Raw genomic sequence first — 44,690 nt, forward strand, 5'->3', positions numbered from 1 at the left:
TACGCGCTCGGCTGCGTCGCCGCTGCTGCACTGGGCGCGCTGCTGTACCTCGTGGTCACGTCCGATGCGGTGGAATCCGCTCTGACATCGATCTTCCAGCGTGCGCTCGATACGGAGTAGTCCAGGGCACAGATCGTGGCGCGGATCCCGGCACCGGCTCGGCGATGACGGGTACGTGACCGTGGAGGCGGCGATGGTGTTCACCGCCCTCACCGCGGTGATTGGCCTGGTGGTCGCCGGCGTGATTGCCCTGGCGACGTACCTGGGTGCCGTCGGAATGGCGAGGGATGCCGCCCGGGCCGCAGCACTGGACAACGGTGCCGCGGCCCGGGCGGCCGCGGGCGTCATCGCGGAATCTGACCCGGACGCACGTGTGACGGTGCAGGGGGCAGGGCCGACCGATCCCACGGAAAATGGTGGTCAGACACTGTTGAGGGTGACCGTCACCGTCCCCGGGACGCTCCTCGACATATCGGCATCGGCGGTGATCGTCAGTGAACCGTCGTGACGTCCTGCCGTGCACTGACCCCTGGAACCCTGGGCACCGTGTTCTCGACGACTGTGTACTTAACGACCGTGGTTCGGCGACGGTCGTTGGCGCGGCGGTGATTCTGGGGATGGTGGCGCTGTCACTGGTTATCGTCCACGGCGTGACGGGTGTGGTCAACGGTCACCGTGCCGTGGCTGCCGCTGACCTGACCGCCCTGTCCGCGGCGGTGGTGATGCAGACCTCCGGCATCGATTCCGCCTGCCGGGTCGCGGACTCGGTGGCGTCGGACAACGGCGCGGAACTCACGGAGTGCGCTCAGGTTTCCGGTGACCGCATGCCGTACGGAACCGGCGGGGAACTGGGGGTGATGGTAACCGTTGTCGTCGCTGGTCAATCCCGCGAAGCGTCGGCTGGTCCGGGGGCATGACAGACTGACTTGTTTTTGATTCAAAGATGATTGTACTGTCAGCGGGTACACATCTTTTTCACGGTGCCGTAGCTCTCCATGCAGTGCCGACTCTTCCTCGGACACTGAACTGAAAGGACAACCCGGGCCCATGCGCCCGGGTACCGACTATGAGCCACTCCCCCCCGCCCAATCCGGGTATGCCCCAGCAAGCACCGATGATGCCCACGGGATACGAGGCAGGACCTCCTGCAAAGGAGAAGAACACCCTCGGACTCGTGGCGATGGTCATCGCCATCATCGGCTTCGTCTTCGCCTGCATCCCGGGTGCTCTCATTATCGGGTGGGTCCTTCTCCCGATCGCTTTCCTCCTTTCACTCGTCTCGCTGTTCCAGAGGGGGAAGAAGCAGGGCTTCGGCTTCGCCGGGCTGATCATCTCTATCGTCGGCGTCCTCGTCGGGGTGTTCGTCTTCTTCACCGTCGTCGATGACGCCATCGACGACGCTTTCTCCGGGTCCGATGTCTCGGTGTCGGACAACGGCGGTGGTGGCGACGGGGAGGGCTCGCGGTCGGACCCCTTCCCGTTGGGCAGCACCGTCTCGGACGACGACTGGTCGGTCACGATCAACAGCGTTGACCTGGACGCGGCCGACGCTGTCGCGGGAGCGAATCAGTTCAACCAGCCCGCGCCGGAGGGAATGACCTACATCCTGGTCAACGCGACAGTCGCCTACATCGGCGACTCGGATGACGGCGAGATGACGTGGGCGACCATCGAGTACGTCACCGCCGACGGAAACTCGATCTCCTCCAGCGACGGGGACACACTGGCTGTGGCCCCGGATTCCCTCGACACCCTGTCCGACGTGTACCAGGGAGGGGAGACCTCGGGAAACGTGGTGCTGACAGTTCCTGCCGACAGTGCCGCCGAGGGCGTCCTGGCGGTGTCTCCGGGGATGATGTCGGACAACGCCTTCGTGTCCGTGCAGTAATCTGATCCCACTGGTCACGCGAGGATCCGGCGAAGGAACGGCTCGGAGTGCTTCAGTGCCGCCCACAACGTGTCGCCGTGGTTCTCCGGGTACCAGTGGACCTCCACCTGCTCGTTCGACCCGGTGAACTGGCGGATCCACATTTCCGAGTTCAGCACCATCCCGATCGGGCCCGGCACGTCCAGGTCCAGCAACCCGTGCCCCAGGAACACCGGCCGGTCGTAGCCGTCGGTCGGGGTGGCCATGTAGGAGCGCAACGCCGCCTCCAGTCCGGGCACGTCCGACAGGGGCCGGCTGAACGCCGAAGCGATGTTCACCGGATTCAACGCCTGACGAAGCTCCCGCAGGCAGGACGTTTCCGCTGCGTCGGCGATCCGTCGCCCCTCGTCCGTGAGTGCGGAATCCACGTCGATCCCCGGATGCGCCTCCCGGAAGCCGGCCAGGGTGTACGCCAGGTAGGCGTTGATGCTGCCGCCCAGCGGAGCCGGAGGGAAGGTCGGCCCCGACGCCAACGCCAGTTCCTCGATGTACGCTGGCGCCCCGGTCGCCACGGCTCCCCGGTAGTCCAGCCCTGATTCCCCGCTGCGTCCTGCCGCGCCGTGGGCTATGTGCAGCGCGGCGCCACCACCCTGTGACTGCCCGACCACCGCCCACCTGTCCGCCAGCTGGTCGGCCGTGGAATCCAGGCCGTGGGCGGCCACTACCGCGTCCACCACGCTGGTGGCGGTGGTCTCGCCGTTGAAGTAGGACATCAACCCCGGTGTCCCCAGTCCCGTGTAGTCCGCGGCGACCACGGCGTAGCCCCGGGTGAGCCAGTGGTTGAGGTAGTCGGCGTCATTACGGTGTCCGGCGGAGGGTGTGCAGTCGTCCCCGACACCGACGGTGCCGTGGGCCCATGCCACCACCGGCCACCCACCCTCCGGCGTCGCACCTTTCGGCAGGTACACCGCGGCGGTGGATGCGGCGATGTCCCCGTGCTGGTCAATGGTGGAGTACACGAAGCGCTGGTGGGCCGAGGCGTCCGGCATGTGCATCGGTTCGTCCAGCGGGACCTCATGCATGGCGACGCCGGCCGCGTCCGGCAGGGCGAGGTCGCCGGTGAGGCTCAGGGGATCGCGTACATCCAGGCCGGACCAGTTCGGTGCCGTCATGTTCGGCACCGGGTCAGGCATCGGGCTGCCCGGGACGACCGGCTGTGCGGAGGTGGTTGCGGCGGTGACGGCGGCCATCGACACGGCGAGGACCGCCGCGACGGCAACACGCGCGGGACGGGACGGAGCAGGACGGGTGCGCACGGCATCTCCCGGGACGTCGGCAGGCGGAAAGGTGACCCTTACTCTATCCCGAAAGCTGTCTAGCGGAACAGGGATTCGAGGAACGGCGTCGAATCCGCCATCGACCGGAGCATCGCCCCACTGTGGTCCGCGTCGTACCAGTGCACGTCCACCTGCTCGTTCGAGCCGGCGAACTGGTTGAGCCATATCTCGGAGTTCAGGATCAGCCCGATCGGGGTCGGGACGTCCATGTCCTGCAGGCCGTGTCCCAGGAACACCGGCCGGTCGTAGCCGTCGGTCGGGGTGGCCATGTAGGAGCGCAGTGCGGGTTCCAGTCCGGGGACGTCGCGGATGCTCCCGGTGAAGGCGTTCGCCATGTTCACCCCGTCGACCGCGTCCTCCAGCGCGCTGTAGCAGGAGGTCTCGGCCATGTCGGCGATGCGGCGGCCCTCGTCGGACAGCACTGAGTTGAGGTCGATGCCCGGGTGCGCCTCGCGGAACCCCGCGAGGATGTAGGCGGTGTACACGTTGAGCCCGGTGGGCAGCGGAACCGGTGGGAAGGACGGTGATCCGGTGAGGACCAGCTCCTCGATGTACGCGGGCGCGCCGGTGGCGACGGCCCCGCGGTAGTCCAGACCGGCGTCCCTGCTGCGTGCGGTGGCCTCGTGCGCGACGTGCAGGGCAGCGCCACCGCCCTGGGACTGGCCGATGACCGCCCACTGCTCGGACAGGTCGGCGCCGACGGGGTCGAGCTGCGTCGCCGCGGCAACGGAGTCGATGACGTTCGCCGCGGTGACCGACCCGTTGAGGTAGCTCATCAGACCCGGCGTACCCATGCCCGCGTAGTCGGAGGCGACGACAGCGTAGCCCCGGTCGAGCCAGTGGTTCAGGTAGCCGGCGTCGCGGTCGCTGCGGGGGAGGGCGGACGGGGTGCAGTCGTTGCCCAGCCCGACGGTGCCGTGCGCCCACGCCAGGACCGGCCACCCTCCCTCCGGTGCCTCGCCGTCCGGCAGGAAGACTGCCGCGGTGGACGCTGCGATGTTCCCGTGCTGGTCATTGGTGGAGTAGACGAAGCGCTGCTGGGTCCCCGCCGACGCCAGTCCAACGGCTGGGTCGAGCGGGACACCGGACACGGGCGTCGCGACCCGGTCCGGCAGGTCGACTCCGGCGGTGACGTCGAGTCCCGACCACTTCGGGCTTTCGTCGTTCGGCCCGGCCGCGCGCGCCGGGCTCCCGGAGTCCAGCACGCCGGTGGGGATTCCGGGGGCGGCGCCGGCGGCGGGGGCACAGATGCCGCAGACCAGGCCCGCCACGAGGAGGGGGACGGCAGTCCGCCGGAGGATGGTCGGGCTGAGCTGGCTCATGGTTCTCCTCATGAAAAGTCAGGTGGATCATCACGCAAAATGATCCCTCACCCCAACCTTAGCGGCGCTCCTGCCCCGCGGCCTCCGCCAACGCCCGCAGCAGGACCGCTGCACCATGCTTGAACAACGGGTCATTGCCGTTCCCGCATTTCGGGGACTGCACACAGGACGGGCAGCCGGACTCGCACCCGCACGATTCCACGGCCTCGGCCGTCATACGCATCCATTCCCCGAACCGCTCGAACCCGGCCTCGGCGAAACCGGCCCCGCCGGTGTACCCGTCGTAGACGAAGACCGTGGGCATCCCCGTGTCCACGTGGAGCACCGTCGACACCCCGCCGATGTCCCACCGGTCGCACGTCGCCAGCAGGGGGAGCATACCGATCGCCGCATGCTCGGCGGCGTGCAGCGCGCCCGGCCACAACGGTTCCTCGAGGCCCAGATCGAACAACGACCCCGGGTCCACGGTGTACGCCACGGCACGCGTGTTCAGTCGTTGCGCCGGCACGTCCAGGGGCACGGTTTCCAGCACCTCCCCGTCGGGCATCCGCCGTTGGTAGCCTGTGACCTGGTGCGATACCTCGACGTCGAGGTCCGCCAGCCAGATCCCCGACGGTGCCGACGCGGTTCCGCCGACCTCCCTGGTCCGGCGCACGTTCTCGACCCGGATATCGGTGGTCTGCTCGGCCCTGGTCGTCCACTCCGGGGTCTCGGGGTGCACCAGCGACACGGAATCCTCCAGTGACAGTTCATCGACCAGGAAGCTCTCACCCTGGTGGACGTACACCGCACCGTCGTGGACCTCGCTCACCGCGCGTGCGGCGTCCACCGTCCCCAGGACCCGGCCGGACGCCGCGTCCACGATCACGACCTCCTCACCGGCCCCACCGCGGATGTTGACCCGCCCGTGCACCTCGTGGGCGATCTCCAGGTCGCAGAAGATGCCCCGGGGGCGCCTCCGCAGTGAGCCCTCCCCGAGCAGCGACGCCACCACGCGCTCGGCCACGGGACCGCCGAACGTATCGACATCCTCGCCGGTCAGGGGTGATTCGGCGGCGGCGCACAGCAGGTGCCCGGCGAGGATGTACGGGTTCGACGGGTCGAAGACGCTCGCCTCCACCGGCTTATCCAGCAACGCCTCCGGGTGGTGCACCAGGTAGGTGTCCAGCGGGTTGTCGCCGGCGACCATCACCACCAGGCATCCCTGCCCGCGGCGTCCGGCGCGTCCCGCCTGCTGGCGGAAGCTCGCCACCGTCCCCGGGAACCCGCAGGACACCACCGCATCCAGCCCGCCGACGTCGATGCCGAGCTCCAGGGCGCTGGTCGCGGCCAGTCCCAGCAGGTCACCGTCGTCCAGGCGTCGCTCCAGCTCGCGGCGCGCCTCCGGGGTGTAGCCCGCGCGGTAGGACGCGATGCGCGCCGCATCGTCCGGACGTCCCAGGGTCGACAGGCCCTCGGCGCAGGCCAGGGCGGTGATCTCCGCACCGCGCCGGGAGCGTACGAACGTCAGCGTCCGCGCCCCTTCTCCGATGAGCCGGGCCATTATCTGGGCGGATTCGGTGGTGGCGGCACGTCTCACCGGGGCGCCGTGCTCGCCGACGCGGTCGTCGATGAACCCAGGTTCCCACAGGGCGATGGTGCGCTCACCCTGCGGCGACGCGTCCCCGGTGACGGCGACGGTGGGACGCCCGGTCAGGCGTTCGGCATGCCCGGCGGGGTCGGCAGTGGTGGCGCTGGCCAGGATGACCGTGGGTGCCGCCCCGGCACGTGTGGCCAGTCGCAGCAGGCGGCGCAGCACCAGGGACACGTGCGCCCCGAACACCCCGCGGTAGACGTGGCACTCGTCGACGACGATGAACCGCAGGCTGCGCAGCAGACGTGACCAGCGCTTCGACTGCCCCAGCATCGAGGCGTGCACCATGTCCGGGTTGCTGACGATGATGCGTGCCTCGTCCCGCACGGTCCGGCGCGCCTCGGGCGGGGTGTCCCCGTCGTAGGTGGCGACCATGATGTTCCGCAGTTCCGGGACCTGCGAACACAGGGCCGCCAGCGTGGTGCGCTGGTCCTGGGCCAGCGCTTTGGTGGGGGAGAGGTACAGGCAGGACGCGGCGTTGTCCCGGTCCAGGGCGGACAGGACGGGCAGTTGGTAGCCCAGCGACTTCCCGGACGCGGTACCGGTGGAGACCACGACGTCGCGCCCCTCCCAGGCGTGCCGGGCGGTGGCCGTCTGGTGGGACCAGGGCTCGGTGATGCCGTTGTCGATGAGGTGGTCACGGAGCTGCGGGCTGACCCATTCCGGCCAGGCGGCGGGCGTGGACGGTCGTGCGGCCTCGGTACGGACGTGCGTCAGGACGTCGGTGTTGCTGGCTCCGGTGCTGGTGCCGGAGCCGGTGCCGGAGGTGGGGCGCAGCACGTCCAGGAGTTCGGCACCATAGGAATCACTCATGGTGAACAGTGTAGGAAACGCAGGTCGCGGCGGTTGCGGAGGGCGTGATCTGAGGATTGCCGGTGAAATGCTCCGTTGGTGTGGTGCTCCACGGGCAAACGTGGAACACTGGATGTCGGTCGCAGTTTCTGTGCGTCGCTTTGCTCGCTGATTGATCGGTTCGTCCCGCAGACAGTAGGTAAAACGTTCGCGGGAGTTGTTTGTATGCGAACGGATCGCCTGTCACAGGTGGTCTCAGCATCGGCCCGGTGTTCCCGTGAAGAGTTGGCGGGGCGCCGATCACCGAGAAGTAAGTAAGGAAAGAACATGGCACAGGGAACCGTCAAGTGGTTCAACGCCGAAAAGGGCTACGGCTTCATCGCACCGAACGATGGTGGCGCTGACGTCTTCGTCCACTACTCCGAGATCCAGGGCAACGGCTTCCGTACCCTCGAGGAGAACCAGCAGGTCGAGTTCGAGATCGGCGAGGGTGCCAAGGGTCCCCAGGCCCAGCAGGTCACCGCTCTCTAGGGAGCAGACCTTCTCAACGCACCACTGAAGGCGCCGTCCCCACCGTTCATTCGGTGGGGGCGGCGTTTTCGTTGTTCGTGCACCGTCACCGGGCACGGACCCATGGCACGTGGTCGATCCCGCGCCCTGGCCGGTCGGGGGGAGTGCTTACCCTGGGGGCAGTTGAGCGGCTGCGTGTCTACGGGACGACGGTGCCGGCACCCTCCTGCGGGCCGCGCTGGGCGACGACGGCGTCCATGTGGCCCACGGTCCAGTCGAACAGCCCGTGGACCGGGGCCAGGGAGGAACGCCCCAGGTCGGTGAGCTCGTAGACCACGCGCGGCGGGATCTCCGGGTATGCGGTACGGGTGACCAGTCCGTCCCCGGTGAGGGTGCTCAGCCGCTGTGCCAGGACACGGTCCGAGATACCGTCGACCCGTGTCCGGAGGTCGCGGTTGCGCAGCGGGGTGTCCTCCAGTGCCAGGAGTATCAGCATGTTCCACCGGTCACCCACGGTGCCGAACAGGGCACGGCTGGGGCAGTTCCGGTCCGCGGGGTTCCAGGTGGCGGGTTCTGCGGTGCTCGGCGTGGTGTTCATATCCCGAGAATAACACCACCTGCACGCTGGACAAAGTCTTTAAGGAAGCCACTTTACAAAAGGAAGTGACGAGGTTACGCTGGGTAGGGTAAGCGCACACAAACACCTTCCAGGAGGAATCCCATGAGCAGGATCACCGTCTACGGCTCCACCGGCATGGTCGGCAGCGACATCGTCCGCGAGGCCGTCGCCCGCGGCCACGACGTCACCGGCGTCTCACGCAGTGAGCAGCCGAAGAACGCGGTCGAGGGCGTCACCTACGTCACCGGTGATGTCGGCGACGCGTCCGACGTCGTCGCCAAGGCACAGGACGCCGACATCGTCGTCATCTCCGTGCCCGGGCCCCGGGACGGCAGCTCCGTGCAGCCGATCATCGACGCCCACGCCGCGCTGATCCCGACGTACGCGGCATCGGACGCAGCGTCCGCCCGGCTCTTCGTCGTCGGCGGTGCCGGCGCGACCCTCACCGAGGACGGGACCCGCCTGGTCGACACCCCCGATTTCCCGGAGGCCTTCAAGGCCGAGGCGCTGTCCTTCTCCGAGATCCTCGACCTGTACAAGGCGTCGCCGGAGAACGTGGACTGGGTGATGCTCGCACCGGCACCCGAGATCGGCCCGGGCGAGCCCGCCGCGTCCTACAACCTCGGTGGTGACAACCCTGCAGGGGCCTCGGTGACCACCGGCACCTTCGCCAAGGCGACCCTGGATGAGCTGGAGACCCCGGCGCACCGCCGGGAGCGCTTCACCGTCGCCGACGCGTAGGACGCGATCGGGAGGGACGTCCCCGTCGACGACTCCCCCGGGGGGATGGGGGTTGCCGCGCGGTTGCCCCCGTGACGTGTAGGGTCTCACCTCGAAACCTCTGCAGCGCATTCCGGGGTCATCCGTGGGGCCCGGGATCCGTTCGCAGAATGGCGTCCGGGAGACACCGGGAACGACAGGAGAAGGTGGGAGAACCCTCGATGGCAGCGCAGGATACGGTCAACGGTGACGGGAAGAAACTCGTCATCGTGGAGTCCGCCACCAAGGCGAAGAAGATCCAGCGCTATCTCGGCGACCGCTACATCGTCGACGCCTCCGTGGGGCACATCCGCGATCTCCCGCGCGGGGCGGCGGACGTCCCGGCGAAGTACAAGAAGGAGCCCTGGGCCCGTCTCGGCGTCAACGTCGACGAGGACTTCCAGGCCCTGTACGTGGTCAGCCCGGACAAGAAGAAGAAGGTCTCCGACCTGAAGGCGAAGCTGAAGCAGTGCGATGAACTGCTGCTCGCCACCGACCCCGACCGTGAGGGCGAGGCCATCGCCTGGCACCTGCTCGAGGTCCTGAAGCCCAAGGTGCCGGTGCGCCGCATGGTCTTCCACGAGATCACCGAGGCCGCCATCAAGGACGCCGCGGCCAACACCCGCGAGCTCGACAACGACCTGGTCGACGCCCAGGAGACCCGCCGTGTGCTGGACCGCCTCTACGGCTACGAGGTCTCGCCGGTGCTGTGGAAGAAGGTCATGCCCAGGCTGTCGGCCGGGCGCGTGCAGTCCGTGGCCACCCGCGTGATCGTCGAACGGGAACGCGAGCGCATGGCATTCGTCGCCGCCGACTACTGGGACCTCACCGCCACGCTGGACGCCAGCGCAGCAGCCGCATTAGATAAGGACACGTCCGGCACGCCCAACCCCACGTCCTTCGACGCCACCCTGGTGGCTGTCGACGGTAGGCGGGTGGCCCAGGGACGCGACTTCGGCGACGACGGGAAGCTGAAGACCGGCAAGGCCCAGGCCAACGTCACGGTGGTCAACCAGTCCACCGCCGAAGCGTTGGCCGAGGGGCTGACCGCTGCCGAGATGAGTGTCTCGAAGGTGGAGGAGAAGCCGTACACGCGGCGTCCCTACCCGCCGTTCATGACTTCCACACTGCAGCAGGAGGCGGGCCGGAAACTGCACTACACCTCGGAGCGCACGATGCGCATCGCGCAGCGTCTCTACGAGAACGGCCACATCACCTACATGCGTACCGACTCCACGACGCTGTCGAAGTCCGGTATCGACGCCGCACGCCAGCAGGCGCGTGAGCTGTACGGGGCGTCCTACGTCCACGACTCGCCGCGCCAGTACGCCCGCAAGGTCAAGAACTCGCAGGAGGCCCACGAGGCGATCCGGCCGGCCGGCGAGACCTTCGCGACCCCCGGCAAGCTCGCCGGGCAGCTGGACGCCGAGGAGTTCAAGCTCTACGAGCTGATCTGGCAGCGCACCGTCGCCTCCCAGATGGCCGACGCACGCGGTACCTCGATGAAGGTCACCGTGTCCGGTACCGCGTCCTCCGGCGAGAAGACCGACTTCCAGTCCACCGGACGGACGATCACCTTCCCCGGCTTCCTGAAGGCCTACGTGGAGACCACCCAGACCGCCGACGGACGCAACGTCGCCGACAATGCGGAGAAGGCGCTGCCTGTCCTCGCCGAAGGCGATGACCTGGTGACCGAGAAGGTCACCGCGGACGGCCACTCCACGCACCCGCCGGCACGGTTCACCGAGGCATCGCTGGTCAAGACGATGGAGGAGCTCGGCATCGGGCGCCCGTCGACCTACGCCTCGATCATCAACACGATCAAGGCGCGCGGCTACGTGGTCTCACGCGGCTCCGCACTGGTGCCCAGCTGGGTGGCTTTCGCCGTCGTCGGTCTGCTGGAGCAGAACTTCGGCTCCCTGGTGGACTACGAGTTCACGTCCTCGATGGAGGACGAGCTGGACGAGATCGCCCGCGGCGAGGAGAACCGGTCGCACTGGTTGCGCGGCTTCTACTTCGGCAACTCCGAGGCGTCCGAGAACACCGCGGAGACCGTTGCCCGGCTGGGTGGGCTGAAGCACCTGGTCGGCGACAACCTGGAGCAGATCGACGCCCGCAAGGTGAACTCCCTGCACCTCTTCGATGACGCCGACGGCATCCCCGTGATCGTCCGCGTGGGACGCTACGGCCCGTACCTGGAGCGCACGAAGCCGGTCCCGGCCGGAGCGCCCGAGGGAACCGAACCGGAGGTGCAGCGCGCGAACCTCCCGGAGGCGATGACCCCCGATGAGCTGAACCTCGAGGCCGCCGAGAAGTTGTTCGCCACCCCGCAGGGCGGACGTGAGATCGGGGAGAACCCGGCCAACGGCCGCAAGATCGTGGCACGTGAGGGGCGTTACGGCCCCTACGTCACCGAGCGGGTGAAGGACGACGAGGAGGCCCGGGTCACCGAGTCCGCCGAGAAGACCGTGGAGAAGGAGCGGGACGCCGAGGACGCCGCGCGCGCCGAGGAGGGCAAGAAGCCGCTGAGCCGCGAGACGAAGACCGCGGAGAACAGGAAGGCCAAGCGGATCAAGGAGATCCTCGAGGAGACGCTGAAGCCGAAGACGGCATCCCTGTTCAGCTCCATGGATCCGGCGACGGTCACACTGGACGAGGCGCTGAAGCTGATGAGCCTGCCGCGTGAGGTCGGTGTCGACCCGTCCGACGGTGAGACGATCACGGCGCAGAACGGCCGGTATGGTCCGTACCTGAAGAAGGCCACGGATTCCCGGTCACTGGCGAACGAGGAGCAGATCTTCACCGTGACGCTGGACGAGGCGCGGCGGATCTACGCCGAGCCGAAGCGCCGGGGCAGGGCTGCCGCGAAGCCGCCGTTGAAGCAGCTGGGCGACAATGACGTGTCCGGTAAGCCGATGACGGTGAAGGACGGCCGGTTCGGTGCGTACGTGACCGACGGGACGACGAATGCATCGCTGCGCCGCGGTGACACACCGGAGACCATGACGGACGCCCGCGGTAACGAGCTGCTGAGTGAGCGGCGTGCCAAGGAGGCCGCGGACGGCGGATCCGGGGCGCCGAAGAAGTCCGCGCGGAAGTCTCCGGCGAAGAAGGCCGCGAAAAAGAGCACGGCGAAGAAGAGCACCAAGAAGGCGCCGGCGAGGAAGAGCACCGCGAAGAAGGGCTGACCCGGTACCGGTGGGGGTGTCGGGTCCGGGTGTCCCGTACGCTGTTGGTTCTTCACCGAAATCAACAGGAAGGCCTCCCATGCCCGCTGCGAGAAACCCCGATGATGCGTGGGGTGAGAGGCCTTCGTCGCAGGAGGAGGCCCAGGCCCAGTCCGCGCCCGAGCCGTCTTCTGTTCCCCAACGGCCGGTGAGCCCCGTGGTCATTCCGCCGTCGAACCCCTTCAGTGGGTGGATGTTCGGGGGAGTGGTGCTGTTCCTGGTGGCCGGCATCGCGGCGATCGTGTGCTTCGTCAACTCCGGGGACACCGAGACCAGTGGTTACGGGCTGGGGAGCACCACCGTTGACGTCGTCTACGCCGATGTGTTGGCGGGAGGTGTCGCACTGTCCGTGCTCTCGGCGGCGGGTGTGGTTGTCGCCGTGATTGCACAGGTCGGCACGCAGATCTTCCGGGGGCAGGTAGCGGAAACCGCGTAGGGGTGTGCCGGGGTGTGGGGGTGCTCCGGGGTCTGATGCCCGGTAGCTGACTTTCAGATAGTGGCTTACTTTCTGACGGCAACCCGGTGGGCTGGTCCGAACAGCCTGTGGGGTTGCCGGTGGAAAGGAAATAACTGACCATCCGGAAGTGGGGTGGGCGGTCGGGAGCGGCATGGAGCAGCACGAAGTGGCCGGGACGGCGTGTGCGGGCGGGGAGAGGACGGGGAGGGGAGGGTCACAACCGTTTGACCGGTAGTTCGCCACGCCCTACGATGGTGTTCAATAGGTTGAACTTTTAGCTGAGAAGGAGTGAACAGTGCCGGTAGACGCGTCGAAGGTTGATCTCGGGCAGGACGGCGCGACCACCGCCGGCACCGACAGCGGTGCGGAACAGGGCGCACAGAAACAACCGCGGCTGACCAGCCTGCTCGGCCCGGCCTTCGTCGCCGCCATCGCCTACGTTGATCCCGGCAACGTCGCCGCGAACCTCTCCGCCGGCGCCGAGTACGGCTACCTGCTGCTGTGGGTCCTGATCCTCGCCAATCTCATGGCAGCCGTCGTCCAGTACCTTTCCGCAAAGCTGGGGCTGGTCACCGGCAAGAGCCTGTCCTCCACCCTCGCCGAATGGTTCGACCGGCGGGACGCGCAGGGCAGGAAGGGGCGCACCGGGCGCCTGGCGTACTGGGGCCAGGCGGAGGTCATCGCCGCAGCCACCGACGTTGCCGAGGTCATCGGCGGCGCCATCGCACTGAACCTCCTGTTCGGCACCGATCTGGTGCTCGGCGGCATCATCGTCGGCGTCGTTTCCCTGGGCATGCTCGTCCTGCAGGGCGGGCGCACCCAGCGGCGCTTCGAAGCGGTGATCGTCGGTTTCCTGGTGGTCATCACCGTCGGCTTCCTGTCCGGTCTGTTCGTCACCGGGCTGACCGTGGATGAGATGGTCGAGGGCATCGTCCCGCGTTTCCAGGGCACCCACTCGGTCGTCCTCGCCGCCGGCATGCTCGGTGCCACGGTGATGCCCCACGCCGTCTACCTGCACTCGGGGCTGGTCCGCGACCGCGGTTTCACCCCGAAGGGCGACACGGGGATGCGGCGTCACCTCAAGGCCACGAAGTGGGACGTCGGTTCCGCACTGCTCATCGCCGGGACGGTCAACATCGCCATGCTCTGCCTGGCGGCGCAGGCGCTCCGGGGCGTTGACGGCACCGACACGATCGAGGGTGCCCATGCCGCCGTGGAGAGCGCGCTCGGACCGGTGATCGGCATCCTCTTCGCCGTCGGTCTGCTGGCGTCCGGCATGGCGTCCACCTCCGTCGGCTGCTACGCGGGCGACATGGTGATGCGGGATCTGCTGAAGATCCGCATCCCGCTGCTGCTGCGCCGCTTCCTCACGATGCTGCCCGCCCTGGTGATCCTCGGTGTTGGTGTCGAGCCCACGTGGGCTCTGGTGATGAGCCAGGTGATCCTGAGCCTCGGCATCCCCTTCGCACTGATCCCGCTGGTGGCGTTCACCGCGAAACGGAAGGTGATGGGCAGGTGGGTGAACCCCCGGGCGCTGACGGGCGTCGCGGTGGCGGTGTGCGCGGTGATCATCGCGTTGAACATCGCGCTGATCGTCCTGACCTTCATGGGCGAAGCCTGACCCAGCCTGCCCCGCCGGGAAGTACGGCTAACCGCGCTCCGCGAGGGTGGGGCGGATCGGCCGGGCGAGCTGCGTCATCTCGCGGCGCCCGCGCAGCTCCACGGACTTCATCACCGTCCAGCGCGCCTGTTCAGCCTCGTTGGCCTGGCGCAGCGTCGACGCATTGGTGAGGACCCGGCCGGGTGTGTCCTTCGCCAGGTCGGTGAGGCGTGCCGCGGAGTTCACCGCATCGCCGATCACCGTGTACTCGAACCGGTCCCTGGCGCCGATGTGCCCGGCCACGACATCGCCCACGGCCACGCCGATGCCGGCGGGCAGCTCGTGGTCCTGCAGTTCCTGGTTCAGTTCGCGGGCGGCGGCCAGGGTGTGGCCGGCGATGTCGTCCAGTGGGATCGGTGCGCCGAAGACCGCCAGCGCGGCGTCGCCCTCGAACTTGTTGATGATGCCCTTGTTGCGGTGCACGACCTCCACGACCTTGTCGAAGAAGCTGTTCAGCGCGCTGACCACGTGCTGCGGTTCCCGGGAAACCGCGAAGCCGGTCGACCCGATGACGTCGACGAACAGCACACCGACGAAGCGGTTCTCGCCGCCGAGCTCGGGCTGCTCCTCGATCGCGCGGCGGGCGACCTCGTCGCCGACGTAGCGTCCGAAGAGCTTGCGGACCTGCTCACGATCCCGCAGGCCCTGCATCATCTCGTTGAACCCCGCCTGCAGCACGCCGATCTCGGTCGCGTCGTAGATGCGCACCTGGGCGTGCGAGTCGCCGCGGCGCACCCGGTTCATCGCCCACTGAAGTTCCCGGATCGGGTCGACGACCGTCATTGCGGTGAGCCGTGTCCCGGAGAAACCGGTGAACAGGGCGGTGAGGCTGAGGGCGAGGACGGCGGGCAGGATCTCCCGGGCGTCCTCGGGGAAGAATCCGGACGCCTGGCCGACGACCATCAGCACCACGCCGATCACAGGGACGGCCGAGGTGAGGATCCACACGGTGGTGATCTGCAGCGACAGCGGGGAGATACGCTCCTGTGGTGCGGCGCTGGCCTCCAGGGCCTTCGCGGCGACGGGTCGGACGAGTCGCTCGGCGACCATGAACGTCATCAGCACCACCAGCGCCCCGCCGAGGACCGCGGTGACCGCCACGGCCAATGCCCACCGGTGGGAGACCTGCAGGGCAACCACGGTGAAGATCACCACGCCGATGCCCCACAGCACCCCTCCCAGCAGGGCCTGCATCGTGGGGATCCGCAGCACCAGTCCGCGGATCGCGATCGGGTCGGAGGCGTCCGGACTGCGTTGCCAGCGCAGGACGGGGGCGAAGAAGTACAGGGTGACGGAGATCCCCGCCGCCAGGGCGACCACGAAGTACACGGAGTACAGCGTGGCGGTCATCCCGTTGACGCTGAGGAACTCCCGGGCGCCGCCGAGGGGGACCAGGAACCGCAGGAAGGTGGCGACCGCAAGGGCACCGACCACGTTGACGATCAGGACGGACAGGGCGTACAGCGGCCACGTGGTACCCCACGCCCACTTGATGTACTGCCCCAGTTTCTCCATGCCCTACAGACTATCCGAGGCAGGGTCGTGGGTGTCCCCACCCGCCGGGATGAGCCGAACTACACTGGGGCAGCGTGACTACCCCCAGCGCCACGCGTCCCGACGTCTTCTCCGCCGCCGTGCTCAGCCCGCATGTCACCGGGCCGCTCCGCGCCGCGGTGTCCGCCGCACGCGCCCGCGTCGCCGGGGGACGCTTCGCCGAACCGTCGTCCACCGCGGACGGCGGGCAGGACGCTGCGATGACGCACTCCTGGCTGTTCACCGGTCCACCCGGGTCAGGACGCAGCGTCGCGGCCAAAGCTTTCGCCACCGCACTGGTCTGTGCTGATCCGGACGTGGGCGGCTGCGGTGAATGCGAGCAGTGCCGGTCGGCGGCGGCCGGGGCGCACCCGGACATCTCCTGGATCCATACCGACGGGGTGGTGATCTCGGTGGCGGAGGCACGCGAGGTGATCCGCACGGCCGCGTCGATGCCGACCGTCGCGCCCTGGCGGATCGTGGTCTTCGAGGACGCCGACCGGTTCAATGACAGTAGTGCCAACGCCCTCCTGAAGAGCATCGAGGAGCCGCCGGAGCGCACCGTGTTCGTCCTGTGCGCGCCGAGTACGGATTCGGAGGACATCACGGTCACGCTGAGGTCCCGGTGCCGCCACCTCTACGTGCCGACACCGTCGCGGGAGGAGGTCGAGGCCGTGCTGATGGCGGACGGGAAGCTGGGGTTGTCGCAGGAGCAGGCGTCCTGGGCGGCGGACGTGTCCGGCGGGCACATCGGTCGTGCCCGGCACCTGGCGTCGCAGCAGACCGCGCGGGACAAGCGGGCGAGCGCGCTGAAGCTGCCCGGGCTGGTCTACGAGGGTGCGTCCGCCTACCAGTTCACCTCGGAACTGGTGAAGACCGCGACGGAGGAGGCGGCGGCCTCCGTGGCGGAGCGGGAGGAGAAGGAACTCGCTGACCTGGAGAACGCCCTGGGCATGGGGGCGAAGGGCCGGGGCGTGGCCAAGGCGAAGGCCGGGTCCGCGGGGCAGATCAAGGAGCTGGAGAAGGAGCAGAAGAACCGTCGGACGCGCCTGCTGCGCGATTCCCTGGATCTGGCGCTGATCGACATCGCCGGGCTGTACCGGGACGCGATGATGGTCGCCGCCGGGGCGGTGGACGTGCCGGAGGAAGCGGACGGTGGGTCCGCTGGGCCGGACGATCCCGGTGATCCCGTGGGCGGGTTCCTGCACCCTGACCAGGCGAAGGTGTCGCGTGAACTGGCCCGGCGAAACTCCCCGGAATCCCTGGTGAGCTGCATCGATGCCGTGTCCGCCTGCCGGGAGACCCTGGGGTTCAACGTGAAGCCGGAGGTGGCGTTGACGTCGATGGTCGGACGCCTGAAGGAGTGCTGCGGTCAGGTCCGGTAGCCCCTTTTGTGGAGCCGCGTGCCGTTCCGCTAGGATATGCGATCGTGCCGCCTTAGCTCAGTCGGTAGAGCGTTTCACTCGTAATGAAAAGGTCGCGAGTTCGATTCTCGCAGGCGGCTCCATGTGCATCGTGTGAGCGGTGCACTTACGACAAGCCCCAGCCACTTCGGCTGGGGCTTTCGTCGTGGAGGCTATCGTCCGACGATGCCGACGGTGACCAGGATGAAACCGAGGAGCTGGAGCGACGCCCGGCTCAGCTGAAAGACATCCCATCGGCGCCGCATCGCGATGAACCCCTCCGGTACGCCCTCCTGGTCGATGCGTCCGGTGCGCAGGTTGATCGGGACGTTGCCGATGATGGTGACCGTCAGGGCAACTCCGAGGCTGACCGCGGCCGCGATGAGCCACGCCGAAGGGGAAGCGATGGCGACGACGATCGCCAGGACCGTGGATACCGTCATGCCGACGGGCATGATGCGCCCGAAGGTTGTCAGCAGCCCCTTCTCGAAGATGAGCTGGGCATCGGGCTCCAGACGCCGGATGACCGGATGTACGAGGACGGCGGATCCGAACTCGGCGGACCCGACGAATCCGATGACGAGGATGGTGGCAATCTCCAGCCAGTTCATGGCGGGGACCCTTCAGTCGTGAGAGCTGACAGTGCCAGTATTACCCGGACAACCTTGCTCCGGCAGGGGTTACGTGCTTTCGGGACACCGCAGGCGCATGAACCACACCGCCGGATAGTAGTATCGCCTCCCATGGTCATGGGCCCCACCCACGCGATGTCCGGTGCCGCCGCAGGCGCGGTGGTCGCCGTGGCGACCGCTCACCTCACCGGGGAACCCATGACCGTCGCAGCCACCGGTGTGCTGACCGGTGTCACCGCCGGCGCGGCGATCCTGCCCGACCTCGACCACCCGTCCGGAACAGCGGCACGTGTCCTGGGGCCGGTCAGCCGGGTGCTCGCGGTGTTCATCAACCGGGCGTCCTCCATGATCGCGGAGATCACCGGGGCGAAAGGCAGGTCCGTCGGCGGGCACCGCACGGTCACCCACACGCTGCTGTTCGCGGCAGCGCTCGCCGGGGTCACCTGGATCGCGGTGGACCTGGGGAAGCAGGTCCTGACGACCGCGATCTTCGCGGGGCTCGTGCTGCTCGCCCTGCATTCGCTGGCGAGGCCGTTCGTCAGACAGTGGGGCGCGGTCGGCTCGGTGGTGGTCGCGGCGGGGCTCACCCTGCTGGTCGCCCGGGACATGCCGGGGATGCTGACGGCCCCGGTGATGGCCACGGCGGTCGGCGTGGGGTGTGTGACGCACTGCGTGGGGGACGCCATCACCCGGTCCGGCGTTCCACTGTTCGCGCCGCTGGTCCCGGTGGGCGGCGACCGCTGGGGAGCTGTCCACCTGCTGCCTTCCCCGGTGCGGATCCGTGCGTCCGGCCCCGGCGACACCCTGGTGCTGGTGGTCTGTCTCGTCGCGCTGGTGGTGGTGCTGGTCCGGGGCTGGAACGCCGGGCTGATCGTGGCGTGACGGGTACGCTGGACGGGGATTTGATGTGGTTCACGGATCCAGCAGGAGGTTCAGTATGGCGTTGCCGAAGGGTACAGCGGAGCGGTTCCGCGTGGTCGCGCAGGGTTTCACCGAGCAGGCGAACAGCAACGGCATTGACTGGGACGCGCAGACGCCCTGCACCGAATGGCGGGCCCGTGACCTGGTGGGGCACCTGATCAGCTGGTTCGCCCCCGCGCTCGAGGACGTGGGAGTCGCGGTGGAGCTGCGCGAGGACAAGAACTCCGACCCGGCCGCTGCCTGGCGCGAGTTCGCCGGGATCGTGCAGGACGCCCTGGACACCCCGGGGACCGCGGACGCGCTGGTGTCGCGTGGGCCGATACCGGGACAGTCCCTGGAGCGCAACGCCACCGGCTTCTTCATCCCGGACGTCTTCATGCACACCTGGGATCTGGCCCGGTCCCAGGGGGAGGACGTGGAGTTGGACGCCGACTTCGCGGAGAAGAACCTGGGTGGTCTGCGCTCGCTGGGGGAGCAGTTACAGGCCCGTGGATCGTTCGGCGCCCCGGTGGAGGCGCCGGAGGGCGCCAGTTCCACGGTCCGTCTGATGGCCTACGTGGGCCGCGACCCCGCGTTCGGCCTGCAGTAGTCCATACGAAAACCCCGCCGGGCCCGAAGGCCGCGGCGGGGTACGTCGGTGTCACGCCCGTGGAGGGCGAAGCACCTGGGATTTAGACGAAGAGACCAGCGATGGCCTCGACGAAGCCCACGATGCCGTCCTGCAGCAGGCCGACGACGGTGGAGAGGAATTCAGAGATGGTGTCAATCATGATGTGACCTTCCGTTTCGGATTCGGTATTTTCTCAGCGACAGCGGGAGCACTCTGGCGATGTTCCCTGACTGCTGTCTCAGTTGGGATATCGACACCGACGCGGGACTGTTACACACGGAAATGGATTCCCCCCGTAAATTACCCCCGTGCGGTCACGACCTCCTTGCCGAAGGGGAAGCACGTAACGGGGATCATCTTGATGTTCGCCCAGGCCAGGGGCAGTCCGATGATCGTTACAGCCAAGGCGATGGAGGTCAGGATGTGGCCGATAGCGAGCCACAGTCCGGCGACCACGAACCAGATCACGTTCCCGATCCCGGAGACCACCCCGGAGCGTCCCGAGTCCACGACGTCCCGTCCGAACGGCCACAGGACGTAGCCAGCGATCCGGAAGGACGCCAGCCCGAACGGGATGGTGACGATGAGGATGCAGGCGATGATCCCGGCCAGGATGTAGCCGAGGAAGAGCCAGAAGCCGGACAGGACCAGCCAGATGACGTTGAGGATCAGTCTCATGCCTGCGTCCCCCCGGCCATGCCGGCCGCCGGGTGGGTCTGCGCCCGCGGCACCATGTCGTCGTAGTCGGTCATGAGAGGGACGTCGGCGATGTTGTCCGGCACCGCGAAGGCGTCCACCAGCGTCTCGGACCAGGGCCCCAGAGAGTCCACGAGGTCGTTGAGTGCGGCGCGGGCGGCCTTCGAGCGCGTGCCCGTCAACAGGTTCTGTTCCTGGTACCAGCCACTGTTGGTGTGGATGATGTCCAGGACGTACACGTCGCGGATCTGCTCCAGGATGTTCTTGGCCTCACCGTCGGGCAGGGTGGACTCGGCCTCCAGGAGTGCCTCCAGGACGATGCGGTCGACGTGCGACCACGCGCACTCCAGCAGGTGGTCCTGGGCGCTGTCGACCAGGGCGGCGGCCTCCGCTGCCTCCATCTTCTGCGCCGGGCGGATGCGGCGGATCAGCGACATCAGCAGCCGGTCCTCACGCTCGGTGAGGAGCTCGACCTGGTAGGCGGGGTCGAACAGGGAGGTCTCCTCCTTGTCCGTGAAGGAGTCGACCAGGTTCTGGATCAGGGTGTCCGCGGCGGTGCGGCGCTTCAGCAGGGTGCCGAAGTTGTCCAGGCCGAACCGGACGAGCTCCAGTGGCTTGAGGTCGCCGACCTCGCGGGAGAAGCCGGTGAGGAGCTCCTTGGCGGCGAGCTGTGCCATGACCACGTTGTCGCCCTCGAAGGTGGTGAACACGTCCGAGTCGGCCTTGAAGGTGGTCAGCAGGTTCTCGGTCATGTACCCCGCGCCGCCGCAGGCTTCGCGGCACTCCTGGATGGTCCGGGTGGCGTGCGCGGTGTTCGCGGCCTTCAGCGCGGCGGCATGGGCCTCGAGCTCGCGCTGGTCCCAGCGCTGCTCCTTGGTCATGTCCGTCCGGTCGATCCCGGCGCTCTCGAGGTCGTGGATTCGTCCGATGAGCTTGTTCGTGGCCAACTGCATGGCGTAGCTGCGGGCGATCAGCGGGATGAGACGCAGGCGGTGCTTGCGGTGCTCGATGAGCGTGTTCTCCGGCAGGCTGTCATCCGGTGCGAACTGGCGGCGCAGGTTGGCGTAGCGGGTGGCGATGGTCAGTGAGCTGCGGGCGGCGGCCCCGGCGGCGGCGCCGACGGTGATCCGGCCGCGGATCAGGGCACCGAGCATGGTGAAGAACCGGGCACCGTCCGACTCGATGGGCGAGGAGTACTCCCCGTCCTCGGAGACGTCGGCGAAGCGGTTCAGCAGGTTCTCCCGCGGGACGCGCACATGGTCGAAGGTGAAGGTGCCGTTGTCCACGCCCTTGAGGCCGCCCTTGTCGAGGTGGTCGCCGATGCCGACGCCGGGCTTCGCGGTGCCGTCGGCGTCCCGGACCTCGACGACGATGCAGTGCACGCCGTGGGAGTCCCCGAGGTTGCCGTCTGCGTCCGGGGTGTAGAGCTGGCAGAACACGGCGGCCATGCGGGCGTGCTTGGCGGCGTTCCCGATGAACCACTTCTCCGCCGAGCCGGTGGGGGTGTGGATCACGAACTCCCCGGTGTCCCGGTCGTAGACCGCGGTCGTCTCCACGGACTGGACATCGGAACCGTGGCCCCGTTCGGTCATCGCGAAGGAACCGAGGGTCTTGAGTTCGATGATGTCCTTGATCAGGGGGATGTGGCGCTCGGTGCCGAGGTTCTCCACGGCACCGCCCCACAGGCCCCACTGGACACCGGCCTTGACCATCAGTGACAGGTCCGCGCCGCCGACGACCTCGATGCCGGTGAGGGTGGCCCCGATGTCGCCGGTGCCGCCGTGGTCGGTGCGGAAGGAGCCCCGGGGAGCGCCCGTCGCGAGGATGTCGTGCATCTGGGACAGGGTGCGTTCACGGGCCTCGTCGAGGCCGAGGGTGTCGTCGGGGGCCAGGCCCTTCTCGGCGATCATGGCCCGGGTCGCGTCCTTGACGTCGGCCCATTTCCCGTCCAGGACGCTCTGCAGTTCAGCGGTGACGGCGTCCCGGACCGCCTGATCCGCCTGCGTCCGGAGTGTCGCCGGGCGGTCATCGCCCCGGCGGGCGAGACTGGCGACTGCCTCGGTGGGGTCGGTGGTGTTGTCTGACGTAGTCATACCCCCCGATGTTACGTGGAGATTGCGGGAGGGTGCCTGCACCCACGGGGACCATGAGGTCCTACCATAAGGTCCATGACAAAGACTGACAGCGCCTTCAGGGACGCCCGGGCGTGGATGTTCGTCGTCTTCGCCGTGTTCACCGTCGCGTGGGGAGGCAACGAAGCCACACCGATGCTCGTGTTCTACCGGCAGGAGGCTGTTTTCAGCGATGTCTTCGTGGACTCCCTGCTGGTGTCCTACGCGGTGGGCATCGTCGCCGGCCTGCTGGTCTGCGGGCCCCTGTCGGACCGCTACGGGCGCCGTGCGGTGATGCTCCCTGCCCCACTGATCGCTCTGCTGGGCAGCGTGTTCATCGCCGCGGGCGAGACCACCGAGTGGGTGATGTTCATCGGACGCATCCTCGCCGGTCTCGCCGTCGGTATCGCCATGTCCGTCGGTGGGTCGTGGATCAAGGAGCTGTCCGGGCCGTCCTTCGACCCGCGGGCGAAGCCGTCCTCCGGTGCGAAGCGTGCCACGATGTCGCTCACCGCCGGTTTCGGCCTGGGGGCCGGCCTGGCGAGCATCCTGGCGGAGTGGGGGCCGATCCCCGGGCAGCTGCCGTACATCGTGCACTGCGTCCTGTCGGTGATCGCGGTCGCCGGCCTGTTCACCGTCCCGGAGACCCGCCAGTCTGCGCACCTGAAGGTCAAGGGCACGTTCTGGTCGGACCTGCTGGTGCCCACGATCCGCCATCCCCGGTTCCTCACCGTCGTCGCCCCCATCGCCCCCTGGGTGTTCGGCGCCGCCGGGGTGTCCTACGCGATCATGCCGCGTCTGGTCCAGGACCAGGTGGACGTCCCGGTCGCGTTCTCGGGCCTGCTCACCGTCATCGCCCTGGCGTCCGGCTTCGCGATCCAGCAGATCGGCCCGCAGATCAACACGGACCACAACGCCCGCGGGCCGATCGTCGCGCTGGTGCTGGTGATCGTCGGTATGGCGATCGCCGCGGCCGCAGCCACCAACATCGCGGTGTGGAACACCATCATTGTGGCGATCGTGCTGGGTGCCGCCTACGGCCTGTGCCTGTTCTCCGGGCTCAACGAGGTGCAGCGCATCGCCGGGCCGGACGACCTGGCCGGGCTCACGGCGGCCTACTACACACTGACCTACATCGGGTTCTTCTTCCCGATGATCCTGACCCGCCTGTCGGACTGGTTCACCTACCCGTGGATGCTCGGCGCCGGTGTGGTGGTCGCCGCGGTGTTCCTGGTCATTGTCGCGGCATTCTCACGGAAGAACCTGCCGGGGGAGACCCGGTAGCAGGGGACCAATCAGGACCCCGCATGAGTATCGGGGACTCGCTGCAGGTGGGGAGTGCGGGCGCTCTGCGTCGTCCGCCCCAGCACCACCAGGTGCACCGCGACGCCGGCCAGAGGTGCCACACCCAGGGCCAGGACCGCGCGGGTCTCGGGGGACGCTTCCACCGCGAGCAGCAGGACCGCCGCAACCGTCGCCACCACCCACCCCGCCAGGTACAGCGAGTGGCGTTCGGCGGCGTGTGCGGCGGAGCCGGTGACCATCAGCAGTGCCGTGGAGCCGGACGCCACGGTCAGTGCCGCGAGCACCACGGGCTCACTGACCAGGTCAGCGTCGAAGAACCACAGCATGATCGGTTCCGCGAGCCAGTACGCAGCCACCCCGCCGACCAGTGCGACCCCCACGATCAACGTGCAGGGTCCCATGCATGCGCGCAGGATCCTGTGGCGCTGGCGGGTGAAGAACACGATCAGGGCCGGCTGGAAGCGTTGCAGTGGGACCAGGATGGGTGCCCGGGTCAGAGTGACCGCGGTGATCACGGCCGCCAGGGATCCGGCGGCGACCTCCGGTCCGGAGGTGAACGTGATCAGGACGGGGAAGCCGGTGATCAGCACCGCGTTCGCGCCGGATGCGAGCATGGCCTTGAACGTCCTGCGGATGAACTCACCGGTGGGGACGTCCGCCACCTCGCCGAGGAGGTCCCGCGTGCCCGGGGAGAGCAGCAGCGTGGCCAGCCAGGTGAGTGCACCGATGACGGTGACCAGCAGGAAGGCCAGCAGATGCCAGCCAATGGCCCACGCGATCAGGGCCAGGACCACGCGCACGGCACTGTCCACACTGATCAGCCAGGCGTAGGTCGACCAGTTGGTGGCCGCGGAGAGCAGCCCGCCCACCACCGCCTGGAAGACGTAGCTGGCCAGTCCGGCCGCCAGCAGCACAACACCCCAACCCGCCAGGCCCGAGCCCGACGGGATGACCTGGTCGGCCCACAACGGTGAACTCGCCAACGCGAGGACGGCGGTCACGGCGGCAAATCCCAGCGCAACGGTGACCGGACGTGCCGGGGTGGACGTCGCAGTGTCCTGTGCGCGTCCCGCTGCCTGGTCGGGGGCGCGGCGTCCCGCGACGGCGCGTGTGGTCTCCTGCAGCAGGCCGTCGATCAGTCCGGCGAGGGCGAAGAACAGGCCCCAGAAGACGGTGAAGGCCTCGTAGCTGACGGTGTCCAGCGCACGTCCGGCGATCACAATGACGGCGTAGCCGGAGACGGCGACGACCATCGTCGCCGCCGACAGTGCCCGGACCGCACCTGTACCCACTTACCGGCTCACCACCCTTGCTGACACGTCGTGGCGGCATGCCACCGCTTCCTAGAAAAGTCCTCTCTGCAGCGTAGGCCACGACGCCTGCGGAGCGCGGGCGAACACCAGCCAACTGTGGAGCCCGGCCCTGTCGTACTCCACCGTGGCGGGGACACCGGCCCGTTGCAGCGCCCGGTCGAGCTGCACGGTGCAGTACAGGGAACCGACCTCGATCGCGCCTCCGACGAGCTGCGATTCCGGAGGTGCGGTGGCCTCCGCGGGGGTGGGCAGACCCGTGGAGACCGACACGAACAGCGGAAGCTCCCGTCCCTGGTGGCTGGCGTGGAGCAGTCCGGCATTCAGCAGGGGATCATGGTCGCGGGCGTAGGCGCCGGTGGCCGGACCCCACATCTGGTCGGTCGTGGCCCCGGCGTCATCGGTGATGTAGTCGACCGTGGCACGCCCGCCCGTGGAGGTGGTGTCCGCACACCCGGAAACTGCCGCGACCGCACTGTAGAAACCCGGGTTACGCTGGGCGAGAAGCAGGGCGGAGGTGGCGGACATCGACATGCCCATAATCGCCCGTTTCCCGTTGGCCTGGAGGGATTCCTCCAGTGGGCCGGGGAGTTCCCGGGTCAGGTAGGTTTCCCACTGCTGGCGTTTCCCACCGCGGTCCGCGCGGTCGAGGGCGGACGGTTCGAGCCAGTCGGTGTAGTAGGAGTTGCGTCCGTCGACGGGGACGACGACATTGACACCCTTGCCGCGGTAGAACTCGGCGGCGCCGCCCTTGCCGAACCAGGTGTGGTCATCAACACCGCCGTCGACACCGTTGAGCAGGTAGACCGTCGGCGCGTCCGGCACCCCCGCGGGTTGGACGAGCAGGGGGATGTCCCGGTTCATGGCGGGGGAGTAGGTCCACACCTCCTCGACGTCCGGGTGGGTGTCGAGGGCGACCCTCCAGCTGGATTCCTCCGCGGTGAGCCCGGGGGTTTCCCGGTCACGGTGGATCTCGGCGGGCCGGGCATCCCGGGCGCTGCGGTGACCGCCGCCGTCACGGCTTTCCGGGGAGTCGTGCGCTGTGCCGGCGACTGCTGCGGATGGTGTGGTGGCGAGCGTTACGGCGAGGATTGTGCCGACTGCGATGATGCCGGCAGATGGTCGGTGACGGGGGAAAGCGGGCATCCACCAGCCCCTCTCTATTCGGTGGCGCCGTCAGCGCCCTCTGTCGTGTTGGTGGGGAGATCCAGGGAGGAGAGCGGTGTGGAGCCCGCATCGCCCCCACCCGGGTTGTTCGCGAGGTAGGCGGCCTTCGCGTCGGCGGTCTGCTGTTCCGCGGTGGCGGTACTGCCCGGGAAGATGCCCTCGGAGATCACCGGCCAGGAGTCGAACATGTCGTCCTGCCAGTAACCCCACTGGTGGGTGCCGGCGTCCCGGAAGTTGAACTCCACGTTGTTGGCGGCGAAGTCGATGCCCTCGTCCTTCATGGATGACTGCAGCATGTGGGTGCAGACATTGGCGACGCCCTCGATGACGGTGCCTTCGGTGACGGCGTTGATCGAGCCCAGCGGGTTGCCGCCGACCCGGGCACTGGACGGCACATCGTGCTCGCCGGCGAGGCCGGAGCCGTTGGACACGTAGACGTTGCTCTGCTGGTTCAGTTTCCCGGCATTGAGGAGGGCGTCATTGCGGTGGGCGATCGGACCGTAACGGTCCCCCCACATCTGCTCGTACGTGATGCCCATGTTTTTTCCGAGGAAGACCGCGTCCACGCTACTGGGGTTCCCTGCAGTTGAGGCGCAACCGGAGTAGGACCCGATCGAGTCGTAGAGGCCGGGATGCTGCTGGGCGTAGACCAGCGAGGTTGACGCGGACATCGACATCCCAATGATCGACCGCCTGTCACTGGTGGTTTTCAGGTGCCCCTGCTCCATGGATCCGGGGAGCTCCTGCGTCAGGAACGTCTCCCACTTCTGGACGCCACCATTGCCGTTGCCGTCCTTGTCGACGGCACTCGGCTCCTGCCAGTCGGTGTAGTAGGAGAACCCGCCGGACATCGGGATGACCACGTTCACGTTGCCGATCTGGTTGCCGTAGAAGTCGATGGCGCTGGTCTGCTGCAGCCAGTTCGCCCGTCCCTCTCCGCCGTCGGCTCCGTTGAGCAGGTAGATCGTGGGGGCGTTGGCGGCGTCCTCCTTCGCACGGATCGTGACGACCGGGATGTCACGGTCCATCGACGGGGAGTGGACCTTCAGCTCCTCCATCCGGTTGTAGCGGTCGCCGTCCTCCTGGTAGACCCAGTCGCGCCATCCTGAGGCGTCGGCGGGGACGTAGGCATCGGCGTCGGCAGCGGCACGGGTGGCGTACGGCTCCTGGATCGTCGCCGGGGCCACGTCCGATTGCGTGGTTGCGACCTCCTGCGCCTGTGCGACAGCCGCGAATGCCGGTGCGATACCGGAGACGGAGAGGATCGAGAGCGGGAGGGCGGTGGCGACGGCTGCGGCAGTCACGCGGACGTTGGCGCGTGTGGGCATGTGATCCTCAAGGGGAAACAGAAGGGGCAGGGAAGGTACTGCTTCTAGCCGGCGTTCTCGACGCCCTCTTCCTCGGCGGCGCGGCGCACGTTATCCGCGGACGGCAGTTCGAGGGAGGAGACCGGGGTGGAGCCGGCGTCGCCGCCACCCGGGTTCTCCTTGAGGTACGCGGCCTTCGCTGCTTCGGTCTGCTGCTGGGCGGCACCCGTGCTGTTCGGGAAGATGCCCTCGGAGATCACGGGCCAGGACTCGAACATGTCATCCTGCCAGTAGCCCCACTGGTGCGTACCGGTGTTGCGGAAGTTGAAGTCCACGTTGTTCGCACCGAAGTCGATGCCCTCGTCCTTCATCGTGGACTGCAGCATGTGGGTGCACACGTTGGACACGCCCTCGATCGCGCCGCCCTCGACGCCGGGGGTGATGGAGCCGATGATGTTGCCGTTGAGGCGGTCACCGGAAGCGAGGTCGTGCTCACCCATCAGGCCCGAGCCGTTGGACACGTAGATGTTGTTCTGGCCCTTCAGTTTCCCGGCGTTGTGGAGCGCATCATTGCGCAGCGCGGTTTCGCCGTAGGGGTCGCCCCACATCTCCTCGTACTGTGCCGGGGCGCGATCCAGGACGATCTGCACGGTCGGCTCGAGTTCACGGGACGTCTGCGCGCAACCGGAGTAGGACGCGATGGAGTCGTAGAACCCCGGGTTCTGCTGGGCGTACACCAGCGAGGTGGACGCGGTCATCGACATGCCGATCAGTCCGCGCTTGCCATCCTGCGCGCCGGGGTTCGCGGCGCCGAGGGCGGTCTCCATCGGTCCAGGGAGCTCCTTGGTCAGGAGGGTCTCCCACATCTGCTTGCCGCCCTTGCCGTTACCGTCCGTATCCAGGGCAGCGTTGGGCTGCTCCCAGTCGGTGTAGTAGGAGAACCCACCGGCCATCGGGATGACCACGTTCACATTGCCGATCTGGTTGCCGTAGAAGTCGATGGCATTGGTCTGCTGCAGCCAGTTGGCGATGCCCTCACCGCCATCCGCCCCGTTGAGCAGGTAGATCGTGGGGGCGTTCTCGGCGTTGTCCTTCGCACGGATCGTGACGACCGGGATCTCGCGGTCGCCCATTGCGGGCGACGTGACCTTCCGCTCCTCCATTCGGTTGTAGCGCTCGCCGTTCTCCTGGTAGACGAAGTTGCGCCAGCTCGAATCGTCCTCGGGGACGTAGCCCGCCTTCTCGGCTTCCCCGATGTTCTTGAAGGGATCGCTGACGATGGAGTCCCCCGCCTCGGCCTGGACGTTCCCGTCCTGCACCTCAGCCACATCGGGCTGTGCGACCCCGGCCATGGCCGGGGCAACGGAGAGCATGGAGAGTGGGAGGGCGGTGGCGATGGCCGCGGCGGCGACGCGGGAGGTGGCGCGCTTGTTCATACAGTCCTCTGGAGAAGTCAGGTCGGGAGGGGTAGACCCGCACAGTTTAGCGGTTGATGCCCATCAGCGTAAGGCATGGAGATTTTTTTCGTGCGGTGAACGTCCGGACCACATATACTGTGCCCGGCGCAGTCGGCGCCGAACCGTACCCGAGACGCACCTACGAACCTGAACGAGGAATCCCGTGAACCTGTCCTTCATCGACCAGCTCATCGTGAACACCAACGAGTTCCTCGGCGGGCTGCTGCACAACACCATCTCGACGGTCACCGATTTCATCGTCGGGGTCCTCTAGCGTCCACCCCCGTCGGGGCTGGTCCTCGGCACAAGCGTGACCAGTAATTTCACTGGCGAAAGCTCCGGTCCGCCACCCTGGGGCGGACGTGACGGCCGAAACGTCGTATCCTTGACGGCGTGGCTGAACATTATGACGTAGTAGTAATCGGTGCGGGCCCCGGCGGATATGTCTCCGCCATCCGTGCGGCACAGCTGGGCCTGAAGACCGCAGTGATCGAGAAGCAGTACTGGGGCGGCGTCTGTCTGAACGTCGGCTGCATCCCCTCCAAGGCGCTGATCCGTAACGCGGACATCGCGCACATCCTCACGCATGACGCCAAGACCTTCGGCATCAGCGGCGATAACATCAGCATGGACTACACGACCGCGCACAAGCGGTCGCGCAAGGTGTCGGCGGGGATCGTCAAGGGCGTCCACTTCCTGATGAAGAAGAACAAGATCACCGAGATCAACGGTCTCGGTTCGTTCACCGACGCCAACACCGTCGAGATCACCGACGGCGACGACGCAGGAAAGACCGTCACCTTCGACAATGCGATCATCGCGTCCGGCTCCGTGGTGAAGTCCCTGCCCGGCGTGGAGATCGGTGGCAACATCGTCTCCTACGAGGAGCAGATCCTCGACGAGAACGCCCCGAAGTCCATGGTCGTCATCGGTGCCGGCGCCATCGGTATGGAGTTCGCCTACGTGCTGTCCAACTTCGGCGTGGACATCACCGTCGTCGAGTTCCTGGACCGCGTCCTGCCGAACGAGGACAAGGACGCGTCCAAGGAGATCGCCAAGCAGTACAAGAAGCTGGGCGTGAACCTGAAGACCGGTCACAAGACCACCGCCGTGCGTGACCTCGGCGGCGACAAGGGTGTCGAGGTCGACATCGAGTCCGCCGACGGCTCGAAGTCCGAGACCATCAAGGCCGACCGTGTGATGGTCTCCATCGGATTCGCCCCGCGTGTGGAGGGCTTCGGTCTGGAGAACACCGGCGTGAAGCTCACCGAGCGTGGCGCGATCGACATCGACGAGCGGATGCGCACCAACGTCAAGAACATCTACGCCATCGGTGACGTGACCGCGAAGCTGCAGCTCGCCCATGTTGCCGAGGCGCAGGGCGTGGTCGCCGCGGAGACCATCGCCGGTGCGGAGACCCAGGAGCTCGGCGACTACCAGAACATGCCCCGCGCCACGTTCTGCAACCCGCAGGTCGCGTCCTTCGGCTACACCGAGGACGCCGCCCGCAAGAAGGCCGAGGAGGAGGGACGCGAGATCAAGGTCGCCTCCTTCCCCTTCAGCGCCAACGGCAAGGCCATGGGACTCAACGAATCCTCCGGCTTCGTGAAGGTCATCGTGGACGCCGAGTACGGTGAGCTCATCGGTGGGCACCTGGTCGGTGCGGACGTCTCCGAGCTGCTGCCGGAGCTCACGCTCGCGCAGCGCTTCGATCTGACGGCCGAGGAGATCGGACGCAACGTCCACACCCACCCGACACTGTCGGAGGCCATCAAGGAGGCCGCCGAGGGCACCATGGGGCACATGATCAATCTGTAGGTGATCTGCTGAGGCACCCGCCGGGCCGCTCCATGTGGTGGCCTGGTTGCTCCCATTTTGAGGCCCTGCCACAAAAAGTCAGCACGGATGCGCCGAGTTCCGCAACTCGGCGCATCCGTGCTGACTTTCTGTTGCTGATCGTCGGCCGCAGCGATGGTGACGGGACGCGGTGCGTCCCGCCCCCGTGCGAGGCCCTGTCAGTACGCCCCGGAATGCCCCGGTGCGGTACCATTCTCGCCACGATGTCGGTCCCGTGGAGTTGGTGGTTGAGGCAGGAGACAGTGGCTGATCATGAGTGACATGCCAGAGAAGGAGACCGGGCGCCGGATCCCGCACGTGAAGGTCATCGGCGTGATGGTTGACCCCGGGATGCCCGAGAAACGTGTGGTCAACGTACTGAAGAAGCTCGGCATCCGGGCCGATGACTCTGACATCACCGATGACCAGCTGCGCGCGGCGAACCATCCGCGCGTCCAGTTCCGCACCAGTACGCTGCCGATGGGTCTGGACGGGAGCGTCCGGCTGTCCGACAGTGCCGCCGGCATCATGGAGAGCCACGGCTGGGACCGGATGATCTACGTCACCGACCTACCGCTGACCACCCGGCGTCCGGTGATCAGCCAGACCGTGAACCGGGGGACGGCGGTGATGCTCTGCCTCCCGGCGTTTGGCATCCTGCGCGCCCAGGAGGGGCTGCGTCAGGAGCTCAACCGCCTGCTGCGGGGCAAACCCGCCGGAGCCGGGGTGTCGGAGGACGTCGGTGCCGGGGACGACATCGAGGGCGGCGACGCGGACGCGGACACGACCCGCGTCATCGACGGGTGGGGACGCTCCGCGCGGCTGCTGCTCGGCATGATCGCCGGCAACCGTCCCACCGAGCTCTACCGGGTCCTGACGGGGTGCCTGGCGATCGCCATCGCCACCGGCGCCTACGGCATCTTCTACGGCTCGATGTGGCAGATGTCTCACACCGTCTCCGTGCTCCGCATGTTCGTGATCAGCCTGTTCGCCGTCGGTGCCCTGACGTTCTGGCTGGTCTACCACAACGGGCTATGGAACAGATGGCCCGACCGTGAGTCGGACAGTGTGGCCGCCTGGCGCGCCCGGATGGACAACTGGGCGACGTTGGGGACGGTCCTGCTCGCCGCCGTGATGATCTACACCACGGTCTTCGTGGTGCTGCTGGTGCTGTCTGTGGTGATCGTGGACACCACCTTCTTCCGCTCCCAGGTCGACGACGAGCCGTTCCCGTGGGGCTACGCCAAGCTGGCGTGGCTGACCGCGTCGCTGGGCACCTTCGCCGGAGCGATCGGCTCGAGTTTCGACAACGACGACGCCATCCGTGAGGCGACCTACAACCGCCGCGAACACGTCCGGCGCCAGATCACGGGACTCTACGAGGACAAGCCCCCGTCCCGCTTCCGGCGGCGGCAGGGGCCGCGTTAGTCGGTCCACCGTGTGCTGCACCGCTTCACGTCGGCATCTCGGCATCCAGGGTTTGTTTTCGGGGTGGCCCAACCCCCTCGCGTACCGGGATGCCAGCCGTGGTGGTGTCGTGGTGGGACTACGGACGTGAGTCCACGGCAGTGAACCGGCGACGGTAGGCCCCCGGCGTTGTCCCCGTTTCAGCCCGGAGCCTGGCGCGCAGCGTGGCTCCCGTCCCGAAGCCGACGCGTGCGGCGATGGCGTCCACGGTCAGGTCCGTGGACTCCAGCAGTTCCTGGGTCCGGCGCACCCGCTCGCCGGAGAGCCACTGGGCCGGTGTGGTGCCGGTCTCCGCACGGAAACGGCGCATGAACGTCCGCACACTCATCCGCGCATGGGCGGCAAGTCCGGCCACGCTGAGCGGTTCGTCGAGATGGTCCAGCGCCCAGTCGCGGGTGGGGGAGGTACCGGAATCGCCGGATGCCGGGAGTGGGCGCTCGATGAACTGTGACTGGTCACCGTCCCGGTGCGGGGGTGTGACGCAGTGCCGCGCCACCCGGTTCGCCACTTCCCAGCCGTGGTCGCGCCGCAGGACGTGGATGCACAGGTCCATCCCGGCCGAGAGCCCTGCTGAGGTCAGCACGTCCCCGTCGTCGGTGAACAGTGCTTTCTCGTCGAGGTCCACCAACGGGTACAGGCGCCGGAAATCCTCCGCGCACTCCCAGTGGGTGGTCGCCGGACGACCGTCGAGGATCCCGGCGGCACCGAGCGCGAACGCGCCGGTGCACACGGACATGATGCGGGTGTCGGGGCGGATGAGGTCGAATGTCTCCCGCAGGGTCCGGTCGGCCACCCCGTCCCGCCGGACGCTGCGGCGGTGCGTCCCCGGAACGATGACGGTGTCCGCGTCCTGCAGGGCCGTGAGGTCGGCATCCGGGTTGAGACTGAACCCGCCGACACAGTCGGCTGGCCCCGCATCCGTGGAGCAGAGCCGGACGTCGTAGAGAGGGTGGCCGGCGGTGTCGCGGGCCGTACCGAAGACAAGGGAGGGGATCGTGGCATCGAAGCCGATGACCGGTGGCGCCAGGAGGACGACCACCCGGTGACGTGCGGGACGGTGATCTCGGGCAACCATGGCAGTATTCTTTCATGTATTGGCATTGCTGCCAATAGGCAGGTGTCCCGGGACGCGCAACAATCCTCTCCATGGCATCGAGGACATTGACGCAGCTGCGACCCCGGACGACGCCCTGGCACCTGATCACCGTGATCGTGGCGTTCCTTGCGCTGCTCGCCGCCGCGGGGTTCCGTTCCGCGCCGGGTGTGCTCATGGACCCCCTACACGCCGAGTTCGGTTGGTCCCACGGCACCATCGGCGGGGCGGTCTCCCTGAATCTCCTCCTCTTTGGGCTGTTCTCGCCCTTCGCCACCGCACTGATGGACCGGTGGGGTGTCGCCAGGGTCGCTGCGGTGGCGTTGGCGGTCGTGGGCATCGGCAGTGCGCTGTCGACGATGGTCACCTCCGCCTGGCAGCTGTGGATACTGTGGGGCATTCTGATCGGCGCCGGAACCGGCGCGGTGTCTATGCCCTTCGCCTCGCTGATCGCGAACCGGTGGTTCAATTCCCGGCAGGGCCTGGTGTCCGGCGTCCTGACCGCGGCGAACTCGACGGGCCAGCTGGTGTTCCTGCCGGTCTTCGCCTCCGTGACTGAGGGACACGGATGGCGGGCACCGTCATTGATGATCGCCGCAGCGGCGCTGATCGCGGTCCCGCTGGTGCTGTTCCTGATGAAGGACGGGCCGTGGTCGGTGGGGCTGCCCCGGTTCGGGGACGATGTGGGAATCGCGCACCGTCCGACGTCCGGCTCCGGCATGATGACCGCGCTGCACATCCTGCGGAGGGCCTCCGGAACGGGAACATTCTGGCTTCTCGCCGGGAGTTTCGCGGTGTGCGGTGCCACGACCGTCGGATTGATCGGGACGCATTTCGTCCCTGCCGCCCACGACCACGGCATGCCCTCGACGACCGCTGCCGGACTGCTGGCGATCGTGGGGATCTTCGACATCATCGGCACCGTCGGCTCAGGGTGGCTGACCGACCGGGTGGATCCGCGGTACCTGCTCGTCGCCTACTACGGGCTCAGAGGACTCTCTCTGATGCTGCTGCCGGTCCTGCTCGGCCCCAACCCGGAACCGCCGCTGTGGGCGTTCATTGTGTTCTACGGTCTGGACTGGGTGGCAACGGTGCCGCCGACGATGGCGCTGTGCCGTGACCGGTTCGGCGGGGACGGTCCGGTCGTCTTCGGCTGGGTGTTCTCCTGCCACCAGATCGGGGCCGCGCTGGCGGCCGGGGGAGCGGGCCTGATCCGGGATGTGTCGGGCAGCTACAACGGTGCTTGGTTCACCGCGGCGGCACTGTGCGCCATCGGAGCCGTCCTGAGCATCATGGTCGCGCGTCCTGCGGTACTGCGGGCCCGGGCTACGGACTCAGTGTCCTGAGTCGGACACTCCAGGGCGGCTTCTTCGGACGACTCCACCCTGAGGTGTCCGACCTGGGGACCAGATCGGGGAGGACGGGCAGTTTGCATCACGGATCTCGGGATTCCGTGCCACTGTTCGGGCTATTTCGCGATGCTAAGCGCCGGTCCGGATGCTCGAGACCACCCGCAGACGCCCCAGGCACAAAGAAGCCCGGGACGACACCGTAGCGGTGTCGTCCCGGGCATCCAGACAGTTCGTCCGAACCTCAGGGGAGGGGGACTAGAACTGGCTCTCCTCGGTGGAGCCCTTCAGGGCGGTGGTGGAGGAGTTGGGGTCCACGGTGGTGGCGACGCGGTCGAAGTAACCGGCGCCAACCTCGCGCTGGTGCTTGACGGCGGTGAAGCCACGCTCGTCGGCTGCCTTGAACTCGCGGTTCTGCAGGTCGACGAAGGCGCTCATCTGGTTGCGGGCGTAGCCGTGGGCCAGATCGAACATGGAGTAGTTCAGGGCGTGGAAGCCAGCCAGGGTGATGAACTGGAACTTGAAGCCCATGGCGCCCAGCTCGTTCTGGAACTTGGCGATCTCGTCGTCGTCCAGGTGGGCGGACCACTTGAAGGACGGGGAGCAGTTGTAGGACAGCAGCTGGTCCGGGAACTCGGAGCGGACGCCCTCGGCGAACTTCTTGGCCAGCTCGAGGTCCGGGGTACCGGTCTCCATCCAGATCAGGTCGGCGTACGGAGCGAAGGACTTCGCACGGTCGATGCAGGGCTCGAGACCGTTCTTGACGTAGTAGTAGCCCTCGGCGGAACGCTCACCGGTGAGGAACTTGTGGTCGCGCTCATCGACATCGGAGGTGATGAGGGTCGCGGCCTCGGCGTCGGTACGGGCGATCACGACGGTCGGGGTGTCGGCGACGTCAGCGGCCAGGCGCGCGGAGTTCAGGGTGCGCACGTGCTGCTGGGTCGGGATCAGGACCTTGCCACCGAGGTGGCCGCACTTCTTCTCGGAGGCCAGCTGGTCCTCCCAGTGGGTACCGGCGGCGCCGGCCTTGATCATGGCCTTCTGCAGCTCGTAGACGTTGAGGGCACCGCCGAAGCCGGCCTCACCGTCGGCGACGATCGGCACGAGCCAGTTGTCGATTGACTCGTCGCCCTCGACGCGGGAGATCTCGTCCGCACGCAGCAGGGCGTTGTTGATGCGCTGCACGACGCTCGGCACGGAGTTGGCCGGGTACAGCGACTGGTCGGGGTAGGTGTGACCGGAGAGGTTCGCGTCACCGGCGACCTGCCAACCGGAGAGGTAGACGGCCTGCAGGCCGGCGCGGACCTGCTGCACGGCCTGGTTACCGGTGAGGGCGCCGAGGGCGTTGATGTAACCGTCGCCCTCCTCGTTCACGGCGTCCCAGAGGATCTCGGAGCCGCGGCGGGCCAGAGTGTGCTCCTCGACGACGGTGCCCTGGAGCTCGGCGACCTGCTCGGCGGTGTAGTCACGGGTGATGCTGTTCCAGCGCGGGTTCTCGTCCCAGTCCTTCTGGATTTCGGCGGCGGTACGGGCCTGTCCGACGTTCGACATGTAAGTACTCACTCCCTTGTAAGTGGTGAGAGGTTGGCGGTAACTGCGCGGCACCCGCGGCTCCCATGGGCACTAAAGGTGCCCCTGCGTGACCCGGGTCGGCTTCCCTTGAGAATACCGATGGAAAAGGGCACGTCAAAGGCTACAGGTGATCTGGGTTACGCCGGGGGTAGTGAGCGGGAGCCCACACCCCTCTTCTCTGTATGCGGGACAAAACTTCTCACCATGTGGTCAATTGGCGCTACTTGCAGGGTGTTTGCGAGACCCCTGTCACGTAAGGCCACCCTCCCCAGCGATCACCGGGGGCCGCGCGGGTCTCCGGAATAGTGCCCCTGTGGGGGTAATCGTCCATGCCGTGACGCATCTTCGGGTGCCGCCGGTGACATGGCTCACCTAGTCTGGGGACCAGTGTCAGCAACAGTCGACTGGTTCGATCCAGTCCGACGAGCCACAAAAACGAAGGAGCAGTCAATGACTCAGCCGACGACTCAGCAGACCGAGAGGGTCACCGCCGGGGGCCTGGAGGTCGCCAAGACCCTCTACGACTTCGTGACCGGTACGGTTCTGCCGCGCATCGGCGTGCAGGGCGCCGACCAGGACAAGTTCTGGGAGGGCTTCGGCCGGATCGTCGCGAAGCACACCCCGCGCAACCGGGAACTGCTCGCCGTGCGTGACGAACTGCAGACCAAGCTGGACGACTGGTACACCGAGCACCCCGGCGTCCAGGACCCCGAGGAGTACACCGCCTTCCTCAAGGAGGTCGGCTACCTCGTGGAGGACCCGGGCGATTTCGAGATCCGGACGAAGAACGTGGACGCCGAGTTCGCGACCATCGCCGGTCCGCAGCTGGTTGTCCCGGTGCTCAACGCCCGCTTCGCCCTCAACGCCGCCAACGCACGCTGGGGCTCCCTGTACGACGCGCTCTACGGCACGGACGCCATCTCGGAGGAGAACGGCCAGGAGAAGGGGAAGGGCTACAACAAGGTCCGCGGCGACAAGGTCATCGAGTGGGCACGCAACTTCCTCGACGAGGCCGCACCGCTGGAGTCGGGCTCGCACAAGGACGTCGAGAAGTACGACATCTCCTCCGACCGCTTCGTCGCCGTCATCGCCGGCGAGGAGGTCCACCTGCAGCAGCCCGAGATCTATGAGGGTTTCGCCGGGGACAAGAGCGCCCCGACCGACATCCTGCTCAAGCACAACGGCCTGCACATCGACATCCAGATCGACCCGGAGTCCCCGATCGGCAAGACCGACAAGGCCGGGGTCAAGGACATCGTCCTCGAGGCTGCGGTCACCGCCATCATGGACTTCGAGGACTCCGTCGCCGCCGTCGACGCCACCGACAAGGTCCTCGGCTACACCAACTGGCTCGGCCTCAACGCCGGCGACCTCTCCGAGGACGTCGACAAGGGCGGCAGGACCTTCACCCGCAAGCAGAACGAGGACCGGTACTTCACCGGCCGCGACGGCGGGGAGGTCCGGCTGCACGGCCGTTCCACGATGCTGTGCCGCAACGTCGGCCACCTGATGCAGAACCCGGCCATCCTCGATTCCGAGGGCAATGAGATCTTCGAGGGCATCATGGACACCGTGATCACCTCGGCCTGCGCCATCCCCGGCCTGGACCTGGACAACCCGCGCCGCAACTCCCGCGAGGGCTCGATCTACATCGTCAAGCCCAAGCAGCACGGCCCGGAGGAGTCGGCCTTCACCAACGAGCTCTTCGCCGACGTCGAGGATCTCCTGGGTCTGGAGCGCTTCACCCTCAAGGTCGGGCTCATGGACGAGGAGCGCCGCACCACCGTGAACCTGGACGCCTGCATCAAGGAGATCCAGGACCGTGTCGCGTTCATCAACACCGGCTTCATGGACCGCACCGGTGACGAGATCCACACCTCGATGCTGGCCGGCCCGATGTTCCGCAAGCCGAAGCTGAAGGCATCGCTGTTCATGGACTCCTACGAGAACAACAACGTGGACGCCGGCCTGGCCCACGGTTTCTCCGGCAACGCCCAGATCGGCAAGGGCATGTGGGCGATGACCGAGCTCATGGCGGACATGCTGGAGAAGAAGATCGGCCAGCCGGAGCAGGGCGCGTCCACCGCGTGGGTCCCGTCCCCGACCGGCGCCGCACTGCACGCCACCCACTACCACCTGGTCGACGTCGCCGCTGTGCAGGAGAAGCTGCTGACTGAGGGCCGCCGGGACTCCATCCCGGGCGTGCTCACCGTGCCGGTGGCCGCCGCGAAGGTCGGCGAAGGCGAGGCGACCTGGACGCCCGAGGAGGCGCAGGAGGAGCTGGACGACAACTGCCAGTCGATCCTGGGCTACGTGGTCCGCTGGGTCGAGCAGGGTGTCGGCTGCTCCAAGGTGCCGGACATCCATGACGTGGACCTCATGGAGGACCGCGCCACCTGCCGCATCAACTCGCAGCTGCTGGCCAACTGGCTCAAGCACGGGGCGGTCTCCGAGGAGCAGGTCATCGACGCGCTCAAGCGCATGGCCGAGGTCGTCGACCGCCAGAACGCCGGAGACGAGGCCTACCGCAACATGGCCCCGAACTTCGATGACTCGGTCGCCTGGAACGCCGCCCGTGACCTGGTGCTGCTGGGCACGACCCAGCCGTCCGGCTACACCGAGCCGATCCTGCACGCACGCCGCCTCGAGTTCAAGGAGAAGAACGGCATCGCCTGATCCGCACCCATGAGGTGGGCACCCCGGTCCTGTGCCATGGTTCCGATCGCGGAAACCATGGCACAGGACCGGATCTGCGTGCGTGGGGACGCGGGGGAGAGCCGGGCTATCGCGCGCGACCGTCCGAACACGCCTAGAATCGGGTGCGACCGGCACCACCGATCCCTGAGGAGCCCGACCAGATGACAGACCTACCTGATCTCGCCTCTTTCGAGGCGGTGCTCTTCGACCTGGACGGTGTGATCACCCCCACCGCTGAACTGCACCGCAAGGCGTGGGAGGCTATGTTCACCGAGTACCTCGACTCGAGGAACGCGGGCCCCTACACCGAGCAGGACTACTTCGAGCATCTGGACGGCCGCTCCCGCATCGAGGGGGTCGAGAGTCTCCTGGACTCCCGCGGCATCTCCCTCCCACACGACCGCATGGCCATCGGTGCCGGTGGTGCGGACAATGTGGAACGCTCCGACCTCCCGTCGGACGACACCATCGTGGGCCTGGGCCTGCGCAAGAACGTCGACTTCCTGCGCCTGCTCCGTGAGGGCATCGACGCCTACCCGGGTTCCGTGCGTCTGCTGGACGCGTTCAGCGCGGCGGACACGGCCCCCAGGGTGGCGATCGTGAGTTCCTCGAAGAACGCGGTACAGGTGCTGGAGTCCGCCGGGCTGCTCGACCGGTTCGAGCTGGTCGTGGACGGCAACGTGGCCGCCGCGAAGGGACTGCCCGGCAAGCCCGCGCCGGACACCTACTCCTACGCCGCCAGTGCGCTCGGGGTGGACAACGCCCACGCGGTGGTGGTGGAGGACGCGACCTCGGGTGTCGCGTCCGGACGCGCGGGTTCCTTCGGCCTCGTCGTCGGTGTGGACCGCGGCGCGGGCGAGGACGCTCTCCTGACGGCGGGCGCCGATGTCGTCGTCGCCGACCTCGCGGACTTCGTCTCCTAGGCGAGACCCCCATCCTGCAACACACCCCTACATCCCCAACGACACGGAGATTCTTCAACGATGAGTGGTAACTACTCGACCGACGGCAGCGGAACGAACGGCAGCCAGGACTCCGCCTTCGAGGAGTTCATGGCGCAGCGCCGTCGGGTCGCCTCCGTCGTCACCCGGCCCATTGATGCCGCCGGCTCCACGGCGTCCGGCATCGCGGGCGAACCCGGGGGTCCGACGATCCTCGGGGACGTCGACGGAGACGGGCTCTTCCCGTCCGGGTACCGCGCCGACCAGCACCACTACGACGCGAACCCGCTGGAGGGGCTCGACCGTGAGAACAACCCGGTCGACGAGTGGGGCTGGTACGAGAAGCGTCCGGAGCGTTCTGACCTGGGGTTGAGCGAAACCCTGTTCAACGTGAGCAACGGCTACCTGGGGGTGCGCGGCAACCCGCCGGAGGGGCGGGACTCCCACGAGCACGGCACCTTCATCAACGGTGTCCACGAGACCTGGCCGATCTCCCACGCGGAGGACGCCTACGGCCTGGCCCGGGAGGGTCAGGCGATCGTGCAGGTGCCGGACGCCAAGACGATCCGGCTCTACATCGATGACGAACCCCTGCGCCTGTCCCAGGACGAGGTGGAGGACTACTCCCAGGGCATCGACTTCCGTGAGGGCGTGCTGCGTCGCAGCTTCGTCTGGCGGACCGCGGCGGGCAAGCGGGTCCGCATCACCAACGAGCGGATGGTCTCCTTCCAGGAACGGCACCTGATGGTGGTCAGCACCGAGGTCGAGCTGCTGGACTCGGATGCCGCGGTGGTCGTCTCCTCGCAGATCCTCAACCGCCAGGACGGGGAGGACGAGTACTCCACGGTCACCGAGCACTCCGGTGCCACCGCGGACGGACCGGCCGGCGTCGGTGACGGGGGCGACCCGCGCAAGGCCGAGCAGATCCGGGGCCGGGTCTTCCAGCCCACCTACCAGGCGCAGCCGGAGGACCAGCGGGTCACGCTGGGCTACCGGATCAACCGCTCGGGCATGACGGTCGCGGTGAGTATGGACCACATCCTCGACCTGCAGAGCGATCCCGGGGCGGAGGCAGTCGGCGGGGTGGAGATCCACACCGAGCTGCGTGAGGACGTGGCCCGCGTGGTCTACCACCTGGCCGGACGCAAGGGCATGAAGCTGCGGCTGGAGAAGTTCGTCTCCTACCATTCCTCGCGCCATGTCTCCCCGGACGAACTGGCGTTCCGCTGCGCGCGCACCATCAACCGGGCGAAGGCGGTCGGTTTCCGCAACCTCCAGGACAACCAGAAGGACTGGCTGGCGAAGTTCTGGGAGCGTTCCGACGTGACCATCCCGAACCACCCCGAGCTGCAGCAGGCGGCACGCTGGAACATCTACCAGCTGCTCCAGGCCTCGGCGAGGGCGGAGTCCCAGGGTGTCCCGGCGAAGGGCCTGACCGGGTCAGGGTACGGGGGCCACTATTTCTGGGACACCGAGATCTACGTGATGCCGTTCCTGTCCTACACGAACCCGCAGTTCGCCAGGAACGCGATGCGCTTCCGCTACAAGATGCTCCCGGCGGCGCGTGAGCGTGCACTGGAGCTCTCCCATGACGGGGTCCTGTTCCCCTGGCGCACCATCAACGGCCGTGAGTCCAGCGCCTACTACGCGGCCGGCACCGCGCAGTACCACATCGACGCCGACATCAGCTACTCCCTGATGAAGTACGTCTACGCCACGGGCGACACGGATTTCCTGCTGGACGAGGGCATCCACATCCTGGTCGGCACGGCCAGGTTCTTCATGTCGCTGGGCTTCTTCAACACCGCCGGCACCCGCTTCGAGATCCACTCAGTCACGGGGCCGGACGAGTACACCACCGTGGTGAACAACAACCTGTACACAAACGTGATGGCCCAGTACAACCTGCGGGTGGCCGTCGAGGTCGTGTCCCAGATGAGGACCGACCGTCCCGGCGCCTACCGGGAACTGGTGCTGCGCTCGGGGCTCAGCGAGGACGAGCTTGACCTGTGGCGCCGCGCGGCCGAGGTGATGTACATCCCGTTCAACGAGAACCTGGGGGTCAACCCGCAGGACGACCAGTTCATGCACCGCCAGCTGTGGAGCCTGGACGATCCCGCGGTGGGACCGAAGCGTCCCCTGCTGCTGCACTACCACCCGTTGACCATCTACCGGTACCAGGTGCTCAAGCAGGCGGACGTGGTGCTGGCACTGTTCCTGCAGGGATCCCAGTTCTCCACGGAGGTCAAGCGGCGCGACTACAACTACTACGACCGCCTGACCACCGGCGATTCATCGTTGTCCGCGGTGGTGCAGTCGATCATGGCCGCGGAGCTCGGTTACCACGACCGGGCGATGGACTTCTTCAACCGGGGTCTGTTCCTGGACCTCAACAACCTGCACGGCAACACGACCGACGGCGTGCACATCGCGTCCTGCGGTGGGGTGTGGAGCGGGCTGGTGTACGGCTTCGGGGGGTTCCGCGACCACTACGGCCAGTTCAGCATCGATCCCCGCGTGCCCGAGGAGTGGGGTGGACTCGAGTACACCATCACGCTGCAGGGGACGCTGGTGCGGGTGACCGTCCGGGACGGCGAGGTTGAACTGGTGATTGCCGGTCGTTCCGACGGTGGTGACGCCGTGGAGGCCGGGCCGATCTGGGTCTGCGGCCATGAGACCGTGGTGGGGGTCGAGCCGGTCGTGGTCGCCGGGGAGACGATGCTGCGGCAGGACGTCACGGACGCAACCCCCTAGTTATATAAAGTCATCACCATTCCAGTGGGGCGGACGGGGACGTCGCTGATACCCCACCGGGGGACAGCCCCACCCTCGGGGGGCTGACATGTGATCTTCTTCACGACGGTGGGGGCCGGTTGGTGCTGGCCACTATTGGGGTCGTAGAGTGTCTATGACACTGGAGGTGCCATGACTGTTAAATACGACGATCCCGTCGCACTCGAGCACGGGAAAATTACAATCAAACCACTGAGGGAAAAGTCAGGCTTCCCTACTTGGGCGATGAAACTGACGATGGCCGTGACTGGCCTCATCTTCGCCGCATATGTCCTGGTGCACATGATCGGTAACCTGAAAGTCTACTCGGGTGCCGACAAATTCAACGACTACGCCCACTTCCTCCGGGAGATGGGTGTTCCCCTGCTCCCGCACGAGGGCTTCCTGTGGATCGCGCGCGCGGTCCTCTCGATCTCCCTGATTCTGCACGTGTGGTGCGCCTTCGCGCTGAAGGCCCGCTCCAAGCAGTCCCGCGGACAGTTCAAGCGCACCGGCAAGATGGGCGACTTCAACACCTTCACCGCCAGCTCAATGCTCGGCACCGGTGCAGTGCTGCTGCTGTTCATCATCTTCCACATCCTCGACCTGACCATCGGCGCAGCCCCCGCGGCGGCGGACGTGTTCGAGCACGGTGAGGCCTACGCGAACCTGGTGGCGTCCTTCGACCGCCCCGTGGTCGCGATCTTCTACATCCTGTGCATGATCGTGCTGTTCCTGCATCTGAGCCACGGTATCTGGACCGCGTCCTCGGACCTCGGCATCACAGGCCACCGCACCCGCCAGGTCGTCCTCTGGATCTCCTACCTGCTTCCGGCCATCGTCATGATCGGCAACATCTCGATTCCGTTGTTCGTCATGCTCGGCGTAGTCAGCAATTAGCGGATCTGGAACAGGAGAAGAGAGAAGAGACTATGGCAAACACTAAGCCTCACGCCCACAACCAGACCGCGGACTTCAACTACGACGAAGCACTGGCAGCGTTCAGCGCACCGGAGTCCAGCGTCGACGGCGTGGCCGTCGGCAGGGTCATCGGCGACAACGCCCCGCACGAGGTCAGTCAGGCCGACCAGTGGAAGTTCGACAAGGAGCACTTCAAGCTCGTCTCGCCGCTGAACCGGGCGAAGTTCCGCATCCTCATCGTCGGCACCGGCCTGGCCGGTGGCGCCGCAGCCGCCGCGCTCGGCGAGCTGGGCTACGACGTGAAGGTCTTCACGTACCACGACAGCCCCCGTCGCGCGCACTCCATCGCCGCGCAGGGTGGCGTGAACTCGTCACGGTCGAAGAAGCTGGACAACGACTCCACGTACAACCACACCAAGGACACCGTCAAGGGCGGTGACTACCGCTGCCGCGAGAACGACTGCTGGCGCCTGGCCATGGAGTCCGGCAAGGTCATCGACCACATGAACGCCATCGGTGCCCCGTTCTCCCGCGAGTACGGCGGAACCCTGGCCACCCGTTCCTTCGGTGGTGTGCAGGTGTCCCGCACCTACTACACCCGTGGTCAGACCGGTCAGCAGCTGCAGCTGGCCACCACCTCCGCGCTGTACCGCCAGATCGGCGCCGGCAACGTGGAGATCTTCACCCACTCCGACGTCCAGGACATCATCGTCGAGGACGGGGTGTGCAAGGGTATCGTGACCCGCAACATCATCACCGGTGAGCTGTCCACCCACACCGGGCACGCCACGGTCCTGGGCACCGGCGGGTACGGCAACGTGTACCACATGTCCACGCTGGCCAAGAACTCCAACGCCAGCGCGATCATGCGCGCCTACGACCAGGGTGCCTACATGGCGTCCCCGTCCTTCGTGCAGTTCCACCCGACCGGCCTGCCGGTCAACTCGGACTGGCAGTCGAAGACGATCCTGATGTCCGAGTCGCTGCGCAACGACGGCCGCATCTGGACGCCGTCCAAGGAAGGCGACGAGCGCCACCCCAACGACATTCCCGAGGACGAGCGCGACTACTTCCTCGAGCGTCGTTACCCGGCCTTCGGGAACCTGGTGCCCCGCGATATCGCGTCCCGTGCGAACGCGCAGCAGATCAACGCCGGCTTCGGCGTGGGCCCGAAGAAGAACTCGGTGTACCTGGACCTCACCCACGCCATCAAGAAGCTGGGCGAGGACGTCATCCGCGAGCGCTACTCCAACCTCATCCAGATGTACGAGGAGGCCATCGGTGACGATGCCTACAAGGAGCCGATGCGCATCGCCCCGACCTGCCACTACACCATGGGTGGTCTGTGGACCGACTTCCACGAGATGACCTCGATCCCGGGGCTGTTCTGCTCCGGTGAGTCGTCCT

At 67.3% G+C, this 44,690-nt stretch carries 35 protein-coding genes and 1 tRNA gene; 22 read left to right on the forward strand and 14 right to left on the reverse strand.

Translation table 11 applies throughout. The annotated features are described in order from the left end of the window. From ACTIL2_RS07095 to ACTIL2_RS07110, 4 genes are all read left to right on the forward strand, one after another. Positions 1 to 120 (forward strand): DUF4244 domain-containing protein (locus tag ACTIL2_RS07095; RefSeq protein ID WP_442336785.1); only part of this gene is annotated, 120 nt, incomplete at its 5' end. A gap of 55 nt (positions 121 to 175) precedes the next feature. Beyond that, on the forward strand, positions 176 to 508 hold the full coding sequence (locus tag ACTIL2_RS07100; RefSeq protein WP_442336753.1) for a hypothetical protein: 333 nt from the start codon (positions 176 to 178) through the stop codon (positions 506 to 508). Then, positions 495 to 917, forward strand: coding sequence for an Rv3654c family TadE-like protein (locus tag ACTIL2_RS07105; RefSeq protein WP_442336754.1), 423 nt, complete (start codon positions 495 to 497; stop codon positions 915 to 917). Before ACTIL2_RS07100 ends, ACTIL2_RS07105 begins: the two co-directional genes overlap by 14 nt. 179 nt (positions 918 to 1,096) lie before the next feature. Then, positions 1,097 to 1,888, forward strand: a complete 792-nt coding sequence (locus tag ACTIL2_RS07110; protein ID WP_442336755.1) for a hypothetical protein — start codon at positions 1,097 to 1,099, stop codon at positions 1,886 to 1,888. Positions 1,889 to 1,902: 14 nt separating this feature from the next. Here the strand turns inward: ACTIL2_RS07110 and ACTIL2_RS07115 are convergent, their stop codons facing one another. Genes ACTIL2_RS07115 through ACTIL2_RS07125 form a run of 3 tightly spaced genes read right to left on the reverse strand, consistent with a single transcriptional unit; the run spans position 1,903 to position 6,972 of the window. Next, positions 1,903 to 3,183 carry an alpha/beta hydrolase family protein gene (locus tag ACTIL2_RS07115; RefSeq protein WP_442336756.1) on the reverse strand — a complete coding sequence of 427 codons (1,281 nt, stop codon included), beginning with the start codon at positions 3,181 to 3,183 and terminating at the stop codon, positions 1,903 to 1,905. Between the two features lie 59 nt (positions 3,184 to 3,242). Next, positions 3,243 to 4,526, reverse strand: a complete 1,284-nt coding sequence (locus ACTIL2_RS07120; protein WP_442336757.1) for an alpha/beta hydrolase — start codon at positions 4,524 to 4,526, stop codon at positions 3,243 to 3,245. Positions 4,527 to 4,584: 58 nt separating this feature from the next. Then, positions 4,585 to 6,972 (reverse strand): DEAD/DEAH box helicase, encoded by a 2,388-nt coding sequence (locus ACTIL2_RS07125; protein ID WP_442336758.1) that lies wholly within the window; start codon positions 6,970 to 6,972, stop codon positions 4,585 to 4,587. A 306-nt stretch (positions 6,973 to 7,278) separates the two neighbouring features. On the opposite strand from ACTIL2_RS07125, the gene ACTIL2_RS07130 reads away from it, so the two are divergent. Beyond that, complete coding sequence (locus tag ACTIL2_RS07130; protein WP_010120999.1) at positions 7,279 to 7,482, forward strand: cold-shock protein; 204 nt, start codon at positions 7,279 to 7,281, stop codon at positions 7,480 to 7,482. A 178-nt stretch (positions 7,483 to 7,660) separates the two neighbouring features. On the opposite strand, the gene ACTIL2_RS07135 is transcribed toward ACTIL2_RS07130, so the two are convergent. Further along, entirely contained in the window at positions 7,661 to 8,059 is a 399-nt protein-coding gene (locus ACTIL2_RS07135) for a winged helix-turn-helix transcriptional regulator (RefSeq protein ID WP_442336759.1), read from the reverse strand. 123 nt (positions 8,060 to 8,182) lie between these two features. Here ACTIL2_RS07135 and ACTIL2_RS07140 point away from each other — a divergent pair, with 123 nt between their 5' ends. The 4 genes from ACTIL2_RS07140 to ACTIL2_RS07155 all read left to right on the forward strand — a co-directional run bounded on the left by ACTIL2_RS07140 (position 8,183) and on the right by ACTIL2_RS07155 (position 14,144). After that, positions 8,183 to 8,821: an NAD(P)-dependent oxidoreductase gene (locus ACTIL2_RS07140; RefSeq protein ID WP_442336760.1), complete on the forward strand. Its 639-nt coding sequence runs from the start codon at positions 8,183 to 8,185 to the stop codon at positions 8,819 to 8,821. A 200-nt stretch (positions 8,822 to 9,021) separates the two neighbouring features. Next, positions 9,022 to 12,027, forward strand: a complete 3,006-nt coding sequence (topA, locus tag ACTIL2_RS07145; RefSeq protein WP_442336761.1) for a type I DNA topoisomerase — start codon at positions 9,022 to 9,024, stop codon at positions 12,025 to 12,027. Between the two features lie 79 nt (positions 12,028 to 12,106). Then, complete coding sequence (locus ACTIL2_RS07150; protein WP_442336762.1) at positions 12,107 to 12,502, forward strand: hypothetical protein; 396 nt, start codon at positions 12,107 to 12,109, stop codon at positions 12,500 to 12,502. Between the two features lie 316 nt (positions 12,503 to 12,818). Next, positions 12,819 to 14,144: an Nramp family divalent metal transporter gene (locus ACTIL2_RS07155; protein ID WP_442336763.1), complete on the forward strand. Its 1,326-nt coding sequence runs from the start codon at positions 12,819 to 12,821 to the stop codon at positions 14,142 to 14,144. 27 nt (positions 14,145 to 14,171) lie between these two features. Here ACTIL2_RS07155 and ACTIL2_RS07160 read toward each other — a convergent pair whose 3' ends face one another. After that, complete coding sequence (locus ACTIL2_RS07160) at positions 14,172 to 15,698, reverse strand: adenylate/guanylate cyclase domain-containing protein (protein ID WP_442336764.1); 1,527 nt, start codon at positions 15,696 to 15,698, stop codon at positions 14,172 to 14,174. Between the two features lie 74 nt (positions 15,699 to 15,772). On the opposite strand from ACTIL2_RS07160, the gene ACTIL2_RS07165 reads away from it, so the two are divergent. Then, complete coding sequence (locus ACTIL2_RS07165) at positions 15,773 to 17,101, forward strand: DNA polymerase III subunit delta' (RefSeq protein ID WP_442336765.1); 1,329 nt, start codon at positions 15,773 to 15,775, stop codon at positions 17,099 to 17,101. Between the two features lie 46 nt (positions 17,102 to 17,147). Further along, positions 17,148 to 17,223 (forward strand) — tRNA-Thr (locus ACTIL2_RS07170). A 69-nt stretch (positions 17,224 to 17,292) separates the two neighbouring features. Here ACTIL2_RS07170 and ACTIL2_RS07175 read toward each other — a convergent pair. Continuing rightward, a complete protein-coding gene (locus ACTIL2_RS07175) occupies positions 17,293 to 17,730 on the reverse strand; it encodes an anthrone oxygenase family protein (protein WP_442336766.1) in 438 nt (145 codons plus the stop codon). A gap of 132 nt (positions 17,731 to 17,862) precedes the next feature. Between ACTIL2_RS07175 and ACTIL2_RS07180 the strand changes: the two genes are divergently transcribed. Continuing rightward, on the forward strand, positions 17,863 to 18,633 hold the full coding sequence (locus ACTIL2_RS07180; protein ID WP_442336767.1) for a metal-dependent hydrolase: 771 nt from the start codon (positions 17,863 to 17,865) through the stop codon (positions 18,631 to 18,633). Between the two features lie 55 nt (positions 18,634 to 18,688). Then, complete coding sequence (locus ACTIL2_RS07185) at positions 18,689 to 19,261, forward strand: TIGR03086 family metal-binding protein (RefSeq protein ID WP_442336768.1); 573 nt, start codon at positions 18,689 to 18,691, stop codon at positions 19,259 to 19,261. Positions 19,262 to 19,582: 321 nt separating this feature from the next. Here ACTIL2_RS07185 and ACTIL2_RS07190 read toward each other — a convergent pair whose 3' ends face one another. Both ACTIL2_RS07190 and ACTIL2_RS07195 read right to left on the reverse strand, forming a co-directional pair. Further along, entirely contained in the window at positions 19,583 to 19,960 is a 378-nt protein-coding gene (locus ACTIL2_RS07190; RefSeq protein WP_442336769.1) for a YccF domain-containing protein, read from the reverse strand. Next, positions 19,957 to 22,071 (reverse strand): acyl-CoA dehydrogenase family protein, encoded by a 2,115-nt coding sequence (locus tag ACTIL2_RS07195; RefSeq protein ID WP_442336770.1) that lies wholly within the window; start codon positions 22,069 to 22,071, stop codon positions 19,957 to 19,959. Before ACTIL2_RS07195 ends, ACTIL2_RS07190 begins: the two co-directional genes overlap by 4 nt. A 75-nt stretch (positions 22,072 to 22,146) precedes the next feature. On the opposite strand from ACTIL2_RS07195, the gene ACTIL2_RS07200 reads away from it, so the two are divergent. Further along, on the forward strand, positions 22,147 to 23,373 hold the full coding sequence (locus ACTIL2_RS07200; RefSeq protein WP_442336771.1) for an MFS transporter: 1,227 nt from the start codon (positions 22,147 to 22,149) through the stop codon (positions 23,371 to 23,373). A gap of 11 nt (positions 23,374 to 23,384) precedes the next feature. Here the strand turns inward: ACTIL2_RS07200 and ACTIL2_RS07205 are convergent, their stop codons facing one another. The 4 genes from ACTIL2_RS07205 to ACTIL2_RS07220 are packed head-to-tail and all read right to left on the reverse strand — an operon-like array spanning position 23,385 to position 28,614. Next, complete coding sequence (locus ACTIL2_RS07205; RefSeq protein WP_442336772.1) at positions 23,385 to 24,686, reverse strand: hypothetical protein; 1,302 nt, start codon at positions 24,684 to 24,686, stop codon at positions 23,385 to 23,387. 51 nt (positions 24,687 to 24,737) lie between these two features. Further along, positions 24,738 to 25,850 carry an alpha/beta hydrolase gene (locus ACTIL2_RS07210; RefSeq protein WP_442336773.1) on the reverse strand — a complete coding sequence of 371 codons (1,113 nt, stop codon included), beginning with the start codon at positions 25,848 to 25,850 and terminating at the stop codon, positions 24,738 to 24,740. 14 nt (positions 25,851 to 25,864) lie between these two features. Then, positions 25,865 to 27,199, reverse strand: coding sequence for an alpha/beta hydrolase (locus ACTIL2_RS07215; protein WP_442336774.1), 1,335 nt, complete (start codon positions 27,197 to 27,199; stop codon positions 25,865 to 25,867). Positions 27,200 to 27,243: 44 nt separating this feature from the next. After that, positions 27,244 to 28,614 (reverse strand): alpha/beta hydrolase, encoded by a 1,371-nt coding sequence (locus ACTIL2_RS07220; RefSeq protein ID WP_442336775.1) that lies wholly within the window; start codon positions 28,612 to 28,614, stop codon positions 27,244 to 27,246. 414 nt (positions 28,615 to 29,028) lie between these two features. Here ACTIL2_RS07220 and lpdA point away from each other — a divergent pair, with 414 nt between their 5' ends. Together lpdA and ACTIL2_RS07230 are read left to right on the forward strand one after the other, a co-directional pair. Beyond that, positions 29,029 to 30,453 (forward strand): dihydrolipoyl dehydrogenase, encoded by a 1,425-nt coding sequence (lpdA, locus tag ACTIL2_RS07225; protein WP_442336776.1) that lies wholly within the window; start codon positions 29,029 to 29,031, stop codon positions 30,451 to 30,453. Between the two features lie 291 nt (positions 30,454 to 30,744). Next, positions 30,745 to 31,899 (forward strand): hypothetical protein, encoded by a 1,155-nt coding sequence (locus tag ACTIL2_RS07230; protein WP_441582506.1) that lies wholly within the window; start codon positions 30,745 to 30,747, stop codon positions 31,897 to 31,899. A 118-nt stretch (positions 31,900 to 32,017) separates the two neighbouring features. Here the strand turns inward: ACTIL2_RS07230 and ACTIL2_RS07235 are convergent, their stop codons facing one another. Continuing rightward, positions 32,018 to 33,013 (reverse strand): GlxA family transcriptional regulator, encoded by a 996-nt coding sequence (locus tag ACTIL2_RS07235; RefSeq protein ID WP_442336777.1) that lies wholly within the window; start codon positions 33,011 to 33,013, stop codon positions 32,018 to 32,020. A 71-nt stretch (positions 33,014 to 33,084) separates the two neighbouring features. Between ACTIL2_RS07235 and ACTIL2_RS07240 the strand changes: the two genes are divergently transcribed. Beyond that, positions 33,085 to 34,377: an MFS transporter gene (locus tag ACTIL2_RS07240; protein ID WP_442336778.1), complete on the forward strand. Its 1,293-nt coding sequence runs from the start codon at positions 33,085 to 33,087 to the stop codon at positions 34,375 to 34,377. Between the two features lie 261 nt (positions 34,378 to 34,638). Here the strand turns inward: ACTIL2_RS07240 and aceA are convergent, their stop codons facing one another. Further along, positions 34,639 to 35,931, reverse strand: a complete 1,293-nt coding sequence (gene aceA / locus ACTIL2_RS07245; protein WP_442336779.1) for an isocitrate lyase — start codon at positions 35,929 to 35,931, stop codon at positions 34,639 to 34,641. A 471-nt stretch (positions 35,932 to 36,402) separates the two neighbouring features. Between aceA and ACTIL2_RS07250 the strand changes: the two genes are divergently transcribed. From ACTIL2_RS07250 to sdhA, 5 genes are all read left to right on the forward strand, one after another. Continuing rightward, complete coding sequence (locus ACTIL2_RS07250; RefSeq protein WP_442336780.1) at positions 36,403 to 38,628, forward strand: malate synthase G; 2,226 nt, start codon at positions 36,403 to 36,405, stop codon at positions 38,626 to 38,628. Positions 38,629 to 38,810: 182 nt separating this feature from the next. Continuing rightward, on the forward strand, positions 38,811 to 39,572 hold the full coding sequence (locus ACTIL2_RS07255) for an HAD family hydrolase (protein WP_442336781.1): 762 nt from the start codon (positions 38,811 to 38,813) through the stop codon (positions 39,570 to 39,572). Between the two features lie 60 nt (positions 39,573 to 39,632). After that, positions 39,633 to 42,344 carry a glycoside hydrolase family 65 protein gene (locus ACTIL2_RS07260; RefSeq protein ID WP_442336782.1) on the forward strand — a complete coding sequence of 904 codons (2,712 nt, stop codon included), beginning with the start codon at positions 39,633 to 39,635 and terminating at the stop codon, positions 42,342 to 42,344. Positions 42,345 to 42,515: 171 nt separating this feature from the next. After that, positions 42,516 to 43,262, forward strand: a complete 747-nt coding sequence (locus tag ACTIL2_RS07265) for a succinate dehydrogenase cytochrome b subunit (RefSeq protein ID WP_442336783.1) — start codon at positions 42,516 to 42,518, stop codon at positions 43,260 to 43,262. Positions 43,263 to 43,294: 32 nt separating this feature from the next. Then, positions 43,295 to 44,690: succinate dehydrogenase (quinone) flavoprotein subunit (gene sdhA, locus ACTIL2_RS07270; protein WP_442336784.1), on the forward strand; the 1,396-nt coding region annotated here is incomplete at its 3' end.

The organism is Corynebacterium sp. (genome assembly GCF_052107835.1).
Classification (GTDB): domain Bacteria; phylum Actinomycetota; class Actinomycetes; order Mycobacteriales; family Mycobacteriaceae; genus Corynebacterium.

What these genes read in the sequence shown, in the direction of transcription:
- ACTIL2_RS07110 (WP_442336755.1), top strand. Translation starts at nt 1,097, where the DNA reads ATGCCCCAGCAAGCACCGATGATGCCCACGGGATACGAGGCAGGACCT.
- ACTIL2_RS07120 (WP_442336757.1), bottom strand. Translation starts at nt 4,526, where the DNA reads ATGAGCCAGCTCAGCCCGACCATCCTCCGGCGGACTGCCGTCCCCCTC.
- ACTIL2_RS07125 (WP_442336758.1), bottom strand. Translation starts at nt 6,972, where the DNA reads ATGAGTGATTCCTATGGTGCCGAACTCCTGGACGTGCTGCGCCCCACC.
- ACTIL2_RS07130 (WP_010120999.1), top strand. Translation starts at nt 7,279, where the DNA reads ATGGCACAGGGAACCGTCAAGTGGTTCAACGCCGAAAAGGGCTACGGC.
- ACTIL2_RS07135 (WP_442336759.1), bottom strand. Translation starts at nt 8,059, where the DNA reads ATGAACACCACGCCGAGCACCGCAGAACCCGCCACCTGGAACCCCGCG.
- ACTIL2_RS07140 (WP_442336760.1), top strand. Translation starts at nt 8,183, where the DNA reads ATGAGCAGGATCACCGTCTACGGCTCCACCGGCATGGTCGGCAGCGAC.
- topA (WP_442336761.1), top strand. Translation starts at nt 9,022, where the DNA reads ATGGCAGCGCAGGATACGGTCAACGGTGACGGGAAGAAACTCGTCATC.
- ACTIL2_RS07150 (WP_442336762.1), top strand. Translation starts at nt 12,107, where the DNA reads ATGCCCGCTGCGAGAAACCCCGATGATGCGTGGGGTGAGAGGCCTTCG.
- ACTIL2_RS07160 (WP_442336764.1), bottom strand. Translation starts at nt 15,698, where the DNA reads ATGGAGAAACTGGGGCAGTACATCAAGTGGGCGTGGGGTACCACGTGG.
- ACTIL2_RS07175 (WP_442336766.1), bottom strand. Translation starts at nt 17,730, where the DNA reads ATGAACTGGCTGGAGATTGCCACCATCCTCGTCATCGGATTCGTCGGG.
- ACTIL2_RS07180 (WP_442336767.1), top strand. Translation starts at nt 17,863, where the DNA reads ATGGTCATGGGCCCCACCCACGCGATGTCCGGTGCCGCCGCAGGCGCG.
- ACTIL2_RS07185 (WP_442336768.1), top strand. Translation starts at nt 18,689, where the DNA reads ATGGCGTTGCCGAAGGGTACAGCGGAGCGGTTCCGCGTGGTCGCGCAG.
- ACTIL2_RS07190 (WP_442336769.1), bottom strand. Translation starts at nt 19,960, where the DNA reads ATGAGACTGATCCTCAACGTCATCTGGCTGGTCCTGTCCGGCTTCTGG.
- ACTIL2_RS07195 (WP_442336770.1), bottom strand. Translation starts at nt 22,071, where the DNA reads ATGACTACGTCAGACAACACCACCGACCCCACCGAGGCAGTCGCCAGT.
- ACTIL2_RS07200 (WP_442336771.1), top strand. Translation starts at nt 22,147, where the DNA reads ATGACAAAGACTGACAGCGCCTTCAGGGACGCCCGGGCGTGGATGTTC.
- ACTIL2_RS07210 (WP_442336773.1), bottom strand. Translation starts at nt 25,850, where the DNA reads ATGCCCGCTTTCCCCCGTCACCGACCATCTGCCGGCATCATCGCAGTC.
- ACTIL2_RS07215 (WP_442336774.1), bottom strand. Translation starts at nt 27,199, where the DNA reads ATGCCCACACGCGCCAACGTCCGCGTGACTGCCGCAGCCGTCGCCACC.
- ACTIL2_RS07220 (WP_442336775.1), bottom strand. Translation starts at nt 28,614, where the DNA reads ATGAACAAGCGCGCCACCTCCCGCGTCGCCGCCGCGGCCATCGCCACC.
- ACTIL2_RS07230 (WP_441582506.1), top strand. Translation starts at nt 30,745, where the DNA reads ATGAGTGACATGCCAGAGAAGGAGACCGGGCGCCGGATCCCGCACGTG.
- ACTIL2_RS07235 (WP_442336777.1), bottom strand. Translation starts at nt 33,013, where the DNA reads ATGGTTGCCCGAGATCACCGTCCCGCACGTCACCGGGTGGTCGTCCTC.
- ACTIL2_RS07240 (WP_442336778.1), top strand. Translation starts at nt 33,085, where the DNA reads ATGGCATCGAGGACATTGACGCAGCTGCGACCCCGGACGACGCCCTGG.
- aceA (WP_442336779.1), bottom strand. Translation starts at nt 35,931, where the DNA reads ATGTCGAACGTCGGACAGGCCCGTACCGCCGCCGAAATCCAGAAGGAC.
- ACTIL2_RS07250 (WP_442336780.1), top strand. Translation starts at nt 36,403, where the DNA reads ATGACTCAGCCGACGACTCAGCAGACCGAGAGGGTCACCGCCGGGGGC.
- ACTIL2_RS07255 (WP_442336781.1), top strand. Translation starts at nt 38,811, where the DNA reads ATGACAGACCTACCTGATCTCGCCTCTTTCGAGGCGGTGCTCTTCGAC.
- ACTIL2_RS07260 (WP_442336782.1), top strand. Translation starts at nt 39,633, where the DNA reads ATGAGTGGTAACTACTCGACCGACGGCAGCGGAACGAACGGCAGCCAG.
- ACTIL2_RS07265 (WP_442336783.1), top strand. Translation starts at nt 42,516, where the DNA reads ATGACTGTTAAATACGACGATCCCGTCGCACTCGAGCACGGGAAAATT.